Source organism: Bacteroides sp. AM37-9 (genome assembly GCF_003603455.1).
GTDB classification, from domain to species: domain Bacteria; phylum Bacteroidota; class Bacteroidia; order Bacteroidales; family Bacteroidaceae; genus Bacteroides; species Bacteroides xylanisolvens.
Map to the genome: position 1 here is coordinate 275,819 of NZ_QTNF01000001.1, position 57,671 is coordinate 333,489.

Annotated in this window: 33 protein-coding genes (1 of these 33 cut by a window edge); 9 read left to right on the plus strand and 24 right to left on the minus strand. The window is 42.8% G+C overall.

Features of this window, described 5'->3' with window-relative positions:
- From murQ to DW862_RS00970, 4 genes are all read left to right on the plus strand, one after another.
- On the plus strand, positions 1 to 671 hold the 3' portion of the coding sequence (murQ, locus tag DW862_RS00955) for an N-acetylmuramic acid 6-phosphate etherase (protein WP_008642957.1). 145 nt of this gene lie to the left of the window's left edge; only the last 671 of its 816 coding nucleotides appear in the window; its start codon lies beyond the left edge, outside the window; its stop codon occupies positions 669 to 671.
- 508 nt (positions 672 to 1,179) lie between these two features.
- A complete protein-coding gene (locus DW862_RS00960) occupies positions 1,180 to 3,717 on the plus strand; it encodes a glycosyl hydrolase 115 family protein (RefSeq protein ID WP_120067148.1) in 2,538 nt (845 codons plus the stop codon).
- A 705-nt stretch (positions 3,718 to 4,422) separates the two neighbouring features.
- Positions 4,423 to 6,858 carry a glycoside hydrolase N-terminal domain-containing protein gene (locus DW862_RS00965; protein ID WP_120067110.1) on the plus strand — a complete coding sequence of 812 codons (2,436 nt, stop codon included), beginning with the start codon at positions 4,423 to 4,425 and terminating at the stop codon, positions 6,856 to 6,858.
- A 158-nt stretch (positions 6,859 to 7,016) separates the two neighbouring features.
- Positions 7,017 to 11,036, plus strand: a complete 4,020-nt coding sequence (locus DW862_RS00970; protein WP_120067111.1) for a two-component regulator propeller domain-containing protein — start codon at positions 7,017 to 7,019, stop codon at positions 11,034 to 11,036.
- A 21-nt stretch (positions 11,037 to 11,057) separates the two neighbouring features.
- Here the strand turns inward: DW862_RS00970 and DW862_RS00975 are convergent, their stop codons facing one another.
- From DW862_RS00975 to DW862_RS01075, 21 genes are all read right to left on the minus strand, one after another.
- Positions 11,058 to 12,443 (minus strand): glycoside hydrolase family 43 protein, encoded by a 1,386-nt coding sequence (locus DW862_RS00975; protein ID WP_120067112.1) that lies wholly within the window; start codon positions 12,441 to 12,443, stop codon positions 11,058 to 11,060.
- A gap of 7 nt (positions 12,444 to 12,450) precedes the next feature.
- Positions 12,451 to 14,376 (minus strand): sialate O-acetylesterase, encoded by a 1,926-nt coding sequence (locus DW862_RS00980; RefSeq protein WP_120067113.1) that lies wholly within the window; start codon positions 14,374 to 14,376, stop codon positions 12,451 to 12,453.
- Positions 14,377 to 14,398: 22 nt separating this feature from the next.
- Positions 14,399 to 16,357, minus strand: coding sequence for a cellulase family glycosylhydrolase (locus DW862_RS00985; protein ID WP_022199311.1), 1,959 nt, complete (start codon positions 16,355 to 16,357; stop codon positions 14,399 to 14,401).
- Positions 16,358 to 16,401: 44 nt separating this feature from the next.
- The gene (locus tag DW862_RS00990) at positions 16,402 to 17,139 is read right to left on the minus strand and encodes a hypothetical protein (protein ID WP_004309636.1); all 738 of its coding nucleotides are present in this window, start codon (positions 17,137 to 17,139) and stop codon (positions 16,402 to 16,404) included.
- Positions 17,140 to 17,218: 79 nt separating this feature from the next.
- Entirely contained in the window at positions 17,219 to 19,483 is a 2,265-nt protein-coding gene (locus DW862_RS00995; protein WP_015532249.1) for an endo-1,4-beta-xylanase, read from the minus strand.
- A gap of 30 nt (positions 19,484 to 19,513) precedes the next feature.
- Entirely contained in the window at positions 19,514 to 20,581 is a 1,068-nt protein-coding gene (locus DW862_RS01000) for a DUF5627 domain-containing protein (protein WP_224262915.1), read from the minus strand.
- Positions 20,582 to 20,625: 44 nt separating this feature from the next.
- Positions 20,626 to 22,383, minus strand: coding sequence for a RagB/SusD family nutrient uptake outer membrane protein (locus DW862_RS01005; RefSeq protein ID WP_004309633.1), 1,758 nt, complete (start codon positions 22,381 to 22,383; stop codon positions 20,626 to 20,628).
- A 44-nt stretch (positions 22,384 to 22,427) separates the two neighbouring features.
- The gene (locus DW862_RS01010) at positions 22,428 to 25,238 is read right to left on the minus strand and encodes a SusC/RagA family TonB-linked outer membrane protein (RefSeq protein WP_004309632.1); all 2,811 of its coding nucleotides are present in this window, start codon (positions 25,236 to 25,238) and stop codon (positions 22,428 to 22,430) included.
- Positions 25,239 to 25,269: 31 nt separating this feature from the next.
- Positions 25,270 to 27,171 carry a RagB/SusD family nutrient uptake outer membrane protein gene (locus tag DW862_RS01015; protein ID WP_004309631.1) on the minus strand — a complete coding sequence of 634 codons (1,902 nt, stop codon included), beginning with the start codon at positions 27,169 to 27,171 and terminating at the stop codon, positions 25,270 to 25,272.
- Positions 27,172 to 27,185: 14 nt separating this feature from the next.
- Entirely contained in the window at positions 27,186 to 30,329 is a 3,144-nt protein-coding gene (locus tag DW862_RS01020) for a TonB-dependent receptor (protein ID WP_004309630.1), read from the minus strand.
- A 119-nt stretch (positions 30,330 to 30,448) separates the two neighbouring features.
- The gene (locus DW862_RS01025) at positions 30,449 to 32,182 is read right to left on the minus strand and encodes a glycoside hydrolase family 43 protein (RefSeq protein ID WP_120067114.1); all 1,734 of its coding nucleotides are present in this window, start codon (positions 32,180 to 32,182) and stop codon (positions 30,449 to 30,451) included.
- Between the two features lie 216 nt (positions 32,183 to 32,398).
- Complete coding sequence (locus DW862_RS01030) at positions 32,399 to 33,730, minus strand: glycoside hydrolase family 43 protein (RefSeq protein WP_099146527.1); 1,332 nt, start codon at positions 33,728 to 33,730, stop codon at positions 32,399 to 32,401.
- Between the two features lie 19 nt (positions 33,731 to 33,749).
- On the minus strand, positions 33,750 to 35,726 hold the full coding sequence (locus tag DW862_RS01035) for a glycoside hydrolase family 97 protein (RefSeq protein WP_118418576.1): 1,977 nt from the start codon (positions 35,724 to 35,726) through the stop codon (positions 33,750 to 33,752).
- Between the two features lie 20 nt (positions 35,727 to 35,746).
- Entirely contained in the window at positions 35,747 to 38,191 is a 2,445-nt protein-coding gene (locus tag DW862_RS01040) for a TIM-barrel domain-containing protein (RefSeq protein ID WP_118418517.1), read from the minus strand.
- Between the two features lie 25 nt (positions 38,192 to 38,216).
- Positions 38,217 to 39,944 carry a glycoside hydrolase family 43 protein gene (locus DW862_RS01045; RefSeq protein WP_120067115.1) on the minus strand — a complete coding sequence of 576 codons (1,728 nt, stop codon included), beginning with the start codon at positions 39,942 to 39,944 and terminating at the stop codon, positions 38,217 to 38,219.
- A gap of 432 nt (positions 39,945 to 40,376) precedes the next feature.
- Complete coding sequence (gene xyl3A, locus DW862_RS01050) at positions 40,377 to 42,962, minus strand: xylan 1,4-beta-xylosidase (protein WP_120067116.1); 2,586 nt, start codon at positions 42,960 to 42,962, stop codon at positions 40,377 to 40,379.
- 96 nt (positions 42,963 to 43,058) lie between these two features.
- Positions 43,059 to 44,657, minus strand: coding sequence for a glycoside hydrolase 43 family protein (locus DW862_RS01055; RefSeq protein WP_120067149.1), 1,599 nt, complete (start codon positions 44,655 to 44,657; stop codon positions 43,059 to 43,061).
- 295 nt (positions 44,658 to 44,952) lie between these two features.
- Positions 44,953 to 45,969, minus strand: coding sequence for a zinc-binding alcohol dehydrogenase family protein (locus tag DW862_RS01060; protein ID WP_120067117.1), 1,017 nt, complete (start codon positions 45,967 to 45,969; stop codon positions 44,953 to 44,955).
- Between the two features lie 25 nt (positions 45,970 to 45,994).
- On the minus strand, positions 45,995 to 47,287 hold the full coding sequence (gene fucP / locus DW862_RS01065) for an L-fucose:H+ symporter permease (RefSeq protein ID WP_055235206.1): 1,293 nt from the start codon (positions 47,285 to 47,287) through the stop codon (positions 45,995 to 45,997).
- A 38-nt stretch (positions 47,288 to 47,325) separates the two neighbouring features.
- On the minus strand, positions 47,326 to 48,249 hold the full coding sequence (locus DW862_RS01070; protein WP_087317082.1) for an amidohydrolase: 924 nt from the start codon (positions 48,247 to 48,249) through the stop codon (positions 47,326 to 47,328).
- 15 nt (positions 48,250 to 48,264) lie between these two features.
- On the minus strand, positions 48,265 to 49,197 hold the full coding sequence (locus tag DW862_RS01075; protein ID WP_117610632.1) for an aldo/keto reductase: 933 nt from the start codon (positions 49,195 to 49,197) through the stop codon (positions 48,265 to 48,267).
- Positions 49,198 to 49,376: 179 nt separating this feature from the next.
- On the opposite strand from DW862_RS01075, the gene DW862_RS01080 reads away from it, so the two are divergent.
- The 5 genes from DW862_RS01080 (at position 49,377) to DW862_RS01100 (ending at position 54,643) form a co-directional block, all read left to right on the plus strand.
- Complete coding sequence (locus tag DW862_RS01080; protein ID WP_120067118.1) at positions 49,377 to 50,393, plus strand: LacI family DNA-binding transcriptional regulator; 1,017 nt, start codon at positions 49,377 to 49,379, stop codon at positions 50,391 to 50,393.
- Between the two features lie 90 nt (positions 50,394 to 50,483).
- Positions 50,484 to 52,157: a tetratricopeptide repeat protein gene (locus DW862_RS01085; RefSeq protein ID WP_087317088.1), complete on the plus strand. Its 1,674-nt coding sequence runs from the start codon at positions 50,484 to 50,486 to the stop codon at positions 52,155 to 52,157.
- A 162-nt stretch (positions 52,158 to 52,319) separates the two neighbouring features.
- Positions 52,320 to 52,694 (plus strand): DUF3244 domain-containing protein, encoded by a 375-nt coding sequence (locus DW862_RS01090; RefSeq protein WP_008642914.1) that lies wholly within the window; start codon positions 52,320 to 52,322, stop codon positions 52,692 to 52,694.
- 8 nt (positions 52,695 to 52,702) lie between these two features.
- On the plus strand, positions 52,703 to 53,725 hold the full coding sequence (locus DW862_RS01095) for a thioredoxin domain-containing protein (RefSeq protein ID WP_241149267.1): 1,023 nt from the start codon (positions 52,703 to 52,705) through the stop codon (positions 53,723 to 53,725).
- Positions 53,726 to 53,752: 27 nt separating this feature from the next.
- On the plus strand, positions 53,753 to 54,643 hold the full coding sequence (locus DW862_RS01100; protein ID WP_087317090.1) for a hypothetical protein: 891 nt from the start codon (positions 53,753 to 53,755) through the stop codon (positions 54,641 to 54,643).
- 140 nt (positions 54,644 to 54,783) lie between these two features.
- Here DW862_RS01100 and DW862_RS01105 read toward each other — a convergent pair whose 3' ends face one another.
- From DW862_RS01105 to DW862_RS01115, 3 genes are all read right to left on the minus strand, one after another.
- Positions 54,784 to 55,398 carry an FKBP-type peptidyl-prolyl cis-trans isomerase gene (locus tag DW862_RS01105; protein ID WP_087317092.1) on the minus strand — a complete coding sequence of 205 codons (615 nt, stop codon included), beginning with the start codon at positions 55,396 to 55,398 and terminating at the stop codon, positions 54,784 to 54,786.
- An 11-nt stretch (positions 55,399 to 55,409) separates the two neighbouring features.
- Positions 55,410 to 56,951, minus strand: a complete 1,542-nt coding sequence (locus DW862_RS01110) for a glycine--tRNA ligase (RefSeq protein ID WP_087317094.1) — start codon at positions 56,949 to 56,951, stop codon at positions 55,410 to 55,412.
- 103 nt (positions 56,952 to 57,054) lie between these two features.
- Positions 57,055 to 57,561, minus strand: a complete 507-nt coding sequence (locus DW862_RS01115; RefSeq protein ID WP_004314067.1) for an HU family DNA-binding protein — start codon at positions 57,559 to 57,561, stop codon at positions 57,055 to 57,057.
- Positions 57,562 to 57,671 lie beyond the last annotated feature (110 nt).

The following is a 57,671-nucleotide window of genomic DNA, read 5'->3' on the forward strand; positions in this document are numbered from 1 at the left end:
AGATTGTGCCCCGCATGAAACAAGGCGGACGCATCTTTTATATGGGGGCCGGCACAAGCGGTCGTCTGGGAGTATTGGATGCTTCCGAAATTCCTCCTACTTTCGGAATGTCTCCCAACTGGATTATCGGACTGATTGCAGGAGGCGATACAGCCCTGCGCAATCCGGTAGAAGGAGCCGAAGATGATGAAAATCGAGGTTGGGAAGAACTCGTCGAACACCAGATCAACGAAAAAGACACCGTTATCGGCATTGCCGCTTCCGGCACTACCCCGTACGTAATCGGTGCTTTGCGGGAAGCCCGTAAACACGGTGTCCTGACAGGTTGTATCACCAGTAATCCCGATTCTCCAATGGCAGCAGAAGCGGATGTAGCCATCGAAATGATTGTAGGGCCGGAATATGTGACAGGCAGTTCCCGGATGAAATCGGGTACCGGACAGAAAATGATTCTGAATATGATTAGCACCTCTGTCATGATTCAACTCGGACGGGTGAAAGGAAATAAGATGGTAAACATGCAGCTTAGTAATCATAAACTGGTAGAAAGAGGCACCAGGATGATTATGGAGGAACTAGGATTAAATCATGACCATGCACAAAAATTGTTACTGTTACACGGTTCGGTTAAGAATGCAATTGACGCTTACCGATATTCTCAAGATCATTAAAATCTCTACTTACTCTTGTTAAACCAACTTATATTATACGCATCACATACCAATCTTATTAATACGGAATATGACACATTAACCATCATTATTCATCCGACAGCCTCATAGATACAATACAAAAAGATTTTGAAACAAAATCAAAAACATTTATTGAACAAAGCAGTTTGTTCACACTTCTTCATTTTATCTCCGAAGAAAAAACTTCAAGAAAAAGTAAATTGGTATCAACAGTATAAATAATTGAAACATACCCAAAGCCCGTTCTTATCAATACCAACTATCTTTGCATCGTGTCACAGTACAGACAAAAAATAAACCATTTTTGGAATTTAAGACACAAAGAAGATAATTTCATTAAATATAGTATTTATGAAGAAGGATATTTACATCATTTTAAGCTTGCTGTTATATACTTTTCAATTACCAATTATCTACAAAGTAGAATATCCGGTTACAGTGAAACGTAAGATTAATGATTAACAACAAATTATTAAATATTGAAACCATGAAAAGATTATTTCTATTCTTCTACCTCTCTGTTGTGAGTATAGCAGCATTTGCCGCTGAACAATTCGTAGTATTCACACCGACCGATAATCATTTTCCGTTGATATCCCAAGGAGTTCCTTGTCCGATATATGTAGATTCTTCCGAAGACAAAGGAGTGATGATAGCTATCGGCAATCTTCAACAAGATATACTGCAAGTATGCGGAACGAAGCCTGAATTCTTAACAAACGTAAGTTCGAAACACTGTGTCATTGTAGGTACCTATAGTACTCCTTTTGTAAAAAAACTGATAGCTGCAAACAAAATAGATAAAAAGGAGCTGGAAGGGAAAAATGAGAAATATATCCTGCAAGTTGTCACCAATCCCTGTGAAGGAGTAGATGAAGCAGTGGTTATCATCGGCAGCGACAGACGCGGTACGATCTATGGTATCTATGAACTTTCCGAACAAATAGGGGTATCTCCCTGGTATTGGTGGGCAGACGTCCCTATCCGAAAACAACAGAATGCATATGTAAAGCCGGGACAGTATACAGACGGAGAACCTGCGGTGACCTACCGCGGCATCTTCCTCAATGATGAAGCGCCCTGTCTGACCGGTTGGGTAAAACAGACCTACGGCACAAACTATGGTGACCACCGTTTTTATACACAAGTTTGCGAATTGATACTACGCCTGAAAGGTAATTTCCTTTGGCCCGCCATGTGGAGCTGGGCTTTCTATGCTGACGACCCGCAGAATAGTAAAACAGCAAATGAAATGGGAATCATCATCGGTACATCCCACCACGAACCAATGGCACGCAACCATCAGGAATGGTCACGCAAGCGCAAAGAATATGGAGCATGGGATTATGCGACCAATCAAAAAGTGATCGATCAGTTTTTCCGTGAAGGCATCGAACGGATGCAGGGTACAGAAGATATCGTAACCATCGGTATGCGCGGAGACGGTGATGCAGCCATGAGCGAAAGCACCAATGTGAAACTCCTGGAAAATGTAGTCAAGAATCAACGCAAGATTATTGAAGAAGTCACCAAACGTCCTGCCAAAGAAACCCCGCAAGTCTGGGCACTATACAAAGAAGTACTGGATTACTATGATAAAGGTATGCGTGTGCCCGATGATGTTATCATGCTATTATGTGATGACAATTGGGGCAATGTATGCCGTCTGCCAAATGCCAAGGAACGTAAGCATCCGGGCGGTTGGGGCATGTATTACCATGTAGACTACGTAGGTGCTCCGAGAAACTCCAAATGGCTGAACGTAACCCCTATACAAAATATGTGGGAGCAACTTCAACTCACATACGATTACGGAGTAGAAAAGCTGTGGATACTGAATGTAGGCGATTTGAAACCAATGGAATATCCGATCACGCTCTTCATGGATATGGCATGGAATCCCAAGCAATTCAACGTCTCTAACTTGCTGGATCATCCCCGTCGTTTCTGCGCACAGCAGTTTGGCGAAGATCAAGCGGATGAAGCTATGCGAATCTTAAACCTGTACAGCAAATATAACGGTCGCGTAACGGGAGAAATGCTCGACCGGAATACTTATAACCTGGAGACCGGCGAATGGAAACAAGTATCTGATGAATATCTGAAACTGGAAGCGGAAGCTTTGAGACAATACATATCATTGAAACCAGAATATAAAGATGCCTACAAGCAATTAATCCTCTTCCCTGTTCAAGCCATGGCAAACCTGTACGAGATGTATTATGCACAAGCCATGAACCATAAATTGTACAAAGAAAACAATCCGCAAGCTAACGAATGGGCAGATAAAGTGGAACAGGCTTTTGCACGGGATAAAGCGTTGAGTGACGATTATAACAACGTTATGTCCGGCGGCAAATGGAAGAACATGATGATTCAGAAACATATCGGTTATACCTCATGGAATGATAATTTCCCCGCTGATACACTACCACAAACCTACCGAATCAAGCATCCGGAAAAGGCTGTCGGCGGATACGTCTTCACCGGACAAGACGGATATGTAGCTATGGAAGCCGAACACTATTACAGCACTAAAGCAGCACCAAGTACGGAATGGACAGTGATCCCCTACATGGGACGAACCCTTAGCGGCATGGCTCTGATGCCTTATACCCAGCCGACCGACGGAGCTTCTATCTCCTACAAAATAAAATTGCCTAAAGGAGTCGACAAAGTGACTGTTCACGTGATAGTGAAATCGACTCTTGCTTTCCACGATCGCAAAGGACATGAGTATAGTATCGGATTTGAAGGAGGAAAGGATCAGACGATCAATTTCAATCATAACTTAAACGAGCTTCCTGAAAATGTATACAGCATATACTATCCGACAGTTGCAAGACGTATCGTCGAGAAAAAGGTCAAACTGAATGTACCGAATACATCAGACGGCATGCAGACACTAATTTTCAAACCTCTTGATCCGGGCATCGTGCTGGAAAAGTTGGTTGTAGACTACGGAGGCTACAAGAAATCTTATCTGTTTATGAATGAATCGAAAAGCAAGAGAGATAATAGATAAAAAGATCAATGTAGAGACAAGTCAATTACTACACACTGATTCTATTTACATATAAATTTTGCAGTTCTTATTGTCAGCCGTCATTCCTATTCATTAGATAAATGATTTTCAATCCATTAGATGCTGACAATAAGCCCTGACAATAGGCTGACAATAACATTTTATAAGTTTTATTGTCAGCCTATTATTTTATGATTTTGCTCTCCCATATCTCCTATCCAGCTTTACTTACTTTTCAAGAAAAGCCTCCATTAAACATCCGTCATACAACCGGCATACTTATATCATTCAATAACTATTGTTCGATCAGGATACCGGTATACTTAATTCTTCACGGCCGTGGTAGCTTCTTCCCACAGCCGTGACGAGTTCCTACCACGGCCGTGGGAAGATCTTGTCACGGTCGTGGGAAATTAATGATACCGGTACTTTAATGGAACGATACCGGCATCCCAACGCAACTATACCAGCTTCTCTTTTTATACCTCCCACTTAATCAGCCTGCAAATAAGCTATATGACAAGAGGGCAAGGCTGATAATAAATCAAAAAGAAACCGGCAGTTATTATTTTATCATTTGGAACATACACCATATATATTAGTAACATAAATATGGAAAGAAGTTACTTCCAAGGTAGATTTCAGAAACAGTTTTTTGCCTTTTGTATTGGGAAATGAGCTACCTTTGCTACAAATCCATACAATATGAACAGAAACACTTTTTTTGTATTATTCCTATTAATAAGCAACCTTGTTTCAGGACAGGACCTGAAACCGTGGTATAGTCAACCTGCACAAAATTGGTCGGAAGCTCTCCCTATTGGCAACTCCCGTCTTGGAGCCATGGTATATGGCGGAATCGAACGCGAAGAATTACAACTCAATGAAGAAACATTTTGGGCAGGTTCTCCATACAATAATAATAACCCGAATGCCGTACATGTGCTACCGGTTGTACGCAAACTGATTTTTGAAGGGAGAAACAAGGAAGCGCAAAGACTCATTGACGCCAACTTCTTAACCCAGCAACACGGAATGAGCTATCTGACATTAGGTAGTCTTTACCTGGAATTTCCGGAACACCAAAACGCATCCGGCTTTTACCGCGATCTGAATCTGGAGAATGCAACGACAACTACCCGTTATCAAGTGGATGACGTCACTTATACCCGTACCACTTTTGCATCATTTACTGATAATGTCATTATTATGCATATCAAAGCAAGTAAAGCAAACGCACTGAACTTTACTATTGCATATAACTTCCCTCTAGTACATAAGGTGAATGTTCAGAATGATAAGCTGACCGTCACCTGTCAAGGGAAAGAGCAGGAAGGTTTGAAAGCCGCACTACGGGCAGAATGTCAAATCCAGGTAAAAACGAATGGCACTCTCCGCCCGGCAGGAAATACGCTCCAAATTAATGAAGGAACAGAAGCCACCCTTTATATATCGGCAGCAACCAACTACGTAAACTACCAGAATGTCAGCGCCGATGAATCCCGACGGACCAGCGAATATCTGAAAAGAGCGACGCAAATACCTTACGAAAAAGCTCTCAAAAACCATATCGCTTATTATAAAAAACAATTTGACCGTGTACGCCTTACACTACCGGCAGGCAAAGCTTCCCAACTGGAGACTCCCAAACGAATTGAAAACTTCGGAAATGGGGAAGACATGGCAATGGCAGCTCTACTTTTCCATTATGGACGTTATTTACTGATTTCTTCTTCGCAACCGGGTGGACAACCGGCTAATCTGCAAGGAATATGGAATAACAGCACACATGCACCTTGGGATAGTAAATACACCATCAACATTAATACAGAAATGAACTATTGGCCGGCAGAAGTCACTAATTTAAGTGAAACACATAGTCCGCTATTCTCTATGTTGAAAGATTTATCCGTCACAGGAGCAGAAACAGCCCGAACCATGTATGATTGTAGGGGATGGATGGCGCATCATAATACTGATTTATGGCGAATTTGCGGAGTTGTAGACTTTGCTGCAGCCGGCATGTGGCCTAGTGGGGGAGCCTGGTTAGCACAACATATCTGGCAACATTACCTCTTTACAGGAAATAAAGAGTTCCTGAAAGAGTACTATCCCATTCTGAAAGGAACAGCGCAGTTCTACATGGATTTCTTGGTAGAACATCCAGTGTATAAATGGTTGGTAGTGTCGCCTTCTGTGTCGCCGGAACACGGACCTATCACGGCCGGTTGCACCATGGATAACCAGATTGCCTTTGATGCACTGCATAATACCTTATTGGCTTCATACATCACAGGTGAAGCCCCTTCTTTCCAAGACTCCCTCAAACAAACACTAGAGAAGTTGCCACCTATGCAAATAGGAAAACATAACCAACTACAAGAATGGCTGGAAGATGTTGACAATCCCAAGGACGAGCACCGTCATATTTCACATTTGTACGGGCTATATCCGAGTAATCAAATTTCTCCATACTCGAATCCCGAGTTATTTCAGGCAGCAAGAAACACATTGCTTCAACGCGGTGATAAGGCTACCGGTTGGAGTATCGGCTGGAAAGTCAATTTCTGGGCACGTATGCTGGATGGAAACCATGCCTTCCAAATTATCAAAAATATGATTCAACTATTGCCCAACGATCACTTGGCTAAAGAATATCCGAACGGGCGTACCTATCCCAATATGCTGGATGCCCATCCGCCTTTCCAGATTGACGGTAATTTCGGTTATACAGCCGGAGTAGCGGAAATGTTGCTCCAAAGTCATGACGGTGCCGTACATTTATTGCCCGCATTGCCTGATGCATGGGAAGAAGGAAGTGTGAAGGGGCTGGTGGCACGTGGAAACTTTACTGTCGATATGGAGTGGAAAAACAATATGTTAAATAAAGCGATCATCCGATCGAATATAGGCGGTACGCTCCGCATCCGGTCTTATGTCCCACTGAAAGGGAAAGGCTTAAAACAAGTAAACGGGAAAGAGTGCTCAAATAGATTATTCGCCACCACTCCTATCAAACGGCCTCTTGTAGCCAAAGGGGTAAGTGCGCAATCTCCCAAACTGCAGAAGGTTTATGAATATGACATCGAAACAAAGACGGGTAAAACCTATATTGTAAATACAATCGAAGGAAAACAATAATACAGAAGAAGGGATAAATCTTTTCTCATGTTACATTATTTACAAACGATGTTACAACATCCGATTGTACTCCCGGAGCCTAATGAAAATATTCATTTTTTATTAGGTTATATTTAGGTTTTTAGTTTTCTTTGTACAACAAACAACGATCTATAACTATGAAAAATGTATTCACTTTTCTATTATTATTGTTTTCTTTGTTATGCAACGGGCAATCTCCTAAGTTATTCACTACTGACAAAGAGCTCTCCAGTAGTCTGATTAATCAAATATATCAAGACCGGAACGGTTTCATTTGGATTGCAACAGAAGATGGTCTGAACCGTTATGACGGTGCTAAATTTACCATATACAAACATGAGCCCAATAACGAACATTCGTTAGCCCACAATTTTGTTCGTACTGTTTTTGAAGACAGCAAAGGTCATTTGCTTATCGGTACATATATGGGAATTCAAATGTATGATCCGGCTACAGACAATTTTACCCCACTTGCAATAAGGGAAGACAATGGAGAAATATTTGAAAGCAATATTGTTTCCTTTATCGAAAGGAGAAATGGAGAAATATGGGTATCCGGAAATATGTTGTGCAGGTTGAATATCAAAGATTACCTGTTGACTGTTCAAAAAATTGATATCCCCATGACATCAACAGGATTTATGATTGAAGACAAGAAACAGAATGTCTGGATAGCAAAAGACGAAGAAGGAGTATATCGTCTTGATTCTAATAACCAACTTACTTTATATTTATCTAAAGACAACGGATATGTCAAAAGTATATGTGAAGATTCACGTGGGAATATTTATGTAGGAAGTATGAGAAAAGGACTATTCGTCTATAACAAAAGACAAGACTCCTTTATACCTATTGATTTTAAAGAAAAGAGAGAACTTCCTATCTGTTTCCTCTATTCCGGACCGCAAAATGAATTATATATCGGAACTGATGGTAAAGGTATGAGTGTCTACAATAACCAAACTCATGAAATCTCCGAATACAATTTTGACAACAACTATTTTGATTCAAAAAATTCAAAAATACATTCTATCCTAAAAGACAATTCCGGTAACTTATGGTTGGCTGTTTATCAGAAAGGAGTCATGCAGATACCTGCCCGAACAAACAGTTTCAAGTATATAGGACATAAATCCATGGATAAAAACATGATCGGTTCCAGTTGTATAACCTCATTCTGCAAAGACAACAACGGTATGTTATGGGTTGGAACAGACAATGACGGAATTTATGCCCTGACAGAAAAGTTAGAACCGGCTAAACATTTCTCGCATACTAATCACCCTAATTCTGTGCCTTCAACAGTTATAAAACTATATGAAGATTCCGAGTACAACATTTGGGTCGGCTCCTTTATTAACGGTATGGGAAAGCTGAACAAACAGACAGGATTATGCGATTACCAGTACAAACTGGTAGATAAGAACAACAACTATATACAACGTGTATATGATTTCGCAGAAGATAAAAACAAGCGTCTTTGGATTGCGACAATGGGATTCGGGCTGTTTTATTATGATCTTAAAACCAAGGAGTTTACTTCTGTGCAATCCAATTCTTCATTGATAAATGAATGGATAGGTTGCCTGCACTACTCCAATGACAACAAGCTATATGTAGGAACTTACGACGGAATGAACTGCATTGACCTTGACACCTCTGATTTTCAGAGCTATAAGATACTACCCCAACACGTGATTTATTCAATTTATGAAGACAACCATGGAATTATATGGCTTGGAAGTTCCGAAGGGCTGTCAAGTTGGAATAAGGAGACCAAAGAAATAACGACCTATACCACCGCGGATGGATTGCCCAGCAATACAATATATGCAATACAAGGAGACGAGAATGATTTCCTATGGATAAGTAGCAACGCAGGAGTATCCCAATTTCAAAAGAAAAATAACAAATTCATCAATTATTATGTAGGTGACGGATTACAAGGGAATGAGTTCTATAAAAATGCCTCATTCAAAGATGAGCAAGGCACCATCTGGTTTGGCGGAATGAATGGTATCACCTATTTCAATCCGCAAGACATTATCAATCCGGCAAAAACATGGAATATCCGAATTACCGACTTTTTCCTGCATAACAATCCGGTTAGAAAAGGAATGAAATCCGGTATTCACAATATTATCAACTGCCCTGTATTCAACGCAAAAGAGTTTTATCTATCCCATAAAGACAATGTGTTCAGTATCGAGTTTGCCACTCTGGAATTAAATGCCCCCGAACACATCAACTACCTTTATTCTATCAACGATGAAAAATGGATTAGTTTGCCCAAAGGTGTAAACCGTATCTCATTCAGCAATCTGAAACCCGGTACCTATAACTTTAAAATCAGAGCAAAAGACAACACTGTGTATTCAAATATAAAAGAAATTACCATCTTTATATCTCCTGCATGGTATGCTTCATGGTGGGCCAAAGTTATCTACTCCTTATTATTACTGACCATTATATTTATCATTATTCTTCAGATCAGACATCGGTACAGAATGCATCAGGAAATGCTGCAACATATCCATACCGAACAAATCAATGAAGCAAAATTGCAGTTCTTTATCAACATCTCTCACGAGATACGCACTCCGATGTCTCTAATCATCAGTCCTCTACAGAAACTGATTAAGAATGAGGAGAACAATGAACGCCTGAAAATATATCATATTATCTACAGAAATGCGGAACGTATTCTGAATCTTGTCAATCAACTAATGGATATTCGGAAAATTGATAAAGGACAAATGTTCCTGATGTTCCGGGAGACCAATATTATTCCTTTTATTGAGGATTTATGTACAACTTTCGGTCAACAGGCAAATACAAAAAATATCCGGCTACAACTTCACAGTACGCTCCGGGAACTGAATGTATGGGTAGACACAGGTAATTTTGATAAGATTATCCTGAATATTCTGTCTAATGCCTTCAAGTTTACTCCTGAAAAAGGAAACATAGATATTACCATCCGTACGGGAGAAGATAATACACTACCCGATCCCTTGAAACAATATGCCGAAATAATTATCGCAGATACCGGAACAGGTATCGATGAACAGGAAAAAGAACATATCTTCGAACGTTTCTATCAGATCCGTAACAGCCAACAGAATCCGAAAGGCGGAACAGGAATAGGATTACATCTGACTCGTTCATTAGTGGAATTACATCATGGAATTATCTATGTAGAAAATAATAAAGAACAACCGGGTTGCCGTTTTATTATCCGGCTGCCGTTGGGTAACAAGCATCTACGACCTGAAGAAGTTGACAACAATGAGCAAAAGGTAACAGTAACCGTACCAACTGTTCCTGTCATCTCTCCCATTATAGAAAATGAGGAAGAAAAGAAAGTCAGGGTAAAAACTAAATATCGCGTATTAATTGTAGAAGACGATGAAGAAATCCGAAATTATATAGCGAAGGAGTTTGGGGACAAATTTCATATCATGGAAAGCCGTAATGGTAAAGAAGCATTAGAGCAAATATTTAAGAAGACTCCGGATTTAGTCATTAGTGACATCATGATGCCCGAAATGGACGGACTCACCTTATGCCGGAAGATCAAGCAGAATGTAAACCTCAACCATATCCCAGTCATTTTGCTTACCGCGAAAACGAGGGAAGAAGACAACCTTGAAGGTCTGAATACAGGAGCCGACGCCTATATCATGAAGCCATTCAATATCGAAATTCTGCAAAAGACGGTAGAAAATCTGATTAATACACGGCAGCAGTTACGCAAAGTATTTACAGGCCAGCAAAATCTGGAGAACAAGGTTCAGAAACTGGAAGTGAAATCACCCGATGAGAAATTGATGGAACGTATTATGAAAGTGATCAATGAAAACATCAGTAACCCTAACTTGACAATAGAGACAATCACCACCGAGGTAGGTATTAGCCGCGTACATCTTCACAGGAAACTCAAAGAGCTCACCAACCAGACAACCCGTGACTTTATACGTAATATACGTTTAAAAGAAGCCGCTCGTTTATTGTCCGAAAAACAGCATACCATATCCGAGATAGCCATGTTAACAGGATTCACTGATCCTAATAATTTCTCGACAACATTCAAAGAATTGTATGGAATGCCGCCTTCAATGTATATGAAAGAGCAGTTGAGTAAAAAGGAAGAGTAACCCAACTGCTCTCTAGCATGTTTATCTGTTAAACTTGTACCAATCAAAGTTAAACAGTTTGCAGCCTTTACGTCCTTTGAATACAAAATAAATATCTTGTATTCCTGTGACCGGTTTTACAATATCAGTCTGCAATGTTTTCCAGCATTCCCAACCTCCCGTTGAAGGAATAGTCAGTTCCGCAATTAATGGTCCGCTTATACTGTCTGTACGTACTTCAAGTGTTCCGCCACGAAGGGCACTGGCAACGGTAGCAGTGAACCGTTTGGGGGATTTATTGCCGAAATCCACTTCACGTACCTTTATATAATCTCCATTATGAATTTCAGATATATATATACCGGTTTTCACATTTGGTTCGGACTTCACACCTTCAGAAAAAGCGATTGTTTCAGCTTCCACCCTTTCGTAAGGATTGAGCGTACCTACCGGTGACACCCCTTCCCGGGTAGCATTAATAATCGGGAAAGTGCCGTCAGCGTTATACTTAAATTGCTCCACCGCCGTACTTCGCCCGAAGCCTCCACCACCCGGCAACTTACCCGTATGATAGAAGAAATAAGAATTGCCTTTATAGTCTATCACTCCACAATGGTTAGTAAACGAACCCGTATCTTGTAAAGGCATGATTTCTCCCATATACTTCCACGGACCAAGAGGTCCGTCACTCATGGAATAGGCAATATGTTCGGGTACACCTCCGGCAGCATAAAGAAGATAGTATTTTCCTTCCCGTTTATGAAGCCATGGACCTTCTGTATAAGTATCTTTATACTTAACACCTTTGACACGCTTTTCCGGATTAGGTGCACCAAAACTCTCAACAGTCTGTTCCAGTTTGCCCACTTCACCTTTCAAGGAAATCATGTCGTCATTCAGTTCTGCATAATAGATATTCGGATTTCCCCAATACAGATAAGCACGACCGTCATCATCAATGAAGACCGTAGGATCAATATAGTCCCAGCTCCCGTCATGAAGCGGTTTGCCGATGGCATCTTTAAAAGGACCGACAGGCGAATCGCCTACCGCCACACCGATTGCCATCGTATTGGAAAGTTTGGAATGCAGGCAGACATACCAATAAAACTTACCATTACGTTCGATGCACTGTGCTGCCCAGGCACGGTCGTCCGCCCAGTCGAATGATTCGATGGCAAGAGGAGAGCCGTGATCGGTCCAGTTCACCATATCTTTGGTAGAATATACACGCCATTCCTGCATCCAGAAAAAATCCGCTTTGTCTTCATCGTGTCCCGTATACACATACAATGTGCCATCATGCACCATAGGAGCAGGGTCTGACGTATAACAGGTTTGCACAAACGGATTTTGCGCTCCTGCCTCATGGGGTAGAGCACCTCCAAGCAGCAATAATGCCGCCACAAGTTTTGCTTTCAGATTCATATCATTTTCAATGTTTAAACAAGTGTGGAACAAACTCTTTCAGACAGCGTCTCCATGTGAGCCATTCGTGGCCGGTGCCTTGCGATTCATAATAAGCCACGTTGATGCCCAGTTTGCGGAGAGACTCCACCAACTGCTTCGTGCCCATCTGTTCGTCCGTGCCGCAGCCGAGGAAGAAATAATTCACTTTCTTATTGAACTTGTCCGCATCCGCAAACACTCCGTTAAAACAAGTCTTCATATCCAGACCGAAAATCGCCCCGCTGAAACTTCCGATATAAGAAAACTTATCGAGATGAGGCAGAACCGTATTGAAAGTCTGATGTCCTCCCCACGAGAGTCCTGCCATAGCACGGTGTTCGCGGTCGGTTTTCGTACGGAATGTCCGGTCTATCATAGGAATCAGGTCTTTCAGAATAACGTCATAAAAGGTGGCGCCATACAAAGCCCGCTCCTCGTTCACATCTTTTCCCGGACGCGGCCGGAACGGAGCTTCCACATCACCGCTATCCATCACCACGAGCATCGGCACACACTGACCGGATGCAATCAGGTTGTCCATAATATGATTCATCTTTCCCTGCGTGCTCCAGCCGGTTTCATCTTCTCCCATGCCGTGCTGCAAGTAGAGCACCGGATAGCGTTTTTGGGGGTGAGACTCATACTCTGCCGGTGTGTACACCATGCAACGACGAAACTCTTTCTTCGCTTCCGAATAATAGGTGCAGGAGCGCACTTGCCCATGCGACACTTGCTGCGGGCGATAGTAATCGCCCTCTGCCCCTTCGGGTATCTCGATGCCGCTCGCCATGCGGCAACAACCGAAGAAGGTGCACGAAGAGGGATCTACCACCCTGAATCCGTCTACCAACAGGAAATAATAGTGGAATCCCACCGGCAGCGGGTCGGTCTTCACGCTCCACCAGCCGTGCTCGTCCATGGCCATCTCATACTTCTTGCCGCAGACGTCTGCCTGCAAGCGTTTCACATCGGGAGCGTAGCAACGGAAATAAGCACGGTTGTCCTTGTCGATACGAGGGAAGTCGCTGCCGTGCATATTGGTGGGGGCTGCCACTGTGTGCTTACACACATCATCGGGCGAAGGAAGTTCAATGCCCATCAGGTGGAGTGCCTGTGCCGCATAGCGGCGTCCCAGCACCCGGTAACCGGCAGCATCGAAGTGAAGATGGTCGGGAGCACAGCTCAACCCCTTGGAGGAGACAATAGCGCAGTTCTTTATCACCTGCGGCAACATAGCAATTACCTCGTTCATGCCTGCACAAACACCACCGTGGTCGGCATTCACCACTTCACCGGCAATCAGGGGCACCTCGTCAGCCTGCAGATGAAGGTCAGCAAGCAGGTTGTCGTATACGCTCTTCACCTTTTGGGGCCACTCCTTGTCACCGGTGTTCGACTCGCCCTGATGTAGAAGTATCCCTTTTATCACACCGCTTTTCTGTGCAATGCGTGCCATCTCCACCAAACGGGTATACGGGTCGTTGTCATACTCTTTCAGCGTATTCACCATCCAGTCGGGAGCTGTTTTGATATACTCCTCGCATTTGTCTTTCTGGAAAAGCTCGATCCGGCACCCGCCTATCGCCACGTGCACCACTCCGATGCGCACATGCGGGGGCAAGTTTTCTACCAAGGTCCGTCCGAAATAATCAGCCGGTGTCAGCCCGGTGTTCGGACGGCACAGCGGAGCGCGGGCGGGATACCATTCGCCTTTCACGCGTCCCAACTCTTTATTGTCTACCGCCGCCAACACTTGGAAGCGTGCATCCACCAGCGTATCTTGTGCTTCATAGCGGACATTGCCTTCCATGTTAGACTGCCCCAGACACAGATAAATGTAAAAGTTTGCATCCTGTGCAACCGCGCAAAGGCTTGCACACAACAAACAACTCAACAATAAAACCTTCTTCATTTACTATCTTTCTATATTATATTTATTCCAACTTCATGCTGCTTATCACAATCGGCTTGCCACCAGTCGACCAGAACCCGACAATGTAGAGGTGCGACGGGTCTACCCTATTGCCGTCAGTATCTTTCATCTGCTGCAAATCTACCACCACTCTGCGTGTCTGTCCGAAATCGTAGGTGGCGGGCTTCGTCCAGTAGTCGTTCTTGTCAAAAAGGCGGAAAGAGACACCGCACTCGTTGTCGTTGCCCAATTCCACGGTCAGCCTCCGGTAGCCCGACAAGTCAAGTCCGCCGGGGTATTTCCATCCGCCAAAGCCATATTTGCCTGTCACCAAGGTGCGGGTCGTTTCGTCAAAGGTGCCTTCTTCCCATATCGAAGGGTCAAACACGTCTTCCGTCAGCACAAAAGGCGAAACCACCGTCACCTGCAATGTCTGTTGCATGCTGTTTCCCGCTGCTGTGCGATAAGTCACCGTTACCGTAGCATTGCCTGGTGCCACTGCCACCAGTTTGCCAGTCGGCTCCACCTTCAGCACTTGTTCGTCCGAACTATTGATAGTCGCCTCGGCAGTCACCATTCGCGAGGTGCCATCTTTATACACCGCCTTCACTTTCAGGTAGTGCACTCCTCCCATCTGCAACGAGCGTGTCGCCTGCTCGCCCATCAGTTCCAGTCTCTCGGGCTCGCCATTGACGGTCACTCCTTCGGCATACTCCTTGAACCAATGATACATTGCCCACGGACAGGCTTCGGGATCGTTGAGGAACGTATAGTTGCCCTCTGTACCCGGCACGTCCTTAAACGCTGCCAGCTCGTGGCTTCTTGTAGTGAAAAAGAGCCACGACACATTTCCCGCATTGTCGGCTATATACTTGAAGTTGGCGCCGAACCCCTTGCCACCGGCTTCGCCTGTGATGCTTTTTCCCCAAGTAGCATCGTATTTCAAAGGTGCCCAATCTATTTCCGTCACCATGATGGGGGCAATCGCCGCCACCGGACCTACTTGCTTATCCCATCCGCGCTGGAAGGACTCGTAGCCGCCACCGGTAGAAGAGCCGATTCCTTCGCCACTGTCTTTTTCGGCATCGCTGCCATACCATCCGGGATAGCAGTGCACGGCAAAGCCAATGTTATCGCCCTCGATGCGGTGGGTGGCATACCCGGCATACTGCGACTGGTAGGCCAAGCCTGGCACCCAAATGATATTACGGCAATGGCTCCTTATCTTGTCTACAATGGACTGGAAGTAAATCTTTGCATTGGCAAAGCAGGCATCGGAGGTGCTGCCATAGGCTCCGTCGGTCCCTTTGATGTTGACCGGCTCATTGGCTAGTTCGAACATGATGTCCGTATTGTTCTTCACTTTGGGGTGTTGCGAAACGATGTCCCACACGTTAAGCAGAAACTGTTGATAGCTATCGCCCACCTCTATTCCCTGATAAGGAGCTTCGTTGGGGCATACCCCGGGCGGGCGCATCACCACATACATTCCCTTAGATACAAAATACTCCGCCATCGGCACAAACAGTTCGTCGAGATACTTGCGGAAACGGGTCTCGGAAAAGCGTTCGTGTCCTTCGTATCGCACAAACGGCTTTGAAGTATCATCGCTCCAATAAGGGTCGAGATGCATCCGCACGAAGTTGAACTTCCATCCGGCAGCCACAATCCCGTCTACCATACGTTTGTTATAGCTAAGACACGACTGCACATCGTAGTTAGTCCATGCGTTGTCGTTAAAAAAGGGACTGTAGGTCTGTGTAAATCCATGAAGATTGACCGTCTCGCCCTTTTCGTTTTTAAGGTAGCGCCCCTCTACGTGCAACACTGGCAACTGATGATAGTCTTTCTCCGGAGCAGGTTCGTCCTTAGGCGTTTCCGGTTCGGCAGGAATCTCCGGTTGTATAGGCAGAGAGCTTTCGTCCGAACAAGATGCCAAAGCCACACCTATCCATGCCAGCAAATAAATTATCTTTTTCATAATGATGTTGATGTTACATAATAGTTGTTGCAAAAATAACAATACTACCAATAGCGATAAAAACTATAGTTGTAAATACCGTCACCACTGATAGTTCCTTCATACAATTTATAGCCTTTTATATCACCATGATAAAAAACTAACGGAGAGCCGTTATAATCCATTTCGTAAGTTCCTTTCGTTTCCCCTTTAGGAATAGTGATTGATGCACTACTCTCATACTTTCCACCATCATTGTATGCTTCGTATGGGATTCTGCAACTTATATCTTTTTTTACGGGATAAGTTGTCGTGGCAGTAAAAATAGGATGATTGGAATACAGTTCTTTCATTGAAATCATTATGCGATTATCAATTCCATTTTGAGTAATACCAACTGTTAATGTTTTATTAGATCCCGGCTGTTTCAATACAATTTTTCCACTTCTGAGAGAGGAAGTATTGTCCTGGGCTACTACCGATAGAACATATATATCATAATACTGAAAACATATAAGATAATCCAACCATGAAGGATCGCTCACTATTTCAGGTTGCAATAATGTTTTTGTTCCATTAACCTCTACATAGGAACATAAAGTTCTACTAAGAGGTTGTGAGTCATCCTTCGGACTAATAACAAAGTCCTCCACTACATCCGAATCTGAAGCCCCAAAACAATATGTACTATCCGAATTTGCAGCCCTTGTAACTATATCTCCTACTTTATCTATATCAAACAGAATTTCATTACTACAGCTACACCAAATAATCAAACTTAAAATAAATAATATGTTTTTCATTATTATCCGACTTTTATTGAAACAATAAAGGCAGCGGATTCATGTTATATGCCCCGCTGCCTTTTCTTATCAATCTCTATTATTTACCAGCCAATCCGTCAGCAAAACCGGCATAAGTATGCTTACGGTTGTAGTTGGAATCCCATAAACCTACAGGTTCACCGCCACGCCAGTTAGAATCACCGGGGGCACCGGGAGCATCGGTAGCACACCACTGCGTGATGCCGTATTGCTGTGCCACAGGAATAATCTCGAAGTATTTCTTCACGATAAACTTATAATATTCAGCCATCGCTTTATGTTGTTCTTCTGTCATATCCTTTGTCAACACCGTAGTGCCGCTTTCATCCACATATCCCATATCCAGCTCAGATACTTTCACGAGTTTGCCACTCTTGGCTAAGATTTCAAACATTTTCACTACATGTTCTTCTTGCTTCTGCTGGTCAGCAGCATTGGCGCGATAAGCCACGTGCATCTGTGTACCGATACCGTCAATCTTTGTCACACCGTCAGATTCCCACTTCTCTATCCAGTGTACCAAGCTCTTGGCTTTCTGATTGTTATCCCAAGTGGATTCCAGATTGTAATCGTTGATGAAAAGTTTGAGAGGTTTAACACCACCGTTTTCTGCATAATATTTACGGGCGGCAGCTACAACAATACGAACATAATCTTCACTACCCAAGTAATCTTGCCAGTAGAAATTATTGGCAGCGTCAGCACCGGCATTAGATGCAGATTGCAAGACATAGAAACCTTCACCGTCGTTGCCACCACCTGAAATAGCTTCGTTCACTACATCCCAAGTAGTCACGTAACCACCAGTAGCTTTCATCATTCCTTCAATCCAATTGTTCATTGCCCGAGTAAGCGCTTCTTTTTTCTCTTCGGGAGTAAGAGGAATAGTGTTACCTTTAGTAACTATTTGCAATTTGATATTATCAAAATAATATTTATTAGCAGGTGCATTGGGCGCGCCTACATCCAAGTTCCATGCAAAAGTCTGCATGTTTCCCTCAGGAGAAAGGGTAGTGTTAATAGTAATAGTTTTTTCAAAGTGTTGCCATTCCGTAGTGAAACTAACAGCACACCCACCATCATAATGAATATAAGCTCCAGGGGCAGCATGAGCCTGAGACTCAGAATTATTGGGTGTATCTGCACGATAATCGAAAGAGATACGTACAACATCATTTTCCACCAACGGACGGTCAGCATACAAAAAGAATTGAGTATCCCAACTGTTTGTTCCTCCACCAGCAGAAGTAACAACGAAAGCACGACTACCGTCTTTACCTACTCCATCAACAATATCGCAAGCAGCATTAGCTCCTCCCACATGAGTAGAAACAAAATTGGTAGTTTCACTGCCTTGCGCATCACCATTAGTAATGATGTCAGTTAAAATCTCTACTGCCGCATCTCCCGGTGTAGGTATAATTGAATAAGAATGCGCATGCCAACTTGGTTTAGACCAATTAGAAGGCAGATTTCCTTCTTCAAAAGTTCCGTTCTTTATCATATTTTGCTCAGAACCTTTTTCAACCAGCACCATGTCATCAAACCAAAGATCTCCTCCAAACTGTCCGAAATTGAATAACAAACGAGAACAATCACTATTAGGTGTAAATTCAATGCTTATTGTGCTCCATGTAGTTCCTGCTGAAATCTGTGGTATGCCATAATGTGTATTACCAGCATTCGGTGTTTCTATCCAAAGCGGAAATGTCACAGCTGATGAAGCCTTGGTTCTCATAGAGAATACATAAGATTTCCCTTGTAAAAGAGGAGATTCCAAATCATAGTAATTTTGCCAATCCCATGGATTCGCCTTCGCTTCAGAAGTATTGATATGCAAACAATTTCCTTCTCCTACAGAGGGCGGCAATTCTTTGTCTTTAATCAAAGAATTCAAATACTTATTATTCTGCTGTGCATGCCAAGCCAATGTATGTCCATATATAGTAATTCCGGCAGCTTGGGCGGCAGTGACAAATTTATCCACAGTTTCGAAATTCATCTCCCCTTTATCGTTCACACACGAAGCATATTTCATCGCATTGCCTGCGGTCACTTCGTCGAAGTTGGCTTCCGCTAAACGAAATACCAATCCTCCTTCGATAAATTCGTTGGCTGCCAACGCTAATCCCAATTTAAAATCGGGATTAGCTGCACGGTCTATGTACGATTTCAGCGGGGCATAATCATTCAGATACTCGTATTGCGCTATCGACTCCGGTTTTGTCACCGTGACATCGGCAATCTCGGTATCCACGCAAGAAGCCAGCAAAGCTGCTACCAGCGTGCCCCATACCATATTATTTTTTCTATTCATCTTCATGTAGTTTTCTTAAATTGTTTAGATTGCGGTTCACTTCAACTTCACGTTAAAAGTTTCAAATTTGCTCTGTCTGTCGCGTGACACCAGCGCGTCCGTGCTGCTACATTTGGCAGTGCCCGTTTCACCGGTCACAGCATTCAACACATAAGGCGCATAAGTCACTTCATAGGTCAGTTCGAACAGGTCGCGGTCTTTGTCGCCCCACGCTTTCTTGGCACCATGATAGGTCCACTTGCCCGAACCGCTTGCCTGAGCCCCCGGTGTGTCGGTAGTGATGGAGCAATTGCCGTTGTCGTCAACCGTTATCACCAAGTCCATTGTCAACGTTTGCTTGGAAGATTCGCCTTTCTCATTCACCACATCCACCGAAAGCGAAAGAGGATAACGCACTTTGTTGAGGGCAATAGTTCCCAATGTACGTTGGTCTGCTTTCTCTATATTCTGCGGGTTACGGTTGAGCGTAGAAGTGTTGCCATTGATGTCGAGCTGGTCTGTGCCACGACTCAACCAAACGCCCTCATACTTGTTTTTGTAGGTCACCCCATAAAGCGCATAGTCTTTGGGAAGCACGTCCCAGTCTGCCACATTCAAGCGATTGGGAGACTCAACTTTAGGTTTGCCCGCCAAGATAGAGTCTGAAGCCTGTGCTAACCGTACCGGAATGACATAGGTGAGTTCGGGCGTGAGAGGATCATTGAAGAAAGCATCGGTCAACTGTATGTCCATACGTCCATAAATGTCTCCTTTGGGAAATACCACCTGTTCCGAAGAATAAGTATAATATTCCTTAGGCATAGGAAGTATCGGCTTGCCATTGTCGAAATAAGCATTGGTACACAAACTTTCATCGATAACAATCTGTGCTGTGCGCTCTTTGCGGTTTGACCACACACCGCCCAATGTAGCGATGATCTGCATCCGATATTCATTGTCTTGTTCGGTAGGATATACATCTTCGCCCAATGTGATGGTGCGTATAGGAGTCTGAGTAGCAAAACTGATGGTCTGATATTCGTAATCGTCGAATTCTTTGTCTCCGTTTTCACAGCCGGCAAACAACAAGCCAAGGACCATGCATTTCATTATTGTCTTATTCATAATCATTGTATGCTTTAGCATTTTATTAAATTTACACTATCGGTTTACCAACCCTGATTCTGTTTCAGTTCGTCATACTTAAGAACTTCCGAATAAGGAATAGGACCGTAATACATATACTCACTGAACGAGCGTTTGTCTACCTCCATTGGAGTATAACGGGTTCCACTGATATTCATCCCTTTAGCGGTTTCGGTCAGATTGCTCTTCCAGCGGCGCAAATCCCAGAAACGGAAACCTTCGAAACAAAGTTCGATGCGACGTTCGTTGCGGATGAGTTCCGCCATCTTTGCCTGATCGTTCTTGATGGATTCCAAGTAAGCATCACCATTGTCGCGACCGATGCCGGCACGGTGGCGCAACTTTTTCACCACATCATAAGCAGAATAGCCGTTGCCTCCTTTATCTTGCGGACCGTACGCCTGATTTGCCGCCTCGGCATACGCCAAGAATATCTCGGTATAGCGGATGCGCGGTGTGTAATGATACTGGTCGGCTTTCGCATTCGGGTCGAGGCTGATGTCCTGACGCAACAGTTTGCGCAGATAGTATCCGGTACGGGTAGAACGTCCTACCACCTTGTTCAGTGCATCATTGGTAGTTCCGTCGGCTGCCGTAAAGATTTCCTTATTCGTATTGCCTGCCTTACAACCATTATAGAGAATGTATGCTTCCAAGCGCGGGTCACGGTTGGCATACGGAAGATTTTCATCATATTCGCCGGACAGATGAGACACCGGATAACCGTTCAGCATCGGGAATGCATCCACCAGATTTTGAGTTGGGTTGATACGTCCGTTACCGTAGAGTGTGGGCGGGAAGTTATCTTCTTCGAGCGAGAGGGATTTGGCACGTTCACCACGCCACAGAATTTCAGCAGGTGATTCGGTTGGGCTAAGTTTTTCAATATCATCTACATTGCAATACCATGTCCATCCGGTAGGATCCATACCGTCTACCCCTCCGATATGATTCAGCACCTTTGCAGCACTAGCAGCAGCCGTTTTCCAATCAACGCCTGACTGGTCACTATATGCCGGACTGGCAGCGAGCAAATCCGCTTTTGCCACAAACGCTTCCACCACCTTTCCGGACATACGTCCGATAAAGTTTGCGCCAAACACACGGGTGACTTTGCCTTGGTCTGCTCCTGCATATTTAGCAGACAAGCGTTGCATTTCCGCTGCGTCACCATATTCCCAAGGCAATCCTTCGAGTGCCAACCGGGCGTCTTCTTTCAACGCCTTCATGCAATCTACAAATGTGCTGCGGGGCACATTGAAATTGGATCCGGCTGCTTCCGGTTCGGTCAGGATGGGCACCCCCATCAACACACCGTCTTCGGTATAGCCCGCATGGGCTTCGAGGAGGTAATACATATACATGGCACGCAAGCCATAGGCTTCCGCTTTCTCACGGTCGCAGAACATCTGCGCCACCACTTCGTCTTTCGCCCATTTCACCTTGTCGGCATTGGCAAGGAAAAGATTGATATACTGTATGGCGGAACGGCAGGAAGTCCAACGGTCGGCAGGATTGTTGTTTGCCGTCCACATGCCGGAGGCTATTTTACGCCAGCTGTTTTCCGCATCATTGCTCACAGCGTCATCGGTAGCCACGTCGTTGAAAGAATAGCCTGCGCAGGGTATGCGTGTATAGGCATTTGCCAGTATTCCTTCGGCATATTGCGAATTCTCGTACATATATTCCAGTCCGAGGTTGTTCTCGATAGCCGGTTCGAACAAGTCATCGCATCCGGTCAGACAAGCGGCAAAGGCACATATTGTTATAATTTTCTTCATGACTTATTTATTCTATATTTTTATATTCTACAACGAGAGACCCATCAAAAGTCTACCTTTACACCCAGTGCGTACGAACGGCATTGGGGAGAAGTCCCTACATTCATCTCCATATATTTACGCTCCTTCGCCAAGGTCAACAGACTTGTTCCGTTGGCATAGATTTGTAAACCTTTCACAAGTTTGCCTTTCAGCATAGCAGCCGGGAAGTCGTAAGACAATTGAACACGGTTCAAATCGAAACGTGAAGTGTCGTACAACCAGAAGTCGGAAGCCACAAAGTTCAGGTCGCCACCTTGTGTGGTAAGACGCGGGTATGTGGCGATATCTGCCGTCTCTTCCGTCCAGCGTCCGCGAACCACTTCAGAATATTTGCGATCGCCATACACGTGCATATAACTATTATTCTTCAGTCCTTTGCCACCAAACGATCCGGTGCCTGCCACAAACAATGTGAAGCCTTTGTACTTGGCAGTCAGGTTGAGACCCATCACCCAGGAAGCACCCCACTTGCCCAATACCACCTGGTCTTGCTCATTGATGACACCGTCGTTGTTTTGGTCTACATACTTCAAATCACCGGGTTTGGTATTAGCATTCACCTTTGCCGAGCTTTCCACATCGGCAGCGTCTTTGAAGAATCCGATGCATTGATATCCGCGCAAAGCATCAATCGCCTCACCTTCGGCTTTCAGCCAGTCATATTTCACATTCTCGTCCCATTTGGTGTTCTTGGAGGTGTAGTACATACCCACAAGCCCCACATTCCATTCAAAGTCGCCGTGCTTTTTGCCCACGTTTACACTCAAGTCCACACCCGTACGACGTTGGTTGTTCATGTTGATATAAGGACGCATATCGGACTTCGGATAATAAGTCTGGAAATAAGACGGATAATTTTGGGGCTGCGCCAGCAATCCTTCGGTATTGGTTACGAAGTAATTGGCATTAAGTCTCACCAATCCCTTCCAAAGAGAAGCGTCCAATCCTACCGTAAATTCCTTACGCTTGATGTAGCCGAGGTCGGGGTTTCCACCTTGCAGGAAGTCGGTGGTCTGCATCGAGTTGTTTACCTCGCTCCATCCCCACCACGTACCTGCCTGTGTAAACTTGGTAGCATACATGTAGTAATCACTGATATCCAAATCCTGATTGAGCACACTATAGCCTGCCATCAGTTTCAGGTTATCGAGCCAATCGGCATCTTTGAGGAAACCCTCTTCGGAAAGACGCCATCCCAACGTAAACGAAGGCGAAAGTCCTATCCGGTTGCCTTCGGGCAATTTAGCGGAATGAACCGCTGCCATGCTGAAATCGGCGTAATACTTACCGGCATAGTTATAATCGAGTTGCAAACCCAAGTTGGAATTGCTAGTGCGATGGTAGGTACCCGAATAGGTCTGCTGGCTGCCTTGAGCCAACAACAATGCATTCACATGATGATTGTCGGCAAAAGTGTTCTGATAGCCGAACTGTGCAGAGAAATAAATGGTCTGATACGCCGTACTGCCCGATACGTTTTGCGTACCGGTATGCTTGTCCATATTGTACTTGGTCAATGAAGTAATACGGTCGCCTCCGAAAGCATTGTTCCAAGAGGCTTCATACACTGCATAGTCGTCGTCGATAGAAGTGATGTAAGAAGTTCCGTAGTCTACGGAGAACTGTGTACGGAATGACAATCCTTTCAGTACTTTATACAAATCGAGGTTGATTCCCGCATCAAACTGGAAACGACGTGAAGTAGCTTTCTGATAACCGGACGCATACATGGCAGCAAAAGGATTAGTCATGTTCAACTGCGTACCTCCCAATAGATATTTGCCGTCAATAAGGTAATTGCTATTATTGATCAACGTCCACGAAGCAGCATCGTTTTTATCGACAAACTCAATGGGAATGAAAGGTACAAGAGGCGCCGAACCGGGAGCAGTCGGACGTAACGTAGCCGAGTTAGCCCAGTAGTCTGCCTTATCGTGACGGGAATCGTAGAAGATAGCATTTGCATTTACCCAACCGCTGATCCAGTCGTTCATACGCAAATCCACATTACCGCGGATATTCAGGCGCGAGTTGCGGTTGTTCTTACTTTCACCGAAGTTGAGCAAGTCGTTGGAACTCTCGTAACCGATGTTCGTATAGAAGTTGGCGTAGCGTCCGCCGCCCGAAAACTCGGCCACTCCGTTATAGTCCTGACTTGTCTTCCGAATATAGTCGTCGGAAAAGAAGTTGATGTTCGGATAACGGTAAGGGTTACTTCCGCTTGCATAGTTGTAAATCTGCTCATCCGAGAAAGCGGGATCCAACCCGTCGTTACGCAACGCCTCGTTATACAACGTCATGTATTCGGCAGAAGCCAGATATTTAGGATAACTTTTAGGCACATTGATACCGGCATTGGCACGCGCACTCACCCGCAAGTCTTTATCGCATCCGCGCTTCGTGGTGATAAGAATGACTCCCTTCGCACCACGGCTGCCGTAAAGCACCACGGCTTGCGCTGCTTTGAGGAATGTGATTTGGGCTATTTCGGTAGGACGAATGTTGTTTGCCTCACGAGGAACTCCGTCTACCAATACCAACGCTTCGCCCATGTTCCATAATTGTCCGTTGTAACCTCCCACTAAAGATTGCATATTGTCGAGACTGTACAGCGAATAACTTTTATTAGTCAGTTCCTCTACATTGACGGACGAGACACCACCCATCAAATCCGCCCGGTCCACTGTGCGGAAAGCCACATTCACTTTCTGAGCCAATGTATCAGTCTTCTCCACATCCGTCTGAGCCATCAGCCCGGCAGAAGCAAACAATAGTCCGGCGCTAAGAATTATATTTTTATGAATTTGTTTCATGATATTCTATTTCGTTTAATAAGTCACTTGTTTACCATCCCGGATTCTGATAGAACTCCGGATACAAGGTCACGTCAGACAATTTCAGAGGCAACCAGTAATGCTTCTCCGTGAAATTACGCGTCACGATTACCCGATATGTATAGCCGCTTACAGCTGTTTCCTGAGGGTTCTCGGCAAGGTCGCCTACCCGTTGGAAATCGACAGCAGTCTTTTCGGTATAAGGTTTCTTGTCGATAAGCAACCAGCGACGCAAGTCAGTGAAACGGTGTCCTTCGTATGCAAGTTCTACCGCACGTTCGCGGCGAATCTCACTGTTGAACAGATCGATTGAACCGGTATATTTGGCATTGACACCTTCTACTCTCGCACGTTTGCGGATGGTGTTGACTGCGGCCAGTGCCGTAAGTGTACAGTTGGTTGACTTTCCTGTAGACGAGCCGGTAGCATTTGCCGCAGCTTCAGCATACATCAGATAAATGTCTGCCAGACGCATATAGCTGCAATAGATATGCATCTGCGGACTCCATCCCCAGCCATCATCCCATTTATTGGCTGTCACCGGAATAAACTTGCCAAGCAGGAATCCGGTACGGCTTCCGAACTGGTCGTCACGGGCGTTTCCGCCTGTGTAGAGGGATGCAACGGCTAAGTCACCGACCTCCTCCGAATCTTTTTTTGCATCAGATACCATAGGCGAACCGTCGAAGCGAATATCATGATAGAAACGTGGGTCGCGTCCTTTCCAAGGATGAGTCTTGTCCCACTTGGATTCCTGGTCGTCGAGCGGCAATCCATTTGCCATACCGTAATAGTGTACATAGTTGGCTGTGGGCGAGAGTTGCGGATTGTTATCTTTCTTATAGCTGGCAGGCACAAACTGAAGAGCTAAACCAAAAGTTGAGTTTTGCCAGCCATCTGCCACCAATCCTCTGAACAATGCTTCTGTAGAACCCGGCATTTGGGCATTCTTTCCGTATGTGTAGAAGAGGTCGGAATAGTCCTCAAAGTCCACCAAGCTATATTGCGTCTGTCGGTTCTCTACCAGCGTAAGCAACTCCCCGAACGCTTCGGCAGCCTTCCGGCAATATTCCTGATTGTAGGATTCGCTTCCTGTGGACACCTTGTTCATCAACGGACTTCCTGCCCACAGGTAGTTTTTACCTAAATAGCCCAGTGCCATGATTTTGTTGATGCGCAGTTGGTTGTATCCTTTCGTGCTCGGGCTGATAGATGTCTTGTCCCAATCAATAGGCAGCAGATCGGCAGCCATCCGGAAATCATCGGCAGCCTTGTCGGCACATTCGTGATAGCTGAGTCGCGGCTCGTTGAATGTTTCGTTGGGAGGCAACACCTTATCTATATAAGGCAATCCGCCGAAATATTGTATCAGCATGAAATGAAACCACCCGCGGAAGAAATAAAGCTGTCCGGCAATGGCGTTCTTCTGTTCCTGCGTTGCATCGGTAAGCAGGTCCAGATTTGCTAATCCCGTATTACATTTACGGATTCCGTACCAAGAAGCGGGCCACAAGTCGCGGTTCCATCTGAATCCGTCGTTCGGAGTAGTAAAGTCCAGATTCAGAGTTTTGCAATCCATAAATCCGGCCCCCCAGCCGTCGTGTTCAGCCTGCCACCCCCAAAAGTCGCCTTGGTCCACTTTATAGCCCATGTGATAATTGCAGTCTACACCAATCACTTCGTCTTCACCCCAGTTCCAAGAGTTTGACCAGTATTGTTTGGCCATGTCGGGAATACAAGCATAAAGCTCTTCTACAAATCCCTGAAAATTGTGGAAGTCCTTAAAGGCATTTTCCGGAGTGACATCCGATTCGGGTGCCTTGTCCAGATAGTCGGTACACGAAGCAGTCGTACCCGTCAATCCGAGACTCAAACAAGCCATTACAGCATATTTTATAATGTATTTTTTCATAATTCGATGATGTTTTAAAGGTCAAATTTAATACCTAGATTGAAACGACGTACAGTAGGATAAGCACCTTGCGAAGCCAATCCCGTACCTGCAAAGTTCGATTCGCGGTCATCCGGCATACGCGACCATACCCAAAGGTTGTTTCCGTTCAGGAATATTTTAAATCTGTTCAATCCAATTTTCTTTACCCAAGGTTGTGTAAAAGTGTAAGCCACTTCAGCATTCTTCAGACGAATAAACGAACCGTCGTAATGGAAGCGAGTACCTTCATAATAACTCGGAGTAGAATTGATACGAGGCATGGGAGCATCTGCATCAAAACGATCTTTCGACCAGAATACTCCTTCGTCGAATACAGTATTCACGTTATTGTGCAAGGAAGTAAAACCCACATAACGGTTGACGTTGGTCACTCCATAGAACTGTACAAAGCAGCTGAATCCCTTGTAATCGAATCCGATAGTAGCGTTGTACGTATTTTCGGGAGTACCCGTATAGCCGTAAGGAGCGCTGTCGTTGGCATCTATCACGCCATCACCATTATAGTCCATAGTGATATACTGTCCGGGCAATTTCTGATCGTTCATCGTATTGTGTGTAGGCATGGCGAATACTTCGTCCCACGTGTTGGCAAATCCTGCCGTAAGATGAGCGTGGTCTTGTCCGATGGCAAATCCTTCCGACTTCTGGTATGCGGGACGCAACACAGGGTCATCGTATTTGAGAATCTTGTTTTCAGCATGAGTCATATTGAAGTTACCCCACAGACGAAGACCGTTGTTCAATGTTTTATTTACACGAAGTTCCAATTCGTATCCTTTCGTACGCACGCGTCCTAAGTTGGCAGCCGGGGCGGAAATTCCTAAATAACCGGGAGTGGCACGTTTGTCGCCGGCTACAAGAATGTCCGAACGCTTGTCATAGAAAAATTCCAAACTACCGGCAAGCAAACCATCGAAGAAAGCGTAATCAACACCGATATTCTGCTTCAAAGCTGTTTCCCAATGTACATCGGGATTACCTACCGTAGCTTCCTTGTACCAAGTGTAAGGAGACTCGGTTCGATTGTTCAAACCGTGGAAAGACTTACCTCCGTAAGCCCACTGTGTAGCATATAGAAAACGAATACCAAGATTATCGTCACCTACCTCACCGATAGAATAACGTACTTTCAACATATCTACCCACTTACGGAGAGGCTTGAAGAATCTTTCTTCGCTTATCATCCAGCCCAACGCACCTGAGTTAAACAACTCGAAACGATAGTCGGGACTAAACTTCTCGGAACCGTTGTATGCACCGTTGTATTCCAAGAAATAACGGTTGCCATAACTATAAGTGGCGCGGAACGCCCAGTCTTCACGATAGTGAGGGAATTCGCTACCAGTGCTTCGTTCGGTACGGTTGAACACTCCCATGGCGCTGACATCGTGGTCACCGAACTTGCCGCTCCATGACAATTGTCCTTGATAAAAAAGATTGCGTTGAGTAGACCAGTCCCGCACAGCACCACCTGCTGTAGACCACAAGATACCTTCCTGAAAATCGAGTCCGGTTTTAGAGTCGGTTTGCGCGTTGCTATAATGCACCTCGCCTGTTTCCGGATCTATCCATTTGGTCTGCGTCCCGTGATTCAAGTCATTGACACCACGACCGGCTTCCACAAACACGTTGTCCCACGAAATCATGGCACTTGCACGTAATCCTTTTACGAGGAAACTCAAATCCTGTTCCAATACAAAGTCAGTATTGACGCGGGTAGTAGTAAGCATTTCATAGCCTGCATTGGCGAGATTCAACACAGAGTTCGGCGCACCTTGCGAATTGGGCTTGTAGTATCCCCACGTACCGTCGGAATAACGGGGCAAGAAAGCGTCTGACGGAGAACTGTAGGCAGCCTGCCACAACTGCGAGGCACCAAATGAATCGTCGGCAACTCCCCACGGTGATTTCTTCACACCGTAAGAACCGAAAATATTGGCTTTCAATACGGTAGTTTTGGTAATCTTGAAGTCCAAATTACTACGTGCATTAATACGGTTGAATCCGTAACCTGCCTGATAACCACGGTTATTGTCCCATTCGCGGAACAAGTCACCTTCATGCAGAAAGTCTACCGCAGCGAAATATTTGACGTGGCGTGTACCACCCGACAGGTTGATGCTCGGATTGTATGACATGGCATAATCTTTGAAAAGCTCTTTCTGCCAGTCAACGTTCGGATAACGTTCGGCCTCTTCCAAATTAGCAGGATGGCGATATTTGTCAATCGTCTCCATCGGCAATATTTTATTCCAAGAAGCAGGATTCAAGCCTAACTCATATTCGGCAGCCTGATTACGCACATACAACGCATCCGCCGACTCCATTCTTCCCGGCAGAGCAGAAACCACTTTAGCCGTCATGTTCATACTTACGTCAATCTTGGCCCGACCTTCGTTACCGCGCTTAGTGGTTACAAGAATGACACCATTGGCACCCTTCACACCATAAACAGCAGTTGCCGACGCATCCTTCAATACAGATATAGACTGTACAGAACTCATGTCCACACTGCTCATCGGACGTTCGATACCGTCCACAAGGATAAGCGGTTCGCTATTATTCCACGAGCTAACGCTACGAATTACAATTTTCGGGTCTTCGTCACCCGGCATACCAGTAGAGGCAGAAGTCACCACACCCGGCAAATTACCCGTCAATGCCGCACCCACATTCGACACACCACCTGCACGCTGTAATGTCTCACCAGTGGTTTGTGCAATAGCACCTACCACAGACGCTTTCTTTTGTTGTCCGTAACCCACCACAACCACTTCTTCCAGTTGCTTGGTGTCATCTTCCAATGTTACTTTAATAAGACCTTTAGAAACCACTTTTACTTCCTGCGGTTTCATTCCTACATACGAAACAATAAGGACAGACTTCTCACCGGGCACAGTCAATACAAAATTGCCATCTATATCTGTGATTGTACCTATTGAACTATTACCTTTTAAAGTTACTGAGGCTCCAATGATTGTCTCACCATTACTGTCAAGAACCGTTCCCCTCACCGTTATCCCTTTCTGTGCTGATGCTGTTACAAAACTAAACAACATAAGGAGAAACAGGTAAGGAATTTTTTGAATTTTCTTCGTTACATTTTTCATTACCATTAGTTTAAGATGTTAATTAACTACATTGTTTTCTAATCATCATTCTTTTTTAATTGCATTAGCTATCATTATAAATATCACCCATAGTTGCTAGTATTAGATTTATATAAAAAAAATAATTATTTGCAAGTAGCGTATAATCCAATTGTAGTACCGGTAAATCCACCAGCCGTTGTAGTAGAGAGATAACTGGAATCTACATCTTTACAAAGCAGTTTCCAGCTTTTTTCACCATCAATAGAATAATAGAAGTCGTAACCAATTCCTTGAGATACTAATTTCAAATATACCTCATTTGTATCTGCGTCTATTTCATCTGAAGCCAATGTCTGTTCCTTTTCACCGATTTGTTTCAGAGAAATATTTTTATTCTCACCCACTTTATTCAAGCAGAAGAAATATTGATGCGCCTCATCTTTAAACAATAACATTCCGGCTGTTTCCTTATCGTTAGAAGGATTGAACAACATACGGGTAGCACATTCAAATTTATGATGTTGTAACCGACGGCAGACAAATGCCGGAGTTTTCTTTTCCGTAGAGCTAATATCTGCACACTTCAAGGTCAGGTATCCGGGTGTTTCCGTCAATGAATATAAATCGGAAGCAGAAGCTCTCAAAGTCATCCAAGTCATATCAAGTACAGGAGAATCAAAGTTCTCTATTAACTCGAAGTTACCATAAGTAACTATCGTATCGCGTTTCGCACCTTCACGTTTTACAATCATAGGTACTAAATCATCTCCTTGTGTCATGTACGGGAATCCATCTTCACTCCATTTCACCGGCATCATAAATGTTTCACGTCCCAAATTCTCAAACTGATTATTAATAGGGCGACAAGCCAGAAAAACAGCCCACCAATCTCCCTCTTTTGTTTGAATCAAGTCTGCATGACCAGCACAGGTTACCGAATTAGGACGGTCAGAATTCAAATGTCTTTGCGTCAGAATCGGATTGTTTTTCCATGGAAGAAATTTACCCATCGGAGAATCACCACGGAAAATCACTTCCGAATGCCAGTTACCCGTTCCACCTTCGGCGGACATCAAGAAATACTTTCCATTTATTTTATATAAATGAGGACCTTCTATCCAAATTGGTTTGTCTGCCGGTTGAGCTCCTTTGTTTACAAGAATCTTACGAGGACCGATCGTCTTATCTGTTTTCACATCAAACTCTTGTATGCGTATAGTACGGTGGCCGCTATATTCAGGTTTATTATCCGGAGCCTCATCATTATTAACAATATATGCCTTACCATCTTCATCAAAAAAGAAAGAAGGATCAATACCTCCGACCTCCGGCAACATGACGGGTTCCGACCATTCACCAAACGGGTCTTGCGTCTTAACAAAGAAATTTCCGGCTCCGACATTGGTTGTTACCATATAATATGTCTTGTTATACGGATTATAAGAAATAGCCGGAGCAAAAATACCACCACTCACTTTCTGTCCTTCCATATTCACTAATTGCGAAGCACGGTTCAACACATGCCCTATCTGTTTCCAATTCACCAAGTCTTTGCTGTGAAAAATAGGAACACCGGGGAAATAAGTGAATGTAGATGTTACTAGGAAATAATCACCTTCTCCATTTGTACAAACACTAGGATCAGAATACCATCCCGGCAAAATAGGATTATAGAAATAGTCTTCACCTGACAGAGGATTGGAAATATAAAAATCATCATTTCCTTTATAAGAAAAATAATCAAAGAGAGCCACAGATTTTCCAATAGCCGGTAATTGTTGTTCTTTCTTTGAGTTACATGACATCATTGTTATCCCCAACATAAATATGGAGAGCCGGACGATTGACATTAATTGTATTACCTGTGTATTCTTCATAATACCTCTTATTTTCTTTATAATCAAATATGAATTACTGATCTTTTTCTGCAAAGATATGCCAGCTTATAAAACTACAAACATAATTATGTTACGGGCTTCTTTTCCTAAATAACATCTTCATTTTCAATGTTACATCTATCTTTCCCCTTGTAGCACACCCAAATAATTATGCTGATTATAAGCACATTACAATCTCATTTTTTTGAATAAAAGCTATTCAAATTCCCAATAATCCAGATTGAAAAGTTTGTTTCCTTTCTCTCCTTTAAAGCAGAAATAAAGATCATGTACACCCTTTGCATTCTTTATCCGGCATGACATCTGTTTATATATATCCAGTCCTCCTGTTGGTGATATACTGACACAGCCTATTACCGGACCTTCCGTGCTGTCCAGACGAATTTCTATCATTCCGCCTTTTTCAACACAAGCTGCGCTTACACTGAATTTCTTTGCTCCCTTCTTGCCAAAGTCGACACCACGCACACACAGATATTCATTATCATCAATATCGGTTATATACAAACCACCATTCTTATGATTTTCAGCTTTCAGACCATATCCCCAAGCCATCGTTTCGGCTTCCACTCTACGGTAAGGATTAAAGTTTTCAATCTGTTCCAGTTTCGTCTCCTGCCAATAAGGAACTTCCTTAATGGTTCCATCCGGATTATAATGCATTTTTGCAACAGATACCGAACGACGTTCTTTATGGTCGAAAGTCTCCAGATGAAGCAAATCATAATTTAGGCCGAACACATAAGAACTGCCTTTATAATCAATAATTCCGGGATGATTTCCTCTGGTTCTTTCCGTTGGACGCATAATATATCCTTTTGTACTCCATGGTCCGGTAGCTTTGTCGCTCATAGCATAGCCAATCCCTTCCGGACAACAAGTAGAAGCAAAAGCCATATAATAATGACCGTTACGTTTATATACCCACGGACCTTCCTGATAATGTTCCGGTTTATCAGCCAATTTGACTATTTCCCCCGAATATGAAATCATATCTTCATTCAGTTTCACATAATAAACATTCGGATTGCCCCAATACATATACGCTTGTCCGTCATCATCAATAAATACGGTAGGGTCAATATCATCCCAATGCTCTTTTTGCCAAACTAATGGTTTATTCAAAGGGTCTTTAAAAGGACCGTAAGGAGAGTCGGATACCAATACGCCAATACCATTACCGTGAATCGGGCAATACATGTAAAACTTGCCATTACGTTCGATGACCTGTTCTGCCCAGGCACCATTATCACGTTTCACCCAATCAAAACTCTTCAGAGAAGCGACCGCTCCGTGATCGGTCCAATTCACCATATCAGTGGAGGTATAAAGCAACCAGTCCAACATTTTGAATCCTTCGGCATCATCCTCATCATGGGTTGTATAAAGGAAAACGGTATCGTTATATACCATCGGAGCCGGATCGGCAGTATATTTTGTTTGTATAATAGGATTTTGTGCAGTTCCAGAAGTAGCGGCAGTGATTGCCAACAAAAACGACACGCCTAAAAATTTAAAGTTTCTCATATTCTTTTATTTAAAATGGTTATTTGGTTATTAATACTCCACCATTGCAAGGAATAGCCAATTGTAATTCTTGTTTCTTCCCTATTTCTATTTGTTTCACACCACCCTGCAATGCCTTATCATCACTAAATAGTCTCACCTTTTCTCCATTGGAGAACATCGGCAAATTAACTTTAAGTTTCAGTGTTTCCTTCTGCGCATTTACTCCGGCAATATACCATTTGTCACCATGACGACGGGCAAGAATAACGTATTTACCAGGATAACCGTCAATGAAACGTACTTCGTCCCAAGTCGTTGGAACCTCTTTCATAAAATCAATTGCCCACGACGGAGCATCGGTCAGGTTATTCGGTGCCAAAGCGAAATGCTGTACCGGACTCTGAAATAGCACCGCCGTAGCCAGTGCGTAGACATCTGATGTCACCCGCCGGCTTCCCCGTGGGGCATTATCCGCATTATAATATTTGTTCAATGCACTACCTCCAAAATCCATGCTACCTACCGTGTTACGGATAAACGGATGTAAGGTAGCATTAAAGGCCTCATTATCACAGCTGCCTTGAGAGAAATGAAGATTTTCACTAGCCAATACAGCCTCACTCGATGCGAAGTTAGGATACATACGTTCCCAGCCACGAGGCAAAGTGCATCCATGAAAAATAACCAGAAGGCCGTACTCGTTTGCATCCGACAAGATATCCTCATACAACTGCATAGTCATTTGCTTGTCACCTCCGAAAAAGTCAACTTTTATTCCACGAATGCCAATGCTTTGCATCCATTTCATCTCCTTACGTCTGGCTATCGCATTATCCATGATACTTCTCGGAGTTTGCGGAGCATCATTCCAATACCCATTCGAATTATACCACAAATAAAGAGCTACCCCTTTGTTCTTCCCATATTTAGCCAATTCTTCAATTTTATCACGTCCTATTTGCTTATCCCACAAAGCATCCACCAACACGGACTGATAGCCCATTGCTGCCGAGAAATCAATATACCGGAGTTGCTCTTTATAATTAGTACTTCCATCCATACCGATAATCCAGCTCCATGAACCCCTGCCATACGTATACTCTCCTTTTGCCTGATAAAGCGGTTTTACAACATCAAAAGGAACGGTTGTCTCCACTATTGGAGCCAAAGTCTTGCCCACAGTAATAGTACGCCAAGGCGTCTCGCCCGGCAATGCTATCCCCGGAGAAACTGTACCATTCCCATTTGCTTCACCTTCTTGCGGAAATCCAATGGTATACACCCCTTCTTTGTGTCCCAACAGACGGCTCGCACAATATCCACCATTTACTCCCGTTTCGGAAACAAGCACCCAACCGTTATCTCCATTACGGAACAGACAGGGAAATGTGTATCCTTCTCCCCAGCCATTTTTGCCTGCGACATCATCTGCCGTATAAGACGTCTCATAACTTGGAGAAGTACGGGCAAATCCCCCCATCGGTTTACTTTGCGGACAAAGAAAAGTGGTGGTTCCGTCAGGAAACGCAAATCCTGTAGCTTCTTTCTTAATCACGCAACTTAGTGTCTCACCTTGCGGATACATCCTATATTTAAAAGCAACATCGTTATTACTTATGCGGAATATAACATCATAAATTGTTTTCCCTTGTTGCGTAAACGAAAATACAGCTTCATTCGCCACATAATGTACCTTACTCTTTTTAATAGAAGCCAACTCGTATGTTTCATCTATTTTATTTGTTGAAACATTCTTCTCCAGCGACATCCCCGATGAGAAATCTCCTATATTTGCAATCATCCCCAATGGAGATGGTTTCAAAAAGAGAACATTGTCATAACTAACAGAATAAGAGGGTCTTCCATCCATATCTGCGACTGTTACTACCAGCTTTCCATCAGGACTTGTTATCTGTTTATTTTCTGCACTTGCAACGCTACTACCCAATAACATAGCCATTACTATAAAAAACTTCACCATATTTCTACTTTTTAGATTCTTCTCTATTGGCATAATCACACATTCTATTACAATCAAAACTTTACAGAAATAGCCTTTCCATTATAATCGACGTTTTTTTGAGTCCCGTCCTGGAGAGTTACAGTAAACTTACAGTTCTTCAACATTCCCTCATACGCACCTTTTCTTGCTCCTATCGTCAATTTACAAGATGTATTATTCCACGAGATTGGAATTTCCGTATAAACGCCTTTTTCGTAGTTGTAATTATCAAATTCATCTTCATATAAAATGAAGTTTCCATTCGCACCCGCATACACCTTCAGTTCAAGATGATCCCACGGTTTTTCAGTTGCATACTGAACTTGTGGACCGACAGGAATAATACTACCCGCTTTTACATACAATGGAATAACATCAAGTGTAGTCTCTTTGGTAATTTCCTTTCCGCCTTCGTGTTTCTCGTTCGTCCAGAAGTCATACCATAGCGTTCCTGCCGGTAAGTATATGTTAGTAGGTTTCGTTTCCATGAAATCCACAGCAGCGTCAGTTTTTGTTTTTTTCGCTCCATCTCTGTTCCATCCTTCTTCTTCGGAGACTTTTACCACAGCTTCCGGTGTATATTGTGCATGAGTAATCGGAGCCACAAGGATCGATTTTCCAAACATATATTCGTCATTGATATCCCACACCTTTCTGTCATCTACAAAATCCATCATCAAAGCGCGCATAAAACTCGATTGACGATTGCTTACCTCCCAAGAAGTAGAATAAATATAAGGCAACAGAGAGTAACGTAAACCTATCATCTTCTCGATAGCATCATATACAGGCTCGCCTTTCTTTCCGAACTTATAGATTTCCCTATAAACATCCGTCCCGTGCGAACGCATCATCGGATTGAACGTTCCAAACTGCAACCAACGCACATAAAGCTCCTGATACAATGGATTTTTTGAAGCACTATCATCATTCCAGCTTTTATTATAATGTCCTGCAAAAAAGCCACCAATATCACTATTCCAGTGAGGCATACCACACAAAGAAAAGTTTAATCCGGCAGGAATCTGATTTCTAAAACTCTCCCATGTGGAAGCGACATCACCACTCCATACATTTGCACCATAACGTTGCTGCCCCAAGAATCCGGAACGGGTTAAAATAAACACGCGTTTGTCCGAAGTCACTGCACGCTGATGGTCGTAAACCCCTCCGACAGTCATCAACGGATAAGCATTGCGCACCTTACGGAACGAGCCCAGATAGGTTTTGGTATCCATATCCTCCGGCTTCCAATCCAGATGATCGGGTTCGGTAGAGTCCATCCACCAGGCATCCATTCCCAGCTTGAAAATTCCATCATTCAGATATTTCCAATAAATATCACGTGCTTCGGGATTGTAAGCATCATACACCCTTACACCGGAAGGATATTCCATGTTGGGGGGCCATGACTCCAATCCCGATTGCGGCCAGGTAGTGAAGTTAAACAACATACCTTTTTTGTCCAATTCTCTATAAGGTTTGGTCATCGGTCCGAATGACGACCAGATAGATATAGCCATGTGTGCGTTCATCGCATGGACATCCTCCATCATCTTTTGAGGATTATTGAAAGTCGGATTCTGAAAATCCATCGCATTCCACAAATAGTTATGCCCCCAATATTGCCAATCCTGAATAATACCATCCAAAGGAATACCCAATTCACGATATTTACGAACAACGTCTACCACTTCCTCCTGGCTTTTATATCTTTCTTTACTTTGCCAGTAACCATAAGTCCATAAAGGAAACATCGGCGCTTGCCCGGTCAGGTTGCGTACCTGTGCTATAACACCGTCGGCATTTTTCCCATACATGAAGTAATAATCCACACAGTCACCTACTTCAGAACGGAAAGATGTTTCAACTTCGTTATCCGTAAAAAGAGTCGGCGAATAGTTATCCCAAAACACACCATATCCTTTAGTAGACTGGAAGAAAGGTGACACATCTTCAACATTTCCCTGTATCAGATTTTTAGTCATGTTCCGCTGAATCATCTTTCCATTTTGCAATTGTCCCAAACCATAAATGGCTTCCTCCTTATCTAATACAAAAGGTTGATAAACCTGATAAGTTTTTGTCCCGGCATCATCGAAATCGATAAACTGCATACCGGATTTCTCTGCCAATAACGACTTGCCATCCTTTGAGCAATAAGAAACAATTCCCGTTCCGGTGTCCACACTGACACTTAGTTCACTGGTGTTCAATACAATCTTATTATCTTGCATATCAGCCTTGAAATTCACCTTTTCGGGTTTGGCAATTACAGAAAGACTCTGTTTTTCATAGGCAACCCCTTCCGGAGACTTTATTACTCTCGCCACAGCAGGCGCAAAGAATTGTATTTCTATATCCACTGCATTTACAGTGGTTTTGATGCCGGACGATGTTTTCTGATAGTTCTGTGCGAATAAGATATTTGTGCTGAAGCATAAACATATACCCCAAAATAGATGATGTATTTTCATAATTATGGAATGATAAGGTTTCTAATTAATTACCAACAGATGTTGCATACAGTCCGATCATTGCTCCTGTAAAGCCACCAGCCACATTGGTAGAAAGAATATCACCGGAAACGGTTTCTCCTACATTTGTAAAACTTTTGCCATCAATCGAATAATTAAAACGATAATCATCTCCATTGGCTGCTACTTGCAGTGTCACAGGTTTCTCTATTTCTATTTTCACCTCAGCCAGGACACTCGCTTGTCCTTTTTCGGTTCTTTGCAGCATCAGGTAATAGTCTTTTCCCTTTTTAGTGATACCGAAAACATAGTGATATCTTTCATTTTGGTAACATGTTATACCGGCAAAATCTTTCTCATTTTTCGGTTTGTACGCCATGGTCGCTGCCGCTGTAAATTGATTATGCTGCTGACGGTAGAACAAGGTAGAAGTAGGTTTCACTTCATTGATATTTGAGGTAAAAGGGATGATCCGCAACCCTTTATCGGTCATCTCAACGAAATCTTCACGAGGACCTCTAAGACCAATCCATCTTAAGTCTAATGTTTTATCAGAGAAATCATCCTTAAAGACAAAGTTGCCACTAGGCAAATAACCGTTTTCCCCTGTCTGGTTCTCTACTCCCGAAGGCATCTTCAATGTAGGTTTCATAGGGATAAGCCCATTCTCGAAAACGGGAAATGTTCCGCTCCAGTCCACCGGAAGAATAAAAGTTTCGCGTCCGGTATTCACTCTGTTCTTCTCATTGGGGCGTATTCCTAAAAATACACCATAATATTTTCCGTCGGGTCCCTCCACTAAGTCTGCATGACCAGCCCAGTCTACTTTATCCGTCCGGTTTGCAGGAAAATAACGTTGAGTTAAAATAGGATTATTATTTGCCGGAAGATAAGGTCCTTTCGGATGATCACTTACAAAAATGACTTCGCTATGCCAACCTCCGGTTCCTCCTTCGGCACACATTAAATAATAACGTCCATCTTTTTTATAGATATGAGGAGCTTCAATCCATATCGGCTTTTCTTCTATATTGACGCCACCGTTTACTATGATCCGGTCCGTTCCCGGAACCACTTTATCATTCTCCACATCATAATCCCATATTTTTATGACACGGTGTCCTGAGTAACGTTCTTCTCCCTGAGCAGGAGCATCATTATGTACCACGTATGCCTTGCCATTATCATCAAAGAAGAGAGAAGGATCAATGCCTTCAAATTGTAGTTTGATCGGATCACTCCAGCCATTCTCCGGATTCTTTGTCTTTACCACCATATTTCCAAAGCCACCTGAAAATTGAGTGGTTATCATATAAAACGTATCATTATTGGGATTATATCTTATAGCAGGAGCATATACACCTGCACTAATACCACAATCTTCAACCTTTAATTGTGACGTTCTGTCCAGCACATGACCGATTTGTTTCCAGTTGACCAGATCATTAGAATGGAAAATAGGCACCCCGGGAAACATAGCAAAAGATGAGCACACTAAATAATAATCATTACCTTTCCGCGTTATACTCGGATCGGGATAGCAACCCTGCAAAATAGGATTATAGAACTCACCCAGCTTTAAAGGATTGTTTTGATAAATAGCATCCTCCCCCTGATAAATAAATTGCGTAAAGACAGGAGCATTTTTTGTTATTTTACCCTTACCACTCACCTCCATATTAAAAAACAGCATAAAAAATACGACAAGACCCACGGATTGCCAGCCCGACAAAATCAATTTTAATGTTCTCATATTATCACTTTTTATTTTCTATAATTTTCTGTTCTATAGTAGTGTTTGCAAATGTATCGATTCGGTTTTATCATATATGTACAATCATGATACAGGCATCTATATACAGGTTACATTTATCACAGACATGTAACATGATTCTTTTCTGATGTAACAAAAAGCCTCAAAACAGAAAAATGGTAAGATAAATAACTACATTACCTATTATTTCAGCACTTTTATTCCCCATCATGTAAAAGACTGAATATCAAATATTAGCAAATATTCATTTTCCTTTAAAGGAAAGCCCCCGTTGGTTTAAAAGAAACGGAGGCTTGGTTTAAAAGAAACGACCCGTTCCTTTTAAAGGAACAAGGTCGTTCTTTCTTTATTCATTCAATAAATAAATCCGGATTGTCTATCTGTAAAAATAAACAAAATTCCAAAGCGGTATTACTGTACGTTCATTACAATCGTTTTCAACTTATTTCTATCAGAAGTTCCTCCATACAGTAATTCATAAGTACCTTCCAACGGACGCATCGTATTCGACTCTACATCAAACCATTCAAAGTTCTCACCGGTAAGAGGAATAGCTACTGATTCAGTTTTCCCTGCCGGAATATGAACGCGTTTGAAGGCACGCAAGGTATAACGGGGACCTTCCTTATCACCCGGACGTCCCAAATAAACCTGAACCACCTCTTCTCCATCACGTTGCCCGACATTGCTTACCGGAATAGTCAATACTACATTTTCACCTTTAGCGATTGTATTCTTGCTCAATTTAGCTTCTCCATAAGTAAAGTCAGTATAACTCAACCCATGACCGAATGGGAAAAGTGGTTGCTGTTGCATATATCGATAGGTACGTCCCTTCATGGAATAGTCTTCAAAGTCCGGCAATTGATTCACATCCTTATAGAAAGTGACCGGCAGGCGTCCACCGGGATTATACTCTCCCCAAAGAGCATCAACGATAGCTGTACCACCCGCCTGTCCCGGATACCATGCCTGCAGAATCGCTTCACAAGTAGTCGTTTCGGGCACTAATCCGATAGCTGAACCGGAATAATTGATAAAGACAACCTTTTTACCAGCCTTCTTCAAAGCTTTCAACAAATCACGTTGAACGTCCGGAAGTTCAATATCCGTACGGTCACCACCCTTAAATCCGGGAACTTCTACCGGCATTTCCTCACCTTCCAGACTTGGAGAAATTCCACCAGCAAAAAGAATCACATCAGCATCCATTACTCTCTTCACTGCGAAGTTCAAGTCGATCCCGACCTCTTTGCCCAAATCAAAATCAAGTGTAGCCCTTTCATTCCGTTGTTTGAATAAAATCTCGATATGATACTCTTTTCCAGCCTTCGCCTGTAACGTATAGAGGTTCGTCGGATTCTTAACATATATTTTCCGAGCCACTTGCTCACCATTTATAATAAGAGTCACTTCACCATCCAGTTGGAAACGGAAAGCAACATCACCGGACTGCGAAGGACGAAAGACAGATTCATAACGAGCCGAGAAATTAGTTATTTCCACACCGGGCGCAAATGTAGTAGCCCCTGTTGTCGCAAAATGGAACGGAGTGGAAATCTGATCGGTAGCAACCATTTCCCCTTCACGATCACGATTATTCCAATATTCTGCCAAGAAACCGGGTTTACCATTTATGCTACATTCATCAAACAGGCTTTGGAGTGTCTTTCCATCCACACGGTCACAACCCGGTTCGTATATGATTTGTCCTTCCGGTAGTTTGGCACGGACAGCTTCCAATAAGGTAACCGTATGTGCCGGAATACCGTTATAATTTCCCCACTGCATCACGGAGTCATTGGCATTAGGTCCCATAACGGCTACTTTCAGATTGGTATTCAGAGGCAGGATGTTGTTTTTATTCTGCAAGAGCACCAATGATTCACGGGCCATACACAAAGCCAATGCCTGATGTTCCTTACTATTCAACACAGAGGTTGGAATTTCCGACCAAGCCGGTTGTTCGTCCATTTCTCCCAGTTCAAAACGTGCTGTCAACAAACGTTTCAATGAAATATCTATTTCTTTTTCGTCAATCAAACCAGCTTTTACAGCATCCGCCAGTGAAGCATATTCACTTCCACATTCAAGGTCTGTACCCGCCCGCACGGCAGCGGCCGAAGCGTGTTCCTTGTCCGGGTGAGTCCCATGCGTTCCCGGTCTATAGAAATCGGAGATCGCTCCACAGTCAGAGACTACAATGCCTTTGTATCCCCATTCATCCCGCAATATTTGCATCAACAGGCGATTGCTGCCACAACAAGGCTCTCCCTCAAAACGATTGTAGGCACACATCACTTCCTTTACATGTGCTTTCTGTACCAAATCTTTAAAAGCAGGCAGATAGGTTTCCCATAAATCCCGGGGATCTATATTCTCCGCATCAAAACTATGCCGGTTCCACTCCGGTCCTGAATGAACGGCAAAGTGCTTGGCACATGCGTGCAACTTATCATACCCGGCATCTTCCGGTCCTTGCAAACCACGGACTACAGCCATTCCCATTTGTCCTGTCAGATAAGGGTCTTCACCATAAGTTTCCTGACCACGTCCCCAACGAGGGTCACGGAATATATTGACATTCGGTGTCCAGAATGTTAATCCCTGATAGCGTTTCAGCACGCCGCTTTCACCGAAAATACGCGATTTTACGCGAGCCTCATCGGAAGTGGCATTGAACACTTCATATAATAATGAATCATTAAAAGAAGCTCCCATACCGATAGACTGGGGAAAAACAGTAGCCAATCCGGCACGTCCCACACCGTGCAACGCCTCATTCCACCACTCATATTCTTTAATTCCCAGTCGAGGGATAGCAGGTGACGCATTTTGCATGATTGATACTTTTTCTTCCAAAGTCAACCGGGGCAACAAATCCTCCGCCCGTTGTTCCGCCGTTAAAGAAGTGTCCTGGTAAGGCAGCAATTGCTTACATGCCGAAAATGATAACACCAAACAAACACCCATAATCAGTATCCAACCTCTTTTCATAATATTATACTTATTAGTTATGATTAATTTGGAAACAAAAATAGCCTATTTTCCAATAAAACAATGTTTCATTGGTTACAAATACATATTTGTGTGTTACATTGACGCATCACAGAACGAATAATCAAAAGAGTCCACATCTACATAACCGCCTACAGAACGTGTAGCATAGTTAAATATGGCAAACTTACTGCCCATAAACATACGGGTGTAGTCAAATTTCATCTTGACAGGCAGACCAACAGGTATCCATGCTTTCCCATCAAGACTATAAGAAAAACGAGCCTCATCCCGTCCATTGGTAAAGTCACCTTCCACACGCAAGTAGACAAGCTCTTTGTTAAGAGGTATACGGGCTTGTTCGGTCATATCCACACGGCTAATGGCACGCTTCGTTTTCTCAAACACGCTTTTCTGTTCACTCATCACAAGAGACAGTTTATTTCCGTTCTTTTCAATCGTAAGCACACCGCTGTCACCATTAAAAGCCGATAATCCTGCACGGTCACCATCTTTCATCCCCCCCAGAGAGAGACTGACAGTGCCCATACATTTCGGTCCTACCATACGTTGGGTCAACGTATTGGGAGCAACAAACAGGTTATCTACCACACGGGAGGTTTTCAAACGCAGAAATCCGGGACGGTCGGTAAGACTCCATGCCTGATCGACGGGGTTATGATTCCACTGCCAATAGAGGGAAAGCCCGGAAGCGGAAAAATCATCCGAACCGCAGATACCATCCATTGACATATACGACAAAGTGGTATCATTCGGAATGCGCCCATCCTTGTCTCCCAGCATAGGCCAACCATCTTCCGTCCATGTACAAGGCATAAGACACGGCACACGTCCTACGCCACCACGATCCTGAAAAATCAGTCCGTACCATTCACCGTTTTTCCCGTCTACGATGCATCCCTGACCAACACCGCCATGCCCGTCGAACTCCGTTTCAAGAATGACACGCTTTTCGTAAGGTCCGGTAATCTTATCGGCACGATAGCATACTTCACGACGCAGACGGCCGGGAATACTCCAATCCATAGAAATCATCAGCAAGTAATATTTCCCATTATACTTGATGACGGAACTACCTTCCAACAGACCTTGTTCGTCAGCATCCCGTTCAAATATTTGCTGATTGATGCCACCGGGAAGTACATCGGTCAAATCGGTTTTCAACTCCGTAAGCTGTCCCGTACTGTGAAAGAGATACACCCGCCCGTCATCATCAAACAGAAGCGAACCGTCATGGAAATGCGGAGGACGCGAAAGAAGTTTCCAGGGACCGGCCGGATCTGTCGCAGTATAGACAAACCCACGTCCGGGCGCGCCATTGGCTGTAAACCAGACATAGAATTTACCGTCATGATAGCGGATAGATGATGCCCATTGTCCTTGCCCGTAAGCAGTGCCTTCGAGCAAATCATAACGAGGACCATCGTCAATGCGAGAAAATACGTAGCTGATAGTTTCCCAATGTTTCATGTCCGGCGAACGCATGATAGGCGCCCCCGGCATCAGGTGCATAGTAGTGGAAACCATGTAAAAGTAATCGCCTGCGCGACATACTGACATATCGGGCACGTCAGCATAAAGAATAGGATTACGGTATTGTGCTCCGGCTGATAGCGGGAAGAACAATGTAAAAAGAGTACACAGCAGAATAGTGTTGATTTTTGTTTTCAGCATAATCATCGTTTTTTTATTAACTGGCTACATTATCTATTATTTGAAAGCTAATTATTTAAAATGTTCCTTGTTATCTTCCACATCACAAAAATAGAAAATGCAAACAGATATATTGCCCAAAGTATGCTACATGATTTCTTTGTGATGCTACATATCGAATGAAGAATGTTACATCTATATTTACTCATGTTACATCACCCTATCTCCCAAAGAGAGGAGACTGTATTCAGCCTCCTCTCACTTATTACATACCCGAACAACAGGTATCAACAACTATTCTTATTACAAGAACTTATCAGAACTCAACCAGTATGCGGAACACCTTTCCCGGATTAGCCGTCCATTCCTGCATAGCTTCCAAAGCTCCTTCCGGTTTGGCAATCTTCGAAATCAGTTCTTCTACCGGACAGTTGCCTTCTTTCATATAATTGATAACCGCACGGAAATCTGCCGGCAACGCATTTCTGGAACCACGGATATCCAGTTCTTTCTGAACGAAATATTTTGTTTGGAAAGCTACTTCGCTCTTGGCATAACCGATGCAAACGACCCGTCCTGTAAAACCCACTTCATCCACCGCCATCACATAAGTGACCGGACTGCCGACAGCTTCAATCACCACATCGGCACCGAAGCCCTCCGTTATCTGTTGCATCCGTTCGTGTACATTTTCTGTCTTGGAGTTAATCACATAAGAAGCACCTACCTTTTTCGCCAGTTCCAGTTTCTCGTCATCCAAGTCGACAGCAATGACCGTTGCCCCTCTCAAAGCAGCACGTACAATGGCACCGATACCAATCATACCGCAGCCAATAACCATCACATATTCATTATCGATCACCTGCGCACGAGATACCGCATGGAATCCGACACTCATCGGCTCAATCAACGCACAATCGCGAGGAGAGATATTACCAGCCGGAATAATCTTCGTCCAAGGTAAAACTGCATATTCGCACATCACTCCATTGCGCTGTACCCCTAACGTTTCATTATGCTCACAGGCATTGACACGACCATTACGACAGGAAGCACATTTACCACAATTGGTATATGGATTCAATGTCACGTTCATCCCTTTTTCGAAGCCGGCCGGAACATTCGGACCAATCTCCTTAATCACCGCTCCTACCTCATGTCCCGGGATTACCGGTAACTTCACCATTGGGTTACGTCCTAAAAAGGTATTCAGGTCGGAGCCACAGAAACCCACATACTTGATTCTTACTAATACTTCACCGACACCAACGGTCGGTTTTTCCAGTTCAACCACCTTCATTTCGGAGGGATTGACAATTTGAACTGCTTTCATTGGATATGTTTGATAAATAAATTTATTAATCGATTACTTTATAACCTTTCCAGCCGTAATATGCACAGAAGACAAAACAAATCATCGGTACACAATAGGCCATATAATAGATATGCTCATTGGCATGCATGAAATAAGCCGTCAACTGTGGCAGGCAGGCATTGCCGACAATAGCCATTACCAAAAATGCCGAACCGCTCTTTGTCTGACTCCCCAGTCCTTTTAGCGCCAATGAGAACTGCGTGGGGTACATTATAGACATAAAGAAAGAGATAGCCAACATTGCGTATAGCCCGATCATACCTCCCCATATCATCACTACCCCGCACAAAAGAATATTCATCAAGGCGTAAACCAGTAGCATATCCTGTGGACGGAATTTCACCATCAATCCGGTACCGATCCAACGCCCCAAAAGAAATGCGAGCATATACAATCCGAAGAAGGTAGTCGCCGTATCTTCCGGCAATCCGGCATAAGTACAACAGTAAACCAGGAACAGACTGTTTATCGCCGTCTGTCCGCCGTTATAGAAGAATTGCGCAATCACTCCCCACCGCAAGTGTGAGTGCTTCAATACACCGAAGTCTATCAGTTTTTCTTTCTGGCTACCCTCTTTCGTTTTACCCGAAGAAGTCGTTTTATCGGAAGAAGCCGTTTCTCCTTCGTCCCCAATCTTCGGCAATTTTGAAAAGATGAAGACAACAGCTATGGCAATCAACAGTATAGCCAATATCAGATAAGGGAGTTTCATGGCATCCGTTTCCAATTGGATATAGGCCTGCCAGCCTCCCGGATAATCTACAGGAAGGGTCTCTCGCGTGTAATGAGTTCCGCTAAGGATGAGCTTACTCAAAAACATGGCAGCGATAAAAGCTCCGAGTCCATTGAAAGACTGCGCCAGATTCAATCGGCGGGGAGCTGTTTCGGGGGCTCCTAAAACCGTCACATACGGATTGGCAGCTGTCTCCAGAAAGCACATTCCCGTAGCGATAATAAAGAAGATACAGAGGTAAGCCCAATATTCTTTTAAAATGGCGGCGGGAAAGAAAAGCAGGCCTCCGATTGCTGCTAATACCAGTCCGAAAATAATTCCCGCCTTATAGCTGTAACGTTTCATAAACATCGCTATGGGGATGGGGAAAATAAAATAAGCCAACCAGTAGGCAGTCTCGGTAAAGGAGGCTTCAAAGGTATTCAGTTCACATGTCTTCATCAATTGCCGGATCATTGTGGGAAGCAGATTGCTGCTTATCGCCCACAAAAAGAAAAGGCAGAAAACCAACGCTAAAGGTATTGTATATGTATTCTTTTTCATGGTATAAATCTAGTTTTACGATAAGGATGTTTTCTCCATCATTCGGACATGTTCTTGATGTAAGGAAGTACGGGGAGATCCGTGAATCCATAGAAGTTCCGGGCATTTTCTCCCAAAAAGAGTCTTTTATCCTCTTCCGTCAGCTCGGAAGACTTCACCACAAAATCGTATGACATCTTGTAGGTGATTGCTGTAATGGTGCGCGGATAGTCCGATCCCCACATCAGTTTCTCCATGCCAACTAAATCCGCCGCTTCCCGAATGGCTTTCACTGCTCCTTTGAAAGGATAAAATTCATCATTGAAAAGCCAGGTGATTCCGCCGGATTCAATCATCACATTGGGATGACGTGCCAGGCGGATTTGTTCTTTCCAGTCCGGACGTGTCACCATTCCGAAGTGCCCGACAGCTATTTTTAGGCGGGGACATTCCTGAATAATCTCTTCCATTTCGGAAACCTGTGTTGCTCCGTCAGCCAAATCGATGGAAAGCATGACATTCCGTTCTTCCATAGAATGAAACATCTGCATCATTTCCTCATTATTCAGCATTACCCGTCCCTCTTTTAACAACAAGCGTTGGGCAGGTATTTTTATAGCCTTAAAACCTTTGGCTATAAGCTCTTTCGCCTGCTCCAAAAATCCAGGTTTGCGAAACTCACACATTCCGCAAACAAAGAAACGGTTGGGATAATGGGAAACGACTTCCGACAAATAATCATTCTGAATACCGTCAATAAACTCTTGGGTAATGACAGCCGCAGCCACTTGCGCATAGTCCATATTCGAAAGAAAAACTTCCGCGCTATTCACACCGTCTACCATAAAGGGCGGAACCATTTGCCGGATTTCTCCCATAAATTCCGAACGGCCATTTTCCAAAGTCCGGATAGGCAATCCGTCCACAACAGTATCCTGCCGTAACCACAGATGGGCGTGCGCATCAATAATTGTATAGTCCATACGAATGACGCTGTTTTATGAGTTTGCCCAACTTACACGTTTCTGCTCTCCGATAATCTCCTGCACTTCCCGAACGAGTTCCCAGTCAATAGGTTCTTTGATGAAAGCGATGTTCTTTTTCACATTCTCCGGATTAGTCGTACTAAACAAAGTCGTTGCTATACGGGGATTGCTGACGGAGAACTGCATAGCCAGCTTCTCAATCGGATAATTCTTAGCTTTGCAATGTTCCATTGCTTTACGGCAAGCCTCTACCAAGGGTTTGGGAGCCGGATGCCAGGCAGGAACACCACGTTCACTCAACAGTCCCATTGAAAGCGGAGAAGCATTAATCACACCGATTTCTTTGGATTCGAAGTAGTCCAGGAAGTCTGCTAATTTATCATCACACAAGCAATAATGGCAGAAGCTAAGCACAGATTCAATCGTACCGCTTGGTGAATGGTCAATTACCCATTTCAGGTTCTCGAGTTGCAAGTCGGTAATTCCAACGTGTCCTACCACTCCTTTTTCACGCAACTCAACCAAAGCCGGCAGAGTTTCATTAACCACCTGATTCAAATCGGCAAACTCCACATCGTGTACATTTATCAGATCGATAAAATCTATATTCAGACGTTCCATGCTCTCATACACACTTTCGGTAGCACGCTTTGCAGAGTAATCCCACAGATTTACTCCATCTTTTCCATAACGTCCCACTTTGGTAGAAAGGTAATAACGGTCGCGAGGAAGATCTTTAAGCGCCTTTCCTAAAACAGTTTCCGCTTTATAATGTCCGTAATAAGGAGACACATCGATAAAGTTCATTCCTGCCTCAACAGCGGTAAACACAGCCTGAATGCCTTCTTTTTCTTTCAAATCATGGAAAACTCCTCCTAAAGAAGAAGCTCCAAAACTAAGAGATGATACTTTCATCCCTGTCTTTCCGATTTCATGGTATTGCATACTTTTAGGTTTTAAATCATTTTGTATGCGACAAAAATAGGTCAGTAATAGTTTCAGTGCAGCAGAGAGCAGTCGAAAAACCAACGTAACGGTTTACGTAAAAAATATTGCTTCAGATGCTTTTAATTTTCCGGGAATGTGCTTTCTTTGTAAAAAGAATCTAAGTTGCAGACTTTCAAATGGAAAACCGGAAACATACTTCATTAAAAGATCTCGCCCAAGCATTGGGGGTGTCGATTCCTACTGTATCCAGGGCACTAAAAGATAGTCCGGAAATCAGCCGTGAACTTTGCGCCAAAGCAAAGGCACTGGCCAAAGAGATGAACTACCGTCCCAACCCTTTTGCCATGAGCCTGCGGAAAAATGCGCCACGTATCATCGGAGTGATCGTTCCGGATATTGTCACTCATTTCTTTGCATCAATTCTGAATGGAATAGAGAATATGGCTATTGCCAACGGATATTTCGTGATTATCACGACCTCGCATGAATCTTACGAGCACGAAAAAAGAAATATTGAGAATCTGGTCAATATGCGCGTGGAAGGTATCATCGCCTGTCTGTCTCAAGAAACAACCGATTTCTCCCACATCTCCGCCTTGAAAGACATCAATATGCCACTTATCCTGTTCGACCGTGTTTGCCTGACCGACCAGTTTTCTTCGGTCGTAGCGGATGGGGTACAATCAGCGCAAATGGCAACACAACATCTGTTGAATAATGGAAGTAAACGGGTAGCCTTTATCGGTGGAGCCAATCATTTGGATATTGTAAAGAGAAGAAAACATGGTTATCTGGAAGCCTTGCGTGAGAATCGTATTCCTATCGAAAAGGAGCTAGTTGTTTGCCGGAAGATTGATTATGAGGAAGGCAAGATTGCCACAGAAACTTTACTGTCACTTCCACAGCCTCCGGATGCTATTCTTGCCATGAATGATACATTGGCTTTCGCGGCTATGGAAGTTATCAAGAGCCATGGTCTCCGCATACCGGATGATATCGCTATTATCGGATATACGGATGAACAGCATGCCAATTATGTGGAACCGAAATTATCTGCTGTATCACATCAAACTTATAAAATGGGAGAAACTGCCTGCCAACTATTAATAGATCGGATAAAAGGAGATAAGACTATCAAGCAGGTGACGATTCCGACACATTTGCAGATTAGGGAGAGTAGTATAAAAAAATAAGGGAAACGTCTTATTAAAAGAAGTTTTATAGACAAACGATTCTACTTTTTATTTATAAATACTTACTTTTGCAGAAACAGATAAAACTCTATGAAACCGAACTACCTAACTATTCTAATTACAACACTATGCATTTTCTTTAATGCGTGTCATAATTCAAACACTGCCCCTCAATTACAATTAGCAGATTCATTAATAGACAAACGTGCTGACAGCGCATTATGCATATTGGAAAAGCTATCTATTGAAGAAATATCTAATAAATCAGCAAAAGCCATGTATGCACTATTATTAACAGAAGCTTTAGATAAGAATTTCAAATCTCACCGCAATGACTCTCTAATTCTAATAGCAGTTGACTACTATAAGGATAACAGTAATAATAAGCTAAAAACAAAAGCTTATTATTATCTCGGAAGAGTGTATCAAGATAACAAAGATTATGTAAAAGCAACAGAAGCCTATCTAACAGCTTTAAAAACAGCATCCCCAAACCAAGCTCCAATATTACAAATATACAATAACCTGGCTTTATGTTACGAGAGTCAAGAGTTTTATCTTCCGGCTATCAAAACATATAAAGAATCATACGCAACTGCAGAAAAAATGCAAGACAAATATGGAATTTTACACGCAACCCGAGGATTAGGCAATGTTTATGCAATACAAGATGAGGAAGAAAAAGCATTATCTTATTATCAAAAAGCATTATCAATAGCACAATCTATCAAAGATTCATTGTGGGAAAATGCAATTTTTTGTGATATAGCAAAGGTATATGACGACCAAGGGTTATATATAGAAGCTAAAAAGCAAATAGATTTAGCCTTGAGATATGCTCCTTCTAACATTAATTTATCTCCTACTTACTTTTGGAAAGGAAGTATATTGTATAATCTCGAAGAAACTGATTCTGCTATTCACTATTTATCCCGAGCTAGTACTAAGGCCAATATTTATACTAAAGCTTCTATTTATCAGACTTTGTATGAAATAAACAAAGAAAACAAAAATTATGAACAGGCAATTCTATATAACGATACAGCTTTAACCTGTTATGACTCTATCCAGAAAATTATTCACCATACTGAAATTAACAATCTCATCAAAAAACACTCAATAGATATATATAAAGAACAAATAAAAAAACAATCACAACAAACAAAAGTAATATTCATTATTGGTGGATTAGTTACAATGTTTCTGTTTATCTATACTGTAATGTATATAAGCAATCGCAATAAAAAGACACATATACACTGGCAGCAGCTACTAATGAAGAATCAGACAGAAAAAGCCACATTAAAAGAAGAAATCAGAGCACTATCTCATGCCAATGAAATCAATGAACACAGATATGCAGATATATTAAATCAAAGAATAAAGTTATGGCATCAAAGTCTTCAGATATGCGTACGTCTATTCAAAACGACTACATCTTATAAAAAAATTCAATCAATAGAAACATCTAAAAACAAAAAAGAGAAAGAGATAACTCAAGAAGAGTTATCACTGATTTATCAAGAAATAAACGAAGCCTTCATTGAAGCGATGCAAGAGTTATTAGAACAATACCCTAGTCTAACACAAGACGATCTCTATTACTGCATACTTAACTACCTCCAATTATCCAATAATACAATCAAAATCTGTATGAAAGCAGGAAGCCAGTCTGCACTGACTCAAAGGAAATATCGTATTAAGAAACAATTATCCGACCTTAGTTTCTCCATCATTTTTGGAGATAAAGGAGAAGATAAATAAAAGGACAACGCACTCTGTTATCACAAATGTTTCTTTTGTTATATTTATTTTACAATACGCTGATTTTCAGCGACAGTATTTCATAATATTGTTATAATGTGTTATTGTACCGTATAGGCAAATGCTGTACTTTTGCTGAAAATCAATAACAATAAAACTATTATGAAACGAAATCTACTTTTATTCACATTCATGGTTCTTTGCTCTAGCTTTATCTTTTCAATGCCATCAGACACAAGAAGACAAATAAAGATGAAAGTTAGACAACCGATAGAGCATCGCTCTACTAATCACCTTGATCCGGCACGAGTTTATGTCAGTAATTCATTATTAGAGATTGAATTTGAGAATCCATCCAAAGACGTAACAATCACAATAATTAATTCAGAAACAGGACAAACAATCTATCAGGAGAAAAGTACATCTTTAGAAAAGTACAGACTCATTGATTTATTTGGAGAAGATAAAAGTGCTGAATATACTCTTGAGATATCATCGTCTTCGTGGTCCGCAACAGGAGTATTTACAATAGATTGAAGTACACTATGAGACTTATTCCATACTACATATCAGCCATGCTGATGGTGTTATTCTATGCATCTTGCAACTCCCATCAAAGTTCCAAAGGTACCGAGAAAGATATAATAGCTGAATTTGATGGAGAAGCAATATATGCCAGTGAGATAAACACAATTATAAAACAAGAGCTTTACGACGAACTTTGCAGAATTCATGAAATCAAAAAGAAAGCTCTTGAGCAATTGATAAATGTCAAACTACTACAGAAAGAAGCCAATAAGAAACAGATGACTTATCAAGAATATATAGACGATTATGTAAACGCTCAAATAGAACAGTGCGGAATAGATTCTCTTTTAAAACGGTACAGGCTAGAATCAATTACAGAATTTCGAGGAAAAAGTATATATAGCGTAGCAATAGATTCTCCTACCGGTAAAGCCACGCGCTCATTTCATTTGAAAGGAGCTATTGTCAACGATTTACTGGACTCACTAAAAAGGAATAAAAAGATAACTAAATATCTCTATCCTCCAAAGAGTCCAAGAGTTGACCTTGATAACCTGCATACCTACTACAGGGGTAATCTAAAGTCAGAAGTCTCTGTCATTATAATATCTGATTTTGACTGTGAATCATGCATTAATGCTCATTCTCTTCACAATTCAATATATGAAGAATATAAAGATAAAGTGAAATTTGGATATATCCACTATTCAACAATACCAACATTTGCTGAAATAGCAAGTGACGCAGCGAACAAGCAAAATAAGTTCTGGGAATTCCAAGACTCATTATATGCATATAGAGGATATATTGATTCTACAACTGTCTTCAAAATAGCTCACAATATGTCTATGGACATAAACAAATTGCAAAAAGACATAGCAAGTAACGCCGGGAAAAAAGCAATTGAATACACAATCAATCAATTAGTACTTCTTGGTGTGTATGCAACACCGACACTTATTATCAATGGTCGCCTAATCGTTGACACCAATTCAAAAAAAGAAATCTGTCATCTTATCGATGAAGAACTATCAAAATAATATTATTAACAATTAAAAAAATGTATTATGAGGAAAATTATCTTTTTATGTTTCTGTGCCTTATTGGCATCTTGTTCTTCAGATGAAGGATTACAAGATATAGGCACAAATGGGAAAGAGTTGGCAAACATGATCAACGACTATGAACTTGTATTAAAAGGTTATTCTATCGATGAATTAAAAAAAGAAAAAGATGAACTAACCCCAACAACACAAGAAGAAACTGTTGCAGAGCCATGGCTTATTAAAGCCATACAGGATTCTATTGCTCAAATCCAATTCTCCTATAACAACCACACAAGAACAGATGCAGGAGCATACACAAGAGCAGCTCCCCTGGAGGGAGTTTTTAAGTATGAAACCTGTGGGAGATATCGTGAATTTGTATACCATATGGATTGTGAAGATGGTGGAGACACATATTCAACAGGAAATATAGGAGCAACTAGAGTAGATGGAAATGGGAATGTAGAGTTTCACTTTTGTGTCATACCTGCAGGCTATGCAACGGGTGGAGTATTAGCATTTTATCTACCAAATTTGTATGCGCAGAATATGCATGTAGTTAAGCGGCATCACGATAATGAAGACCATAATAACAAAAATCATATTATAGACAATGCAGGTTTAGCCTCATTTGGTCCAAATTATTTCAATAACAACACCGGTTTCTTCTGGCTATTCGGAGGGGGGACGCGCTCTGATAAATTACCTTTCAAATTTGGGGTAATTGGGACTGCTCCATTGCCTGGACCCCATAATATTTTATGGATTGATGATGAAAACGGGAAAAATGCCAATCAGGCTATTAGGTGGAGCGAATCAAATAATGCTAAAGGGGTTGATTTACCAGCAGAAAAAAGTTTTTATGGCCTTACTCCTGGCAGAAATACAATATACGAAATAATTCAGATTTAGAAATAATTCATAGAATAACAATCATATCTAAACCAATACTATATAAATAATGAGTCCCTTATTCTAATCCTTTTCCATAGATGAAATAGGATTAGAATAAGGGAACTTTATTTTAATAAATTCCAAATGATAATAAGTGATTATTTTTCGCACTTTAACATTTGAATATCAAATACTAAAGTTGAATAACCTAAAATAGTAATCGAAGAACCTTTTGGAGTATAATCGCTACTACCATAACCATATTTCCATGGAACATACACTTCCAAACGTTCACCAATTTTTCTTCGTTGCAATACCTCTGACAAACCAGTCGCAAGCCCATTAACCGTTAAGTTCGCAGTTCTTGAAAAATCAATGCTAGGATTCGCTTCAGTAAAAGAGCCATTAAACACTTCCCCTATAAAGTTATCTTGTTTATCAACATAACCACCAGTATTACCCCAAATGATATAAGAACCTTTATAATATACAGTAACCTCATCTGTTGCCCGCGGGATAATATCTTGAATCACTCCATCACCCACAGGAGTTTTCTTTTTAAAATAGATAGGAACTCCAGGATATGCAATCATATGAATAGAATCCAACTGACCACGTGTAGCGATATTTGCATGAGCATTGGCTATTGAATCTATAAAAGCTTCATTACGTGCCTGCCAGTTATCATATTTGCCCGTCTCTTCCGTCTCACTGCAAGCAGTGAATGCAAGAGCCAACAATACTAAGGAGAATAAATAGATCTTTTTACTCATTCGTCAAAGGTTTATTGTAAAGTTTTCAATAGAGAAGTGATGCTTACTCTGTCTGCAATAATGTTATTCAGTTCAGAGATAGCTACACGCTCTTGTTGCATGGTATCACGGTTACGCAATGTCACGCAGTTATCTTCTAATGTTTGATGATCGACTGTCACACAGTACGGAGTACCAATTGCATCCTGACGGCGATAACGCTTACCGATACTATCCTTTTCGTCATATTGGCAATGGAAGTGGAACTTCAGGCTGTCAATAACCTCGCGGGCTTTTTCAGGCAGACCGTCTTTCTTTACCAACGGCATAACTGCCAGTTTCACCGGAGCCAAAGCAGCAGGCAATTTCAGAACCACACGGCTTTCGCCATTCTCCAATTGCTCTTCGCAATAAGATGCGCTCATGATGCTAAGGAACATACGGTCAACACCGATAGAAGTTTCGATTACGTACGGAGTATAAGACTCGTTCAGTTCCGGATCGAAATATTTGATGCTCTTGCCGGAGAACTTCTCATGTTGAGACAAGTCGAAGTTAGTACGAGAGTGGATACCTTCCACTTCTTTGAATCCGAACGGCATCAGGAATTCGATATCAGTAGCAGCATTTGCGTAGTGAGCCAGTTTATCGTGATCGTGATAACGATAGCTTGCATCGCCAAATCCAAGAGCTTTATGCCATTTCAAACGGATTTCTTTCCATTTCTTGAACCAGTCAAGTTCAGTTCCCGGTTTTACAAAGAACTGCATTTCCATCTGTTCGAACTCACGCATACGGAAGATGAACTGACGGGCAACGATCTCGTTACGGAAAGCCTTACCAATCTGTGCGATACCGAAAGGTACTTTCATACGCCCCGTCTTCTGTACATTGAGGTAGTTTACAAAAATACCCTGTGCAGTTTCCGGACGAAGATAAATCTTCATGGCTCCTTCGGAAGTAGAACCCATTTCAGTAGAGAACATCAGATTGAACTGACGAACTTCTGTCCAGTTCTTAGTACCGGAGATCGGGCACACGATTTCTTCATCAATAATGATCTGGCGTAATTCTTCCAAATCTCCATCGTTCAGAGCTTTAGCAAAGCGAGTGTGAAGTGCATCACGTTTTTCCTGATGCTCCAATACACGTCCGTTGGTAGAACGGAATTGAGCCTCATCAAAAGATTCACCGAATCTCTTGGCAGCTTTCGCTACTTCTTTATTGATTTTATCGTCATACTTTGCCAGCTGATCTTCGATCAACACGTCAGCACGATAACGTTTCTTAGAGTCTTTATTGTCAATCAAAGGGTCATTGAATGCGTCTACGTGTCCGGAAGCCTTCCAGATAGTAGGATGCATAAAGATGGCAGAGTCGATACCGACAATGTTCTCGTGCAACAGCACCATGCTGTCCCACCAGTATTTCTTGATGTTATTTTTCAATTCAACGCCCATCTGACCGTAGTCATACACAGCGCCTAGTCCGTCGTAGATATCGCTCGAAGGGAATACGAAACCATACTCTTTGCAATGCGATACAAGCTTCTTAAAAACGTCTTCTTGTGCCATTTTCTTTTCTATATCTATTAATTTGAATTTGCTTTTTTCGTAAAAAGTGCCACAAAGATAGGGATTTATCTCATAAATAAGACAGGGAGGGTATTAATTTATCTTATTCCTGAACTTCTTCCTCGATTTCCGGTGCCACCATACGGTCATATTCTTCCCGCTCCTGCTCCCGGTCCGCTTTCTTCATTTCTTTGGTCAGCATCTCTTCGGGCATATACAGATTAAAAGGAATACGCATGCATTTCATTTTTTTCACTTCCCGGCTAAATTCAGGACAAGCCACGAAATAGACACGTGAAACGGACACCTTTCCTGGGGTTACCTGTTCGGGGCGTTCAAATCCCGGACTGGTCAGTGACGTATGGAATGTGCCAAGTCCTTCGATAGTAACCGGCTGTCCGATAGACAACAGACTACGGATAGCATCAACCATTTCCGTCAATATACCATCTATCTGCCCGCGATGAAATCCACTCCGTTTTTCCATGTACTCGGCAAATTCTCTATTCCGAATCGGATCTATCAGTTTTTTGGGTACACCATACCATAATTCTTTTCTTTCTCCCGATGTTAAATCGGCTTTTTTTCTCACTACATAAGGCACTGCCATCGTTTATACTCCTTTCTTTTTTCGTTTATACTCGCGTTCTATCTGACACCCGGGTGTCAACACCATTGAGACCCGGGTGTCAAGCATACCAACACCCGGGTGTCAGTGCT

Excerpts from the sequence above, each read along its gene's own strand:
- DW862_RS00960 (WP_120067148.1), top strand. The coding sequence starts at position 1,180 with ATGAAAAGATTATTTCTATTCTTCTACCTCTCTGTTGTGAGTATAGCA.
- DW862_RS00965 (WP_120067110.1), top strand. The coding sequence starts at position 4,423 with ATGAACAGAAACACTTTTTTTGTATTATTCCTATTAATAAGCAACCTT.
- DW862_RS00970 (WP_120067111.1), top strand. The coding sequence starts at position 7,017 with ATGAAAAATGTATTCACTTTTCTATTATTATTGTTTTCTTTGTTATGC.
- DW862_RS00975 (WP_120067112.1), bottom strand. The coding sequence starts at position 12,443 with ATGAATCTGAAAGCAAAACTTGTGGCGGCATTATTGCTGCTTGGAGGT.
- DW862_RS00980 (WP_120067113.1), bottom strand. The coding sequence starts at position 14,376 with ATGAAGAAGGTTTTATTGTTGAGTTGTTTGTTGTGTGCAAGCCTTTGC.
- DW862_RS00985 (WP_022199311.1), bottom strand. The coding sequence starts at position 16,357 with ATGAAAAAGATAATTTATTTGCTGGCATGGATAGGTGTGGCTTTGGCA.
- DW862_RS00990 (WP_004309636.1), bottom strand. The coding sequence starts at position 17,139 with ATGAAAAACATATTATTTATTTTAAGTTTGATTATTTGGTGTAGCTGT.
- DW862_RS00995 (WP_015532249.1), bottom strand. The coding sequence starts at position 19,483 with ATGAAGATGAATAGAAAAAATAATATGGTATGGGGCACGCTGGTAGCA.
- DW862_RS01000 (WP_224262915.1), bottom strand. The coding sequence starts at position 20,581 with ATGAATAAGACAATAATGAAATGCATGGTCCTTGGCTTGTTGTTTGCC.
- DW862_RS01005 (WP_004309633.1), bottom strand. The coding sequence starts at position 22,383 with ATGAAGAAAATTATAACAATATGTGCCTTTGCCGCTTGTCTGACCGGA.
- DW862_RS01010 (WP_004309632.1), bottom strand. The coding sequence starts at position 25,238 with ATGAAACAAATTCATAAAAATATAATTCTTAGCGCCGGACTATTGTTT.
- DW862_RS01015 (WP_004309631.1), bottom strand. The coding sequence starts at position 27,171 with ATGAAAAAATACATTATAAAATATGCTGTAATGGCTTGTTTGAGTCTC.
- DW862_RS01020 (WP_004309630.1), bottom strand. The coding sequence starts at position 30,329 with ATGGTAATGAAAAATGTAACGAAGAAAATTCAAAAAATTCCTTACCTG.
- DW862_RS01025 (WP_120067114.1), bottom strand. The coding sequence starts at position 32,182 with ATGAAGAATACACAGGTAATACAATTAATGTCAATCGTCCGGCTCTCC.
- DW862_RS01030 (WP_099146527.1), bottom strand. The coding sequence starts at position 33,730 with ATGAGAAACTTTAAATTTTTAGGCGTGTCGTTTTTGTTGGCAATCACT.
- DW862_RS01035 (WP_118418576.1), bottom strand. The coding sequence starts at position 35,726 with ATGCCAATAGAGAAGAATCTAAAAAGTAGAAATATGGTGAAGTTTTTT.
- DW862_RS01040 (WP_118418517.1), bottom strand. The coding sequence starts at position 38,191 with ATGAAAATACATCATCTATTTTGGGGTATATGTTTATGCTTCAGCACA.
- DW862_RS01045 (WP_120067115.1), bottom strand. The coding sequence starts at position 39,944 with ATGAGAACATTAAAATTGATTTTGTCGGGCTGGCAATCCGTGGGTCTT.
- xyl3A (WP_120067116.1), bottom strand. The coding sequence starts at position 42,962 with ATGAAAAGAGGTTGGATACTGATTATGGGTGTTTGTTTGGTGTTATCA.
- DW862_RS01055 (WP_120067149.1), bottom strand. The coding sequence starts at position 44,657 with ATGCTGAAAACAAAAATCAACACTATTCTGCTGTGTACTCTTTTTACA.
- DW862_RS01060 (WP_120067117.1), bottom strand. The coding sequence starts at position 45,969 with ATGAAAGCAGTTCAAATTGTCAATCCCTCCGAAATGAAGGTGGTTGAA.
- fucP (WP_055235206.1), bottom strand. The coding sequence starts at position 47,287 with ATGAAAAAGAATACATATACAATACCTTTAGCGTTGGTTTTCTGCCTT.
- DW862_RS01070 (WP_087317082.1), bottom strand. The coding sequence starts at position 48,249 with ATGGACTATACAATTATTGATGCGCACGCCCATCTGTGGTTACGGCAG.
- DW862_RS01075 (WP_117610632.1), bottom strand. The coding sequence starts at position 49,197 with ATGCAATACCATGAAATCGGAAAGACAGGGATGAAAGTATCATCTCTT.
- DW862_RS01080 (WP_120067118.1), top strand. The coding sequence starts at position 49,377 with ATGGAAAACCGGAAACATACTTCATTAAAAGATCTCGCCCAAGCATTG.
- DW862_RS01085 (WP_087317088.1), top strand. The coding sequence starts at position 50,484 with ATGAAACCGAACTACCTAACTATTCTAATTACAACACTATGCATTTTC.
- DW862_RS01090 (WP_008642914.1), top strand. The coding sequence starts at position 52,320 with ATGAAACGAAATCTACTTTTATTCACATTCATGGTTCTTTGCTCTAGC.
- DW862_RS01095 (WP_241149267.1), top strand. The coding sequence starts at position 52,703 with ATGAGACTTATTCCATACTACATATCAGCCATGCTGATGGTGTTATTC.
- DW862_RS01100 (WP_087317090.1), top strand. The coding sequence starts at position 53,753 with ATGAGGAAAATTATCTTTTTATGTTTCTGTGCCTTATTGGCATCTTGT.
- DW862_RS01105 (WP_087317092.1), bottom strand. The coding sequence starts at position 55,398 with ATGAGTAAAAAGATCTATTTATTCTCCTTAGTATTGTTGGCTCTTGCA.
- DW862_RS01110 (WP_087317094.1), bottom strand. The coding sequence starts at position 56,951 with ATGGCACAAGAAGACGTTTTTAAGAAGCTTGTATCGCATTGCAAAGAG.
- DW862_RS01115 (WP_004314067.1), bottom strand. The coding sequence starts at position 57,561 with ATGGCAGTGCCTTATGTAGTGAGAAAAAAAGCCGATTTAACATCGGGA.